The sequence below is a fragment of the Streptomyces sp. O3 genome, assembly GCF_054788135.1.
On record NZ_JBTVYK010000044.1, the window covers coordinates 1 to 56864 of the forward strand.

At 70.2% G+C, this 56864-nt stretch carries 50 protein-coding genes, 3 tRNA genes and 6 pseudogenes (1 of these 59 running past the window's edge); 41 read left to right on the forward strand and 18 right to left on the reverse strand.

The window, feature by feature from the left end; all coding sequences use genetic code 11:
- Positions 1–119: 119 nt before the first annotated feature.
- A complete protein-coding gene (locus ACX6XY_RS21630) occupies positions 120–1529 on the forward strand; it encodes a protein kinase domain-containing protein (protein WP_460333158.1) in 1410 nt (469 codons plus the stop codon).
- 594 nt (positions 1530–2123) lie between these two features.
- Here ACX6XY_RS21630 and ACX6XY_RS21635 read toward each other — a convergent pair.
- From ACX6XY_RS21635 to ACX6XY_RS21645, 3 genes and pseudogenes are all read right to left on the reverse strand, one after another.
- Positions 2124–3395: pseudogene (locus ACX6XY_RS21635) on the reverse strand (tyrosine-type recombinase/integrase); the annotation flags it as partial.
- Positions 3396–3406: 11 nt separating this feature from the next.
- Entirely contained in the window at positions 3407–3706 is a 300-nt protein-coding gene (locus tag ACX6XY_RS21640; protein ID WP_460333161.1) for a helix-turn-helix domain-containing protein, read from the reverse strand.
- 150 nt (positions 3707–3856) lie between these two features.
- Complete coding sequence (locus tag ACX6XY_RS21645; RefSeq protein WP_460333164.1) at positions 3857–4405, reverse strand: helix-turn-helix domain-containing protein; 549 nt, start codon at positions 4403–4405, stop codon at positions 3857–3859.
- 281 nt (positions 4406–4686) lie between these two features.
- Between ACX6XY_RS21645 and ACX6XY_RS21650 the strand changes: the two genes are divergently transcribed.
- The 9 genes and pseudogenes from ACX6XY_RS21650 to ACX6XY_RS21690 all read left to right on the forward strand — a co-directional run.
- Entirely contained in the window at positions 4687–6222 is a 1536-nt protein-coding gene (locus tag ACX6XY_RS21650; protein ID WP_460333167.1) for a DnaB-like helicase N-terminal domain-containing protein, read from the forward strand.
- A 249-nt stretch (positions 6223–6471) separates the two neighbouring features.
- A complete protein-coding gene (locus ACX6XY_RS21655; protein ID WP_460333170.1) occupies positions 6472–7863 on the forward strand; it encodes a hypothetical protein in 1392 nt (463 codons plus the stop codon).
- A 275-nt stretch (positions 7864–8138) separates the two neighbouring features.
- On the forward strand, positions 8139–8771 hold the full coding sequence (locus ACX6XY_RS21660) for a plasmid mobilization protein (RefSeq protein ID WP_460333173.1): 633 nt from the start codon (positions 8139–8141) through the stop codon (positions 8769–8771).
- Positions 8768–10507, forward strand: coding sequence for a relaxase/mobilization nuclease domain-containing protein (locus tag ACX6XY_RS21665; protein ID WP_460333176.1), 1740 nt, complete (start codon positions 8768–8770; stop codon positions 10505–10507). Before ACX6XY_RS21660 ends, ACX6XY_RS21665 begins: the two co-directional genes overlap by 4 nt.
- A gap of 478 nt (positions 10508–10985) precedes the next feature.
- Positions 10986–11504, forward strand: coding sequence for a hypothetical protein (locus ACX6XY_RS21670; RefSeq protein WP_460333179.1), 519 nt, complete (start codon positions 10986–10988; stop codon positions 11502–11504).
- A 73-nt stretch (positions 11505–11577) separates the two neighbouring features.
- Positions 11578–12297 (forward strand): ATP-binding cassette domain-containing protein, encoded by a 720-nt coding sequence (locus tag ACX6XY_RS21675; RefSeq protein WP_460333182.1) that lies wholly within the window; start codon positions 11578–11580, stop codon positions 12295–12297.
- On the forward strand, positions 12294–13550 hold the full coding sequence (locus tag ACX6XY_RS21680; protein WP_460333185.1) for a hypothetical protein: 1257 nt from the start codon (positions 12294–12296) through the stop codon (positions 13548–13550). Before ACX6XY_RS21675 ends, ACX6XY_RS21680 begins: the two co-directional genes overlap by 4 nt.
- Before the next feature lie 5 nt (positions 13551–13555).
- A complete protein-coding gene (locus ACX6XY_RS21685) occupies positions 13556–14155 on the forward strand; it encodes a hypothetical protein (RefSeq protein ID WP_460333187.1) in 600 nt (199 codons plus the stop codon).
- Between the two features lie 327 nt (positions 14156–14482).
- A pseudogene (locus tag ACX6XY_RS21690) lies at positions 14483–16176 on the forward strand (ISAzo13 family transposase); the annotation flags it as partial.
- Here the strand turns inward: ACX6XY_RS21690 and ACX6XY_RS21695 are convergent.
- Positions 16176–16547, reverse strand: a pseudogene (locus ACX6XY_RS21695) (transposase); the annotation flags it as partial. The pseudogenes ACX6XY_RS21690 and ACX6XY_RS21695 sit on opposite strands and share 1 nt — an antisense overlap.
- Positions 16548–17261: 714 nt before the next feature.
- On the reverse strand, positions 17262–17654 hold the full coding sequence (locus ACX6XY_RS21700) for a peptidase inhibitor family I36 protein (protein ID WP_460333190.1): 393 nt from the start codon (positions 17652–17654) through the stop codon (positions 17262–17264).
- A gap of 299 nt (positions 17655–17953) precedes the next feature.
- On the opposite strand from ACX6XY_RS21700, the gene ACX6XY_RS21705 reads away from it, so the two are divergent.
- From ACX6XY_RS21705 to ACX6XY_RS21725, 5 genes and pseudogenes are all read left to right on the forward strand, one after another.
- Positions 17954–18346, forward strand: a complete 393-nt coding sequence (locus tag ACX6XY_RS21705) for a peptidase inhibitor family I36 protein (RefSeq protein ID WP_460333193.1) — start codon at positions 17954–17956, stop codon at positions 18344–18346.
- Between the two features lie 24 nt (positions 18347–18370).
- Positions 18371–19204, forward strand: a complete 834-nt coding sequence (locus tag ACX6XY_RS21710) for a hypothetical protein (protein ID WP_460333196.1) — start codon at positions 18371–18373, stop codon at positions 19202–19204.
- Between the two features lie 165 nt (positions 19205–19369).
- A complete protein-coding gene (locus ACX6XY_RS21715; RefSeq protein ID WP_460333199.1) occupies positions 19370–20665 on the forward strand; it encodes a glycosyltransferase family 39 protein in 1296 nt (431 codons plus the stop codon).
- Positions 20666–20763: 98 nt separating this feature from the next.
- Positions 20764–21018 (forward strand): annotated as a pseudogene (locus ACX6XY_RS21720) (DUF6192 family protein); the annotation flags it as partial.
- Positions 21015–21341, forward strand: coding sequence for a hypothetical protein (locus tag ACX6XY_RS21725; protein ID WP_460333201.1), 327 nt, complete (start codon positions 21015–21017; stop codon positions 21339–21341). The pseudogene ACX6XY_RS21720 and the gene ACX6XY_RS21725, both read left to right, overlap by 4 nt.
- 598 nt (positions 21342–21939) lie before the next feature.
- On the opposite strand, the pseudogene ACX6XY_RS21730 reads toward ACX6XY_RS21725, so the two are convergent.
- Positions 21940–22464: pseudogene (locus ACX6XY_RS21730) on the reverse strand (winged helix-turn-helix domain-containing protein); the annotation flags it as partial.
- A 206-nt stretch (positions 22465–22670) separates the two neighbouring features.
- Here ACX6XY_RS21730 and ACX6XY_RS21735 point away from each other — a divergent pair.
- Both ACX6XY_RS21735 and ACX6XY_RS21740 read left to right on the forward strand, forming a co-directional pair.
- Positions 22671–24092 (forward strand): ATP-binding protein, encoded by a 1422-nt coding sequence (locus ACX6XY_RS21735; RefSeq protein WP_460333204.1) that lies wholly within the window; start codon positions 22671–22673, stop codon positions 24090–24092.
- A gap of 181 nt (positions 24093–24273) precedes the next feature.
- The gene (locus ACX6XY_RS21740) at positions 24274–24711 is read left to right on the forward strand and encodes an SRPBCC family protein (RefSeq protein WP_460333207.1); all 438 of its coding nucleotides are present in this window, start codon (positions 24274–24276) and stop codon (positions 24709–24711) included.
- 49 nt (positions 24712–24760) lie between these two features.
- On the opposite strand, the gene trpS is transcribed toward ACX6XY_RS21740, so the two are convergent.
- Positions 24761–25816 (reverse strand): tryptophan--tRNA ligase, encoded by a 1056-nt coding sequence (trpS, locus tag ACX6XY_RS21745; protein WP_460333210.1) that lies wholly within the window; start codon positions 25814–25816, stop codon positions 24761–24763.
- Positions 25817–26314: 498 nt separating this feature from the next.
- Positions 26315–26917, reverse strand: a complete 603-nt coding sequence (gene wrbA / locus ACX6XY_RS21750) for an NAD(P)H:quinone oxidoreductase (RefSeq protein ID WP_460333213.1) — start codon at positions 26915–26917, stop codon at positions 26315–26317.
- Positions 26918–27084: 167 nt separating this feature from the next.
- On the opposite strand from wrbA, the gene ACX6XY_RS21755 reads away from it, so the two are divergent.
- The 5 genes from ACX6XY_RS21755 (at position 27085) to ACX6XY_RS21775 (ending at position 32824) form a co-directional block, all read left to right on the forward strand.
- Positions 27085–27786 carry a TetR/AcrR family transcriptional regulator gene (locus ACX6XY_RS21755; RefSeq protein WP_460333216.1) on the forward strand — a complete coding sequence of 234 codons (702 nt, stop codon included), beginning with the start codon at positions 27085–27087 and terminating at the stop codon, positions 27784–27786.
- An 89-nt stretch (positions 27787–27875) separates the two neighbouring features.
- Positions 27876–29126, forward strand: coding sequence for an ATP-binding protein (locus ACX6XY_RS21760; RefSeq protein ID WP_460333219.1), 1251 nt, complete (start codon positions 27876–27878; stop codon positions 29124–29126).
- A complete protein-coding gene (locus tag ACX6XY_RS21765; RefSeq protein WP_460333222.1) occupies positions 29123–29839 on the forward strand; it encodes a response regulator in 717 nt (238 codons plus the stop codon). Before ACX6XY_RS21760 ends, ACX6XY_RS21765 begins: the two co-directional genes overlap by 4 nt.
- A 161-nt stretch (positions 29840–30000) precedes the next feature.
- Positions 30001–32160, forward strand: a complete 2160-nt coding sequence (locus ACX6XY_RS21770; protein ID WP_460333293.1) for an MMPL family transporter — start codon at positions 30001–30003, stop codon at positions 32158–32160.
- Between the two features lie 43 nt (positions 32161–32203).
- A complete protein-coding gene (locus ACX6XY_RS21775; protein ID WP_460333225.1) occupies positions 32204–32824 on the forward strand; it encodes an HhH-GPD-type base excision DNA repair protein in 621 nt (206 codons plus the stop codon).
- On the opposite strand, the gene ACX6XY_RS21780 is transcribed toward ACX6XY_RS21775, so the two are convergent.
- A complete protein-coding gene (locus ACX6XY_RS21780; RefSeq protein ID WP_460333228.1) occupies positions 32825–33298 on the reverse strand; it encodes an ATP-binding protein in 474 nt (157 codons plus the stop codon). It abuts the gene before it with no gap.
- A 158-nt stretch (positions 33299–33456) separates the two neighbouring features.
- Here ACX6XY_RS21780 and ACX6XY_RS21785 point away from each other — a divergent pair, with 158 nt between their 5' ends.
- From ACX6XY_RS21785 to ACX6XY_RS21805, 5 genes are all read left to right on the forward strand, one after another.
- A complete protein-coding gene (locus ACX6XY_RS21785) occupies positions 33457–34281 on the forward strand; it encodes a helix-turn-helix domain-containing protein (protein WP_460333231.1) in 825 nt (274 codons plus the stop codon).
- Positions 34278–34526 (forward strand): DUF397 domain-containing protein, encoded by a 249-nt coding sequence (locus tag ACX6XY_RS21790; protein ID WP_460333234.1) that lies wholly within the window; start codon positions 34278–34280, stop codon positions 34524–34526. Before ACX6XY_RS21785 ends, ACX6XY_RS21790 begins: the two co-directional genes overlap by 4 nt.
- A gap of 212 nt (positions 34527–34738) precedes the next feature.
- Positions 34739–36355: a M28 family metallopeptidase gene (locus ACX6XY_RS21795; RefSeq protein ID WP_460333237.1), complete on the forward strand. Its 1617-nt coding sequence runs from the start codon at positions 34739–34741 to the stop codon at positions 36353–36355.
- Between the two features lie 142 nt (positions 36356–36497).
- Positions 36498–36794: a type II toxin-antitoxin system VapB family antitoxin gene (locus tag ACX6XY_RS21800; protein WP_003986294.1), complete on the forward strand. Its 297-nt coding sequence runs from the start codon at positions 36498–36500 to the stop codon at positions 36792–36794.
- A 136-nt stretch (positions 36795–36930) separates the two neighbouring features.
- A complete protein-coding gene (locus tag ACX6XY_RS21805) occupies positions 36931–37593 on the forward strand; it encodes a LytR C-terminal domain-containing protein (RefSeq protein ID WP_460333241.1) in 663 nt (220 codons plus the stop codon).
- A 107-nt stretch (positions 37594–37700) separates the two neighbouring features.
- On the opposite strand, the gene upp is transcribed toward ACX6XY_RS21805, so the two are convergent.
- Positions 37701–38336 (reverse strand): uracil phosphoribosyltransferase, encoded by a 636-nt coding sequence (upp, locus tag ACX6XY_RS21810; protein WP_460333244.1) that lies wholly within the window; start codon positions 38334–38336, stop codon positions 37701–37703.
- Positions 38337–38509: 173 nt separating this feature from the next.
- Between upp and ACX6XY_RS21815 the strand changes: the two genes are divergently transcribed.
- The 8 genes from ACX6XY_RS21815 to ACX6XY_RS21850 all read left to right on the forward strand — a co-directional run bounded on the left by ACX6XY_RS21815 (position 38510) and on the right by ACX6XY_RS21850 (position 43854).
- Positions 38510–38695, forward strand: coding sequence for a hypothetical protein (locus ACX6XY_RS21815; RefSeq protein WP_460333296.1), 186 nt, complete (start codon positions 38510–38512; stop codon positions 38693–38695).
- A gap of 163 nt (positions 38696–38858) precedes the next feature.
- Entirely contained in the window at positions 38859–39386 is a 528-nt protein-coding gene (locus tag ACX6XY_RS21820) for a tRNA adenosine deaminase-associated protein (RefSeq protein ID WP_460333247.1), read from the forward strand.
- 176 nt (positions 39387–39562) lie between these two features.
- Positions 39563–39991: a tRNA adenosine(34) deaminase TadA gene (tadA, locus tag ACX6XY_RS21825; RefSeq protein ID WP_460333299.1), complete on the forward strand. Its 429-nt coding sequence runs from the start codon at positions 39563–39565 to the stop codon at positions 39989–39991.
- Positions 39992–40044: 53 nt separating this feature from the next.
- Positions 40045–40129 (forward strand) — tRNA-Ser (locus ACX6XY_RS21830).
- 362 nt (positions 40130–40491) lie between these two features.
- Positions 40492–40647 carry a hypothetical protein gene (locus ACX6XY_RS21835; RefSeq protein WP_460333302.1) on the forward strand — a complete coding sequence of 52 codons (156 nt, stop codon included), beginning with the start codon at positions 40492–40494 and terminating at the stop codon, positions 40645–40647.
- A gap of 179 nt (positions 40648–40826) precedes the next feature.
- Positions 40827–41666, forward strand: coding sequence for an RNA polymerase sigma factor SigF (locus tag ACX6XY_RS21840; RefSeq protein WP_460333250.1), 840 nt, complete (start codon positions 40827–40829; stop codon positions 41664–41666).
- A 233-nt stretch (positions 41667–41899) separates the two neighbouring features.
- Positions 41900–42739 carry an RNA polymerase sigma factor SigF gene (locus tag ACX6XY_RS21845; protein ID WP_460333253.1) on the forward strand — a complete coding sequence of 280 codons (840 nt, stop codon included), beginning with the start codon at positions 41900–41902 and terminating at the stop codon, positions 42737–42739.
- An 89-nt stretch (positions 42740–42828) separates the two neighbouring features.
- A complete protein-coding gene (locus ACX6XY_RS21850; protein ID WP_460333256.1) occupies positions 42829–43854 on the forward strand; it encodes a hypothetical protein in 1026 nt (341 codons plus the stop codon).
- A 45-nt stretch (positions 43855–43899) separates the two neighbouring features.
- Here the strand turns inward: ACX6XY_RS21850 and ACX6XY_RS21855 are convergent, their stop codons facing one another.
- Entirely contained in the window at positions 43900–44112 is a 213-nt protein-coding gene (locus tag ACX6XY_RS21855; RefSeq protein ID WP_460333259.1) for a hypothetical protein, read from the reverse strand.
- Positions 44113–44277: 165 nt separating this feature from the next.
- Between ACX6XY_RS21855 and ACX6XY_RS21860 the strand changes: the two genes are divergently transcribed.
- The 3 genes and pseudogenes from ACX6XY_RS21860 to ACX6XY_RS21870 all read left to right on the forward strand — a co-directional run bounded on the left by ACX6XY_RS21860 (position 44278) and on the right by ACX6XY_RS21870 (position 46937).
- Positions 44278–44739, forward strand: coding sequence for a MarR family winged helix-turn-helix transcriptional regulator (locus ACX6XY_RS21860; RefSeq protein ID WP_460333261.1), 462 nt, complete (start codon positions 44278–44280; stop codon positions 44737–44739).
- Between the two features lie 96 nt (positions 44740–44835).
- Positions 44836–46386 (forward strand): annotated as a pseudogene (locus ACX6XY_RS21865) (MDR family MFS transporter); the annotation flags it as partial.
- Positions 46387–46490: 104 nt separating this feature from the next.
- Complete coding sequence (locus ACX6XY_RS21870; protein ID WP_460333264.1) at positions 46491–46937, forward strand: spore germination protein GerW family protein; 447 nt, start codon at positions 46491–46493, stop codon at positions 46935–46937.
- A gap of 32 nt (positions 46938–46969) precedes the next feature.
- Here the strand turns inward: ACX6XY_RS21870 and ACX6XY_RS21875 are convergent, their stop codons facing one another.
- The 5 genes from ACX6XY_RS21875 to ACX6XY_RS21895 form a co-directional block, all read right to left on the reverse strand.
- The gene (locus ACX6XY_RS21875; protein ID WP_460333267.1) at positions 46970–49117 is read right to left on the reverse strand and encodes an ArnT family glycosyltransferase; all 2148 of its coding nucleotides are present in this window, start codon (positions 49115–49117) and stop codon (positions 46970–46972) included.
- Positions 49114–50595 (reverse strand): bifunctional glycosyltransferase family 2/GtrA family protein, encoded by a 1482-nt coding sequence (locus ACX6XY_RS21880; RefSeq protein ID WP_460333270.1) that lies wholly within the window; start codon positions 50593–50595, stop codon positions 49114–49116. Before ACX6XY_RS21880 ends, ACX6XY_RS21875 begins: the two co-directional genes overlap by 4 nt.
- A gap of 26 nt (positions 50596–50621) precedes the next feature.
- Positions 50622–52295 (reverse strand): sensor histidine kinase, encoded by a 1674-nt coding sequence (locus ACX6XY_RS21885; RefSeq protein WP_460333273.1) that lies wholly within the window; start codon positions 52293–52295, stop codon positions 50622–50624.
- Between the two features lie 32 nt (positions 52296–52327).
- Positions 52328–53134 carry a response regulator transcription factor gene (locus tag ACX6XY_RS21890; RefSeq protein WP_460333277.1) on the reverse strand — a complete coding sequence of 269 codons (807 nt, stop codon included), beginning with the start codon at positions 53132–53134 and terminating at the stop codon, positions 52328–52330.
- A 96-nt stretch (positions 53135–53230) separates the two neighbouring features.
- Positions 53231–53593: an antibiotic biosynthesis monooxygenase family protein gene (locus ACX6XY_RS21895; RefSeq protein WP_460333280.1), complete on the reverse strand. Its 363-nt coding sequence runs from the start codon at positions 53591–53593 to the stop codon at positions 53231–53233.
- A 136-nt stretch (positions 53594–53729) separates the two neighbouring features.
- Between ACX6XY_RS21895 and ACX6XY_RS21900 the strand changes: the two genes are divergently transcribed.
- Complete coding sequence (locus ACX6XY_RS21900) at positions 53730–54344, forward strand: putative glycolipid-binding domain-containing protein (protein WP_460333284.1); 615 nt, start codon at positions 53730–53732, stop codon at positions 54342–54344.
- A gap of 66 nt (positions 54345–54410) precedes the next feature.
- On the opposite strand, the gene ACX6XY_RS21905 is transcribed toward ACX6XY_RS21900, so the two are convergent.
- Positions 54411–54483: transfer RNA gene (locus tag ACX6XY_RS21905), tRNA-Arg, on the reverse strand.
- 152 nt (positions 54484–54635) lie between these two features.
- Positions 54636–54727 (reverse strand) — tRNA-Ser (locus ACX6XY_RS21910).
- Positions 54728–54931: 204 nt separating this feature from the next.
- Here ACX6XY_RS21910 and ACX6XY_RS21915 point away from each other — a divergent pair.
- Both ACX6XY_RS21915 and ACX6XY_RS21920 read left to right on the forward strand, forming a co-directional pair.
- Positions 54932–55450 (forward strand): SSI family serine proteinase inhibitor, encoded by a 519-nt coding sequence (locus ACX6XY_RS21915; protein WP_460333287.1) that lies wholly within the window; start codon positions 54932–54934, stop codon positions 55448–55450.
- A gap of 133 nt (positions 55451–55583) precedes the next feature.
- Positions 55584–56864, forward strand: part of the annotated coding region (locus ACX6XY_RS21920; RefSeq protein WP_460333290.1) for a PAS domain-containing protein (this coding region is incomplete at its 3' end). The annotated region continues 1765 nt past the right edge of the window; 1281 of its 3046 annotated nt are in view.

Genomic DNA, 56864 nt, shown 5'->3' on the forward strand with positions numbered 1-56864 from the left:
ATTCTTGCTGGTCAGAGGCACTTTTCGCTTACCTGACCATCCGTCGGACAGTCCACCTCGTGAAAGCGCGAGGCTAGGTAGGCTCCTTCGGCTAGTAGGTACTCAACAAGGGAGCTTAGATGGCAGGCGCGTTGGCAGCTGCGGTGCAGGACTACTGGGTTGATTCCGACAAATTGACCCGTCGCCACCGTTGGGATCCCGTCATCAACTCTGCCGTCGATGCACTCGTTGAACGTGGCATCGACCGCTCCTGGATTCGGACGGGGCGGGAGGCTTCCCTACCAGCGTCCTTCGGCTTGGGAGACAGCCAGTGGGACATTGTCATCGTCAAGGACGAAATGTCGCTGGGCGCCATCGAGTTCACTGCACAGTCTGGGCTCTCAGCCTCGCAAAACTTGTCCAACCGGATCCACGAGGCAACCTCACGGGCCTTCGCGGTAAGAAACTCAGAGCAAAATGGTGGGCTGCAGCCACAGCTCGGACTGTTCATCATGTGGGAGCAGGGCAGGAGTAGTTCCTCTGTCCAGCCGAGGCTTGAGGCGGCGCTGAACCAATTCCTCAATGAGGAGCTCTATGACGAGATTGCATACACCTCGTACGCCGACGCGGAACTGCGGGAGCCGTCAGAAGGCATGTCTGTGCAGCGGTTCGTCGACCGGTTCAGCCGACGACTACTCGCACGAGCTGTAGGTCCGCTGGAGGAGATTACGCCAAACCTGGAACGCTATCGCGAGGTGATCGAGGCTGCACGAGGGCATAAGAAGGACTACGCCCTGGAAGTCGTACCCAAGCGGGGCGGGCAAGCTGAAGTGTTCCGCGGGGTGCACAAAGCGTCAGGCATCGAGATTGCTTTCAAGCGAAGGACCTCTGGCTGGAAGAAAGCAGTCGCCCGGATGGGGCGTGAGATCGAGATCGCACGCATCCTGAGCGCACACCCACATGTCATGCCTGTCCTCGATTTTGAGGCGAAGCACCACTGGTTCGTGATGCCGCTGGCCGACGCGACTGCTGAAGAGCAGTTCCTCCACCTGAAGGAGCCAAAACATCTCCGCAGGATGATCGAGGCGGTGGCATCCGCACTAGCAGAAGCGCACCGTCACGGTTGGCGCCACCGCGACGTCAAGCCAGCGAACATTCTTCTGTTGCACGGGCGTTGGACCTTGGCCGACTGGGGCACCGTCCGCCGACCACGCGGCCAAACGACCGTCGCCGGCCGCACCGGCGCCTACATCGGCACTCCTGGTTTCGCTCCGCCTGAGCTCTTCCCAACGTCGAATGCGTCTGAGTTCTCCGCCGGGCCGCACGACCTCTCTGTACCGGCAACAGACATCTACAGCCTCGGTCGAGTCGCCGCCTGGGCTCTAACCGGGCAGTGGCCGCAGCCGAATATCCCTCTCCTGCCGGCAGAGGAGCCGTGGCGAACCATCATTGAGGAAGCAACACAACACAAGATCGAAAGACGCCCGCAGAGCATCGCCGAGTTCCTGGCCATCATCGACCGCGAGCACAACAAGGCAGGGCGATCCTGATGCTGAGCATTTGGCCCTCCATCAGCAGGCTGAAGCCGAAGGGGCTGCCGCGTAGTTCCGCGCAACAGCCCCTTCCAGAGCTCTTCTAGGTCACTCGCCGTACCTTTCCGGGTTCCTCGCCCGGTCCACAGCCTGTGCACAAGCCTCGTCGAACGCGGCGGTGACAGCGTCCCGGTCTGTGCCGCGGATTTGGGCCTCGACCTCCATGCCGGGACGGCGCGTGGTGTGCCAGCGCATCGGCAGGTCGGTGTAGAGGTCGGTCTCGAACTCCCAGGCTGTTACCGACCACTGCTCAGCGCGGCCGATGTTGAGTCGTTCGCCACCGGGCAGGTACACGGCGTGGGCGTGGTGGACTATCCGGCGGTCGGGCATGCGGTCGCGGATGGCCCGCAGGCCGCCGGGGCCCTTGTCCTCCCATTTCTCCCGGTCCCATTCCTCGACCTCCGCAGGGTGGCCTGGATGGTCGACGCCCCACTGCGTGGCCACCGTGTCCGCGTGCTCGCGGTGCAGGAATGGGATGCGGCGTTCGCCGAGGAGCGCCACGTACAGCGTCGGCTCCGCCGGAACGGAGGGCTGGCTCGGGCCAGGCACTGGACCTCCAGGGGCCGGTTCGGGCGCATGCGGCCTCGACCCCCACAGCAGGTCGCCGACCTTCGCGGCCGTCTGCTGGAGCACCTGGCCGGTGAGGTGCTGGTAGCGGCGGCGCATCCGGGCGGACTTGCCGGGTTCCCAGCCCATGATGCGGTCGACGACTGCCTCGGGGACGCCGAGGATCAGCAGCACTGTCGCGGCGGTGTGGCGGGCGTCGTGGAGGCGGCCGTCGCGGACCTTCGCCGCCTTGAGTAGGTCCTTCCACCGGTGGAAGTCGGTGTTGGGGTTGAGCGGCTCGCCGGTCGGCGAGGTGAACACGTACCCCTTCTCTACCCACAGGTCACGGGCCAGGACCCGTTCGCGCTCCTGCTCCACCTTGTGCTGGCGCAGCAGCTTCAGCAGCTCCTCGGGCACACCGATCGAACGCTTACCGGCACGAGTCTTGGTGTCCTTCGTCTCCCGCCGCACGTTGATCTTCTGCGGGCAGTAACCGGGCTTGCGTCCGCACTTGTCGCCGCAGCCGTGCTCGTAGCGGGGCCGCAGGCGGCCACGGCGTACGAAAAGCACGCTCTCGTCGAAGTCGACGTCGTTCCACTTCAGGCCAAGGACCTCGCCCTGGCGCAGGCCGAGCGCGAGCGCGATGACCCAGCGGGCGGTGTTACGCGCCTTCACCGCCTCGGCGAGGAGACGCTGGACCTCTTCGAGCGTGTACGGCTCGACCTCTTCCTCTTCGACCTTGGGCGCTTTGGCGACCGAGGCGGGGTTGATGGTGAGGTGGCGGCGGCGTACGGCCTCGTTCAGCGCCGTCTTGACCGTGCGGTGCGCCTGGTGGGCGGTACCGGCGGCGCTGCCGTTCGCCTGCATCTTCCGGTACAGGCGCTCCAGGTGCTCGGGTTCCAGCTTCGCCAGGCGGTGGGCGCCCAGGCCGGGTATGAGGTGGTGGTAGACCGCCACGCGGTAGCCGTCGATGGTGTTCTCGCCGACGTTGGGCGCGGCGATGTTCTCGACCCAGTGGGTCAGCCAGGTCTTGACCGTCCAGGTCTGCCCGGCCTTGCGGACACCGGTGGAGTCGCGCTGCTTCTCCAACTCGCGTACGACCTTGGTGACCTCGGCGCGCGTCTTGCGGCCGACGTGGCGGCGGTCGGGGGTTCCGTCGTCCTTGACGCCGACGGTGACGCGGCCGTGCCAACGGCCGTCCTTGCCACGATAGATGGAGGAGGCGCCGTTGGGTTGGCGGGGCGTGCGGGGTTCACGGGGCTTCTTGTTGTCTGCCATGCGCGCCCCGCTCAGGCCGCGGCGTCGAAGTCCGCGACCCGGTAGCGACGGGCTAGGAATTCGCCGACCGCTTCGGCGGGTATGCGGCGCAGGCTGCCGATCTTGACAGAACGTATCTCCCCGGAGGAGATGTACTCGTACAGCTTCGTGCGGCCGACGCCGAGACGGCGTGCGGCCTCGGCGACGGTGAGGCCGACGAGGGTGGAATCGCCCTGGGCGTTGTTGCCCTGGGCCATGAGCGCCCGCAGCGCGTGGTCCTCCACGCCGAGGGCATGGGCGATCTGGGAAATGGGCAGGGGAGACTGCGGCAAGGGTGTGTGCTCCTCACCCGGCAGGCCATATGGGGCGGCAACCCCGGCCGGGCCGGTTGGATCGTTCAGGGATGGGCGGTGCTGGGTGTGGTGGGTATCCAGGTCTCGGCGCTCGCGGCACCGAGGGCGTAGACCCATAGACCTCAGGGGTCAGGTGTCGCGGGCCTGCCTCCGAGCCTGGTCACGTTCGCGGCCCCGGGCGAACTCGGGCTTGTGCTGCCGGAGCCACGCGTTGTCTTCGAGCCGTATCAGCTGATCGAGCTCGGCCTTCTGCTCCTCGCCGTTGTTGGCGAAGTGGTCCAGCTCGAAGTCGAGGTCGCGGATCTCGCGCTTCAGGCGCTGCGCGTCCTTCTGCAGGCGAGCGAGCGCGTGGGACCTCTCGATACGCTCACGGACGAGCTCACGGACGAGGGCATCGGCGTACTTCATGGGTGGGGCGGTCAGTTCGTCCATGGCGAGGCCGAAGACCTTGCAGAAGCCGAGCGCCTCGTCGAGGTTGACCCGACGCCGTGGCTTGCCGCTCTCGATGCGCCAGATCGCGGCCTGGTTCAGCTGATGGCCGGCCTCGGCCATCTTCTCGGCCAGGACGACCGTGCTCCAGCCTCGGGCCTCGCGCTCTTGCTTGATGCGCTCGGCGACGTAGTCCTCGGGTACAGGCCGGTCGGGACCGGCGCGTGCCGCGTCATCTTTGCTGCTCACGTCCCACCTCCCTTCGGCGCAGCAGGGGCTACTGCGGCCAGGGTCAAGAGTGAACCTCATTGCGGAACCGAATGCAAGTCGTTGCGTTCCCGAAGTTCTCTGGGTATGGTTCGTCGTCCACCGCCGGACGCAGGTGAACGTGCCGGTGAAAAGCAAACGGCCCCCGGCGCGAACACCGAGGGCCCAAGCGAAAGCCCCGCCGAACGACCGCCCATCCCTGAACGATCCAACCGGCCCGGCCGGGGTTGCCGCCCCATATGGCCTGCCGGGTGAGGAGCTCTATGGCCCAGAGTAGGGCCCCGCGACAAGAGAATCCATTCGATCACGAGATCGACGAGACCACCGTGCCCTTCGGCGGCGGTGGCGAGCCTCCGCACGCCGTGGACGCCGAGCGTGCGGTTCTGGGCGCCTGCATGTTCAAGACCAGCGAGGTCGACGAGGTACGCGGCATCCTGGACGCCGCCGACTTCTACCGGCCCGCGCACGAGACGGTCTGGCGTGCGCTGCTGGCGCTGCGGTCCGCGGACGCTCCCACAGATCCGATCGCCCTGACCGAGCACCTCAACGGCAGCGGGGACCTCAACCGAATCGGTGGAGCCTCCTATCTGCACCAGCTCGCCGACGCCGCGTCACCAACCGGGAGCGCCGCCTACTACGCGGGAATCGTCCGGCGAAAAGCGGACCTGCGCCGCCTGCGCGAGACCGGTCTGCGTCTGGTTCAGCGCGCCGTGGAGCCAGGTGCCGATCCGGATGAGATACGCAGCACCGCCGAGGCCGATGTGCGCGCCGAACGCGAACGTGCCCTGGCATCCGGCACCGGGCGGCTGTCCCGCTACGTCGTCAACGGCTGGGACTTCGTCACCAAGGCCGCCGAGACCCATCCAATCTGGGGCACGCCGGAGCAGACCGCGTGGGCGTCCGGCGAGAGCCTGATGATCGTGGGCCCGCCCGGTGTCGGAAAGACGACCCTCACCCACCAAGTCGTGCTCGCACGTATCGGCCTGGCGGATTCGGTACTCGGCATGCCCGTGGTCCCCGGCAAGCGGGTGCTGTATCTGGCCATCGACCGGCCGACACAGATCGCCCGCACTCTGGCCCGTGGGATCAGCGACGAGCACGAGGCCGTCCTGCGTGAACGGCTCGCCGTGTGGCAGGGCCCGCTGCCCGCCGCTCTCGACAAGGAACCCGACCTCCTGGCCGATCTGGCCGCCGCCCACGGGGCTGACACCCTGGTGGTCGACAGTCTCAAGGACGCCGTCAGCACCATGGTCGACGATGCCCTCGCCGTCGCGTACAACAACGCACGCGGGCGGGCCCTCCAGAATGGCGTCGAGGTTCTGGAGATGCACCACCAGCGCAAGTCCGGCGCCGAGACCCCCAAGGCCCAACGTCCCGCCCTGGACCAAGTCTACGGCTCCACCTGGCTGACGTCCGGCACCGGCAGCGTGCTGTTCATCAACGGCAAGCCCGGTGACCTGGCTGTCACCATCCACCACCTCAAGCTCGCGACCGGCGAGGTCGGCCCGCTCCAGGTCATCCACGACCACGAGAACGGCACCAGCACCGTCGATCCCACGCTCGACCCGGTGACGCTGCTGCGTGCGGCGGGCAACGGACTGACCGTACGGGAGATGGCCGAGGTGCTCTGCGGCGAGCCGGAGCCAGGCCGAGCCGAGGTGGAGAAGGCACGGCGTCACCTGGAACGGCTCGTCAAGGCCGGACTGGCCACCAAGGCCGAAGGTGCCGCGGGCGGCAATGGTGGCGGCCAGCAGACCCGCTACCGCGCCTCCGCACGCCACATCGGCGCCGTGTCCTGACCACCCCAGGCCGGGGCCCGGACCGTTCACGCGACCGTACACGCACCCCCTGTGCGTACACGGCCCCGAAAGCCGTCCACGGCGCACACGCTCGCCACTGAAACCCCAGGTCAGGCGGTCACGCGACCGTACACGCCGTTCACATGCCCAGGCGTTCACGCGCGAGCCCCCCTTTAGAAGGGGGCTCGCGTGTACGCCCCACCGTGGACGCCCCCTCTTCCACCACTCTCACCCCCTGAAAGGACCCGTATGCCCCTTGCCGACACCGCGCTCCTGAGCGCCGACGGCGAAAGCGCGCCGCTCCTGCCGCACTGGGTCACTTCGCCCGCCCTGACCGCGGTGCTGCTCGCGCTGCTCGTGCTCCTCATCCTGTTCGCCGCGTGGCTGAGGCGGCAGCAGCGTCGGCAGCCACCCGGCGCCAGCCGCTGGCGCTCAACCGTCGCTGTGCGGGTGGCCGCCGTGGCGGCGGTCGGCTGCACCGCCTACAGCGCGGACACCAGTTGGCGGTTCGCCGCCGACTACCTGGACATGGGCAGCACCGTCGAGCGCGCCTTCATGTTCGCCACCGCCGAGGTGGCCTTGTTCGCCACGGCGTTGATGGCGCGCGAGAACCTCAACGGCCCCGCACGGGCTCCGGGCCTGCCCGGGGTGCTGGTGTGGGTGATCACCGGGGTGCAGATCATCCCCGCCTACGCCGAGTTCGGGCTCATCGGCGGCACCGTGCGCGCCCTGATCGGCCCGGTCATGGCCGGCATGCTGTGGCACCTGGCCATGGGCATCGAGCTGCGCCACCGCACCCCCGACGCCGCCTCGCACAGCCTGGCCGCCGTCCTCGTCCGCCAGGCCCGCGAACGCCTGCTGGCCCGCCTCGGCATCGCCGACCAGGACGCGGATGCCGCCCGGCTCATCCGCGAGCGCGCGCTGAGCGAAGCCGTCGCCCTGATCCTCCGCGCCGAGGCGCTGACCGACAAGCAGCGCGACAAGTGGCGCGGACGACGCCTGGCCGAGCGCCTCCACGAGGCCCTGGAGCGGGCCGACGTCGATAGTGATGCGCTCCAGGACGAGCTACTGCTCCGCAAGCTCGCCACCCGTAAGCAGTCTCTCGGCCTCGCCTCCATCGCACTGCCGCCGCGCTGGCACGCCCCAACCTCACACCCCGACCACGTCGTGGAGCACAGCCGCCCGCGTGTCACGTCCCCGGAGAGGGAGCAGGCGACGGGCCACCCGCACTCGTCGGAGGCGGGCAGCGAGGCTGCTGACCGTACAGCCCGCCCGCAAGCAGCACCGCGGGCCGAGGACGGTGCCCGCCCACACCCGCCGGTACCGGACGACGCCAGCGCCGCGCCCTCCGCCACGGCCGCCGCACCCGTAGCTGAGGCACAGACCGTCACCCCCGTAACGCCACCGGCCAAGGCGAAGCCCAAGAAGGGCGGGCGCAAGACCACGGTTCCCGACGAGGTGCTGTGGGCGACGGCTCGCGCCATCGGCGCCGAAGGCGGCACGGTCCCGCGCACCACTCTGGAGGAAAACGTCAGGGCCCAGAACTACACGATCCAAAAGGACCGCGCCAAAGAGGTCGCCGAGGCCGTCACGGCGGAACTCGCCTCCGCCAACAACACCGCCACCGCCACCGCCACATAAACGCCAAGGTGGAACACCCCGCGCTGGCGGCCCTGGCGGAACGCCCTGTTGCCCGGCGTTGCCAGAGCGCCACCCGCCAACGCCGGGCACCGCCCAAAACGCTTCTCCGCCTCTCCCGCCACTCTGCGGATCTTCACCCTGGTTCCGCCAACCGCCAGGCCACCTGCGCCGAGGCGCTGCCCGCGGCATCCGCTGGGCAACGAACAGCGCCTCCCCTCCCCCAGGCGACCTCGCGTACGGCCACGCCACCCCACAGCCCCATGGAGACACATCCCATGCACGACCAGCACCACGAACACCCCACGCCCCAGGAGCAGACGACCACCACCTCAGCCACCACGCCAGCAAGTTGGAGGTTCGGACACTCCCCCGTAGGGGGAGCGCCCGAACCCGACCCCGCCCCGAGGGTGGCGGGGCCCGTCCGGCACCAGGGGGCGCCGGACGGGAGGGCTGCGACCGAGGGCGGATCGCAGCCAGGGAAGGCCGGCCGTAAGCGCCGGACGAAGATCAAGGGGAAGGCACGTCCGCGCGACAAGAAGCAGCGTCCCGCCCAGAGTGTGCGCCTCAGCGATCAAGAGCACGCCCTCATCCAGGCCGGCGCCGACGCCGTCGGCATGAGTGTGGCCGGCTTCCTCGCCCACTGTGCGCTGGCCGCCACCCGCGATCAGTCCCGCACCGCCGCCACCATCGCCACCGAACGCGACGTGCTCACTGAGCTGTTCGCCATGCGCCGCCAGCTCGGCTGGGCCGGCAGCAACCTCAACCAGGTCGCCAAGGCCCTCAACTCCGGTGGCGACGTACCGCATCTCAAGGAGGTACTCGCCGACATTCACCGCGCGGCAGGCGCCGTGAAGCAGGCCGCCGACCGGGTCACCAACCACCAGGAGCAGGAGGGTGAGGCGGCTTGATCCCCAGCATCCACCGCCAGGGCAGCAGCACCCTGGGCCTGCTCCGCTACCTCTACGGCAAGGGCACCCGCGAGGAGCACGTCGACCCGCACCTGGTTGCCTCCTTCGACCACATGGCCCCCGACCCCGGCCGCGACCCGCAGGCTACGAAGAGGGACCTCCAGCAGCTCCTCGACCAGCCCCTGCACCTGCTTGACGCAGACCAGCGGCCCGACAAGCATGTGTGGCACTGCTCGGTGCGTGCCGCCCCCGACGACCCGGTCCTGAGTGACGAGCAGTGGGCCGAGATCGCCCGCCGCATGGTCGCGGCCACCGGTATCGACCCCGGCGACGGCGCGGGCTGCCGCTGGGCGGCCGTGCGCCACGCGGACGACCACATCCACATCATCGCCACCCTCGTACGCGAAGACGGCCGCCGTCCCGACCACCACCGCTCCGGCAAACGCGCCCAGGCCGAAGCCCGCCTCATCGAAACCGACTACGGTCTCCATCGCGTCACCCCCGGCGACGGCACCGCCGCCAAACGCACCACCAGCGCCGAACGCCACAAGGCCGAACGCCAGGGCCGCGACCGGGCCGCGCGCGAGGAACTGCGCGACACCGTCCGCCACGCACTGGCCGGCGCCACCTCCACGGACGAGTTCCTCGGCCGCCTCAAGGACGCCGGGCTTCTCGTACGTACCAGGGTGCTGCCCTCCGGCGACCTGAAGGGCTACAAGGTCGCCCTGCCCGACGACCGCAACAAGGACAAGGAACCGGTGTACTACGCGGGCTCCACCCTCGCTCCCGACCTGTCCCTGCCCCGCGTCCAGGAACGCTTCACCACCGACCCCGCCGCACCGCAGACCGCCGACAGCAAGCGGCCGGAGACCTCCGCCGCCCGCCGGTCGGCACCTGCCGCGGCCCGGCGCACCACCGCCCACGCGTCCTGGCAGGCATTGCTCGTCCTCGACCACAGCGGCGACGATGGTGCAGTTGCCGCGCAGATCGCCGCGACCGGTGAAGTCCTCGACGCCCTCGCCAAGACCTCCGCCCTCCACACCCGCACCGCACTGCGCCAGGCCGCCTGGGAGTTCGAGCGGGCCTCCCGCTCCCACACCCGCGCCGAGTTCCGCCACACACAGGACCTGCGCCGCGCCGCCCGCGACCTGGTGTACAGCGGACCCGTACTGGGCCGGGGCGAGGACGGAGCCGGCACCGCCATGGCCATCGACATGCTGTTCTTCCTCGCCATCGCTGCCGCGCACTGGCACGCCCAGCGCCAGCACGCCCAGCAGGCCAAGGCTGCCCACCGGGCCGCCGAGCACCTGCAAGCGGCCTACCAGCAGGCCGCCGCCGAACCCCTGGCGGTGCTGCGCGAGCGCGGCCGCCGTATCGCCCCGTCCCTGCGCCGCCACCACGCCACCACCGTGCGCGCCGCCCTGCCCGACCTCGCCGAGACCATCCTGGCCGAGCCCGGCTGGGACGCCCTGGCCGCCACCCTCACCGACGCCATGCAGGCAGGCCACAACGCCCAGGCCCTCCTCGTCGAGGCCTCCGCCCGCAGGGAACTGGACACCGCCGAATCCATCAGCGACGTCCTCGCCTGGCGCCTGCGCCGCACCGCGGACCTGCCCGGATACGCCCCGCAAAGCCCCCAGGACACGCCCGTGCGAGACACCCGGCGCACCCCGCCCCCAGCGCCCGCCGCACAGCCAACGGCCCGGTCGGTGAACGCCTCCGCTCGTCGGCGATGACCGCACAAACGGGCGGAACATAGCCGGCAGCGGCAGGCCGGGCAGCTGCGGGTGCCGCAGGTGCTGCCCGCCGTCGTAGACATGCAGCGTGAACGTCCCCGGCCCGGGCGCCGACCGCGTCGTAGGCGTCCAGGACTCGCTCGACCTGCTGCCACAGCTTCACCGGCCCGCCCTCGCGCACGACCCATCCGCCGTCGACCGGCGTGAGGCTGGCGGCGGAGTGCGGAGGTGGCTGATGGCGCGTGGGGGGGTGGCGTTGTATACGACCGGTCGCGCGGAGTCATTGCGCAAGCAGAGCTTTTTCCTGACATGGACTCCTCAGAACCTCAAGGAACCCTCAGAAGTCGGCTCACTCGGCAGTTCGGGCGAACGCGAGCGGCTACGTTGTCGGCTGTCCGGGCGTGGCCCAGACAGTGACCGGGCCTGGATGGAATTGACCATCTGTCCAAAACCGAACAAAAGAAGGGGGGAGACTTCCGTGGCATCACGCCGGAAGATCCTGCGCCGAATAGCAACGGCCGGAGCCCTGACCGCTCTTGCTGTGGGCGGTACAGCGGCCTCAGCCGCCGCGATCGGCGAGTACCACACCTGGAACACCAAGAGCAGTGCGCTCAAGGTGACGGGCTATGGCAGCACTGGATACGCCTACGGCAAGTGGCGCGTCTACAACGGTGCCGACGGCACCAGATCGAAGGTGTACAGCTACAGCCGACTCAACAACGCGCACAACCACAAGGTGTTCGTCAAGCTGGAGACACAGGTGAACGCCGGGTACTGCGTTCAGCCGAAGTACACCACCTGCACGCAGTCGTACTGGAACCACGACGACACCCACACCAGGCACCACTCCAGCAGCAGCTGGAAGTACTACAAGGCGTCCACCGGCGTGTCCGGTGCGGCGGACTACGCGCGCGGGCGCGTCCAGGCGAAGCTCGACGTCCCGTGGCGCTCGGACCCGTCTACCGGGTGGTCCTACACCAGCGGCACCCAGTACTGATCCGAACCCGCCGCCAGGGCGCCCGCCCCGTGAGTGGGCGGGCGCTCCTGTGCCGACAGAGAGTGTTGCCGGAATGAGCACGAATCATCTCGTGTGCCAGGACGTGATCAAGGACCATGGGGGAGCATTCACGCTCGGCCCGTTGACGCTGGACATCGCTGATGGCGTCACCTGCCTCGTAGGGCCCAACGGGGCCGGTAAATCAACGTTCTTCCGTCTGGTGGCGCATGTGGACAAACCCACCGCCGGAGAGCTGAGCCTCACCGGGGACGGGAACGCCGGCCTCGGCTATCTGCCGCAGGACCCGGAGCTTCCGAAGGCCGCCACCTGCGAGGAGTTCCTGTACTACGTGGCCTGGTTGCAGAAGCTGCCTTCTTCCGCCAGTGACCAGGCCGTCAGCTCAGCCTTGGAACACACCGGCCTGACCGAACAGCGCAAACGGAAGATCCGGCAGCTGTCGGGCGGCATGGCGCGACGCCTCGGCATCGCCCACGCGATCATCCATGACCCGGCCCTGCTCCTGCTAGATGAGCCCACCGCTGGCCTCGACCCCCGCCAGCGGATCGCCCTGAGAGAGACCATCTCCCGACTCGGCACCGGACGTATTGTGATCGTCTCCACCCACCTGGTCGAGGACATCCGCGGACTCGCTGACCGGGTCATCGTGCTCAACGACGGCAGCGTCGCCTACGACGGCGACATCACGGGCCTTGAGAAACTCTCCGCTGACGACGCCCCCGGAGACACCGAACTGGAACGCGCTATCGCCTCCCTCATGGGAGAACCGGCATGAACAAGCGATTCACGTACACCCTGCGCACCCAGATCGGGCCCTGGGTCGCCCTGCCCGCCACTGTGCTGGAAGTCACCAACTACCTCCAGCGCGGAATGCCCTGGCGAGGCGAGAGCGTATGGACCGTCGAGTGGTTCGCCATCGCCCTGTTCATCATCGGCCCCCTGTGCGCGGGGGCGGCCGCCGTGGACGCCTCCCGGCTGTCCCGGCCCGGCAACATCCACCTGGTCCTGGCTACCCCCCAGCCCTGGCGGCCCTACCTCCGCGCCGCCGCCTGGTGCGCCGGCCCGGTGATCGGTGTGCATCTGGTAGCTGTCGCCACCGGATTCGTCGTCGGCGGGGTACGCTACGCCGAAGCTGGATGGGGATGGCTGGTCGTCGCGGCCCTCGTCCAGTGCGCGGCGATCGCGTGGTACGCGGCCGCGGGCTCAGCCATAGGCCGCTTCACCCCTCCCATCCTGGCCGGTATCGCGGGCGCCGGCGCCGGCTTCGCCGCGATCTACCTCCTCGGCGGCGGCGGAGGCCACGGACGCTTCGAGCTCTTCGCGCTGGGCGCGGCCACGGTCTCCCGCCTCGGACTCAGTTACCACGGGACCTACATCCTCGCGCAGGCAGCCGTACTGGCCCTGACCGCGGCCACACTTCTCCTGCTCCCTCTGCGGACGCGCTCTGGGGTCCGCCTCCCGACCGCCGTGGGCGGAGCCATGGCCGCCTGTGCTGTGGCCGTCATCGCGGCCGGTCCCTTCGTATTTCCGTCCGACCGGTTGGAGGCCATGCCGCAGCCGCCTACGAACTGCTCCGAGACCACACCCCAGGTGTGTCTGTACACCGAGCACGAACGATTCGCCGACTCGGTCGAGGCCAGGGTCGCCACCTTGGTGGAGGCGGCCCGCAAGGGCGGATACCCGCAGCTGATCCCCGCCAAGATCGAGGAGATCAGCCGGAGTTACCGTGTGCCCCGGCCGGACACCGCGGCGCTGGAGATCCCCGACGACACCTACGTGTCCGGAAAGATCAGCCTGCGGGAGACGGTGACCGAGCTTGTGCAGCCCTCACACTGCGAACAGCTCTACACCGGTGACCTGCCCGCTGACGCCTACTGGGAACGGCAGATGTCCCTGGAGGCCACCTGGCTCCACCTGGCAGGCGTCAGAGTCGACGTGAACGACTATCCGGTTCCCGTCGAGATCCTCACTCCGCAGCAAGTGGAAGACATCAAGCGCCACTTCGCCCGCTGCGACCTGGACGGATAGCCGCAATGCGCACCACTCGGGCCTGGGCCGCTGTCCATGCCACGCGACCCGCGGTCCTGCTCATCGGCGTGGCAGCCCTCGCCGCGGTAGCCGGGGCACATCTGAGTGTGGTCGGGTTCGCCAGCTTTCTGTTCGAGTCCCCTGTGTCACTCCTGCTCCTGCTGCCCGCGATCGCGGGGACGGGAGCAGCGGCGGCCACGGACAATGCGGCGCGCATTCCCCTGCCTGATCCCCTCAGGGCCCAAGCCGCCCGGGCGGCCTGGGCCCTGAGCTGGACGCTTCTGGCCGTCCTCGCGGTCAACCTTGGCCAGATCACCGGCGCTCCCGTGTCCTGGCAGTCCGTGGCCCGGAACGTCCTCATCCACGCCGCTCTGGGTATCCTGGTGGTTCTCTACGGCAACCCATACTTCGTCTGGGTACCGCCCATAGCCCTGACACTCGCCTCCATGATGTTCGGCTACCCACCGTCCGAACCCGGCTACTATTGGTGGGCTGTCATCATGCGGGAAGAGACCACGCCCACCCAGTGGGCCTCAGCCACAGCACTCTTCACGCTCGCGCTGGCGGCTCGCACGCTCACAGCCACACCCCGGCACAACAAGTGACACACCACGGCAGGCCGCCGGGAGATACCGCAGTGCTGCCAGGGAAGAAGGGGTGGGCCTCATGCCGACGGCCGTCAACATCGCCATCGGGATCGTGCTAGCCAACGTCGCCCTACTGGCATTCGCCTTCCTATTCGTCCGCGTTCGCAAACGCAGGCGCTGACCATGGGCTTGACGACCTGCCTCGGGCCACCCGACCGACGCCCTCGGCCTACTCGGCGTCGCCGCCAAGAAGGCTGCGCTGCCCGCGACGAAAGCGCTGGTTGCCTCCCAGGGCCTGTATTTCAATTACTGCTCGATGAACGGATGTTGGCGGGACACTGAGGTGTGACTGCGTGTGCGGCTGCTCAGGCTTCGGTTGTGGCTCTGAGGGCGAAGTTCGACCAATTCCTTCCTCATCTCGATGAGCGACGCCGGCGGATTTACCTGGCCAGCGAAGCTGCCGCGCTTGGCCACGGCGGGATCACGCTGGTGGCGGCCGCTTCTGGTGCCAGTGCGGCAACCGTCGCACGCGGGATCGCCGAGTTGTCCGGGCATCCTTTGCCGACCGGGCGGATCCGGGCTCCAGGAGCCGGCCGTAAGCCGCTGACGGTCACCGACCCCGGTCTGCTGCCCGCGCTTGAAGCTCTGATCGAGCCGCACACACGGGGTGATCCGGTCTCGCCGTTGCGCTGGACCACGCTTTCATTCCGTTCGCTGGCCTCTGCGCTGACCATGCGAAACCACCCGGTCAGCGCGGCGACCGTCAGACGCCTGTTGCACTCCCTGGGATACAGCCTGCAGGGCACCGCCAAGACCACGGAAGGCGCCAGTCATCCGGACCGTGATGCCCAGTTCACGCACATCAACGCCACCGCCGCGGCCTTCCTCGAGGGCGACCAGCCGGTGATCAGCGTGGACACCAAGGCCAAGGAGTGGCTCGGTAGCCGCGATCGACCCGGACGGATCTGGCGGCCGGGCAAGAACCCCATCCGTGTCGACTGCCACACGTTCATCACCAGTGACCAGCCCGTGGTCATCCCCTACGGGATCTACGACATCGCCCGCAACACCGGCTGGGTCAACGTCGGGACCGACCACGACACGGGCGAGTTCGCGGTGGAATCCATCCGCCGCTGGTGGCAGCAACGTGGACAGGACGACCACCCGGACGCCGCCCGGCTGCTGATCACCGCCGACTGCGGTGGTTCCAACGACCCCCGCCGCTGGACATGGAAGAAGCACCTCACCGCCTTCGCTTTGGAAAGTGGGCTCGAGATCACGGTCTGCCACTTCCCACCCGGAACATCGAAGTGGAACAAGATCGAACACCGGATGTTCTGCCACATCACCGCGAACTGGCGTGGCAGGCCCCTGACCAGCTACGAGACCGTCATCGAGACGATCGCCGCCACGACCACCCGCGCCGGGCTCAGAATCGGAGCCGAACTCGATACCGGCCGATACGACCTGGGCACCGAAGTGCCACCCGCCGAGTTCCATGCCCTGCCGATCACACCCCACGCCTTTCACGGCAGCTGGAACTACACCCTGGCACCGGTCGCACCCCGGCTCCCCGAGCCGGCACCGAGCCGACAACGGATCAATCCCGCCCTGACCGCGATGCTCAGCGACCCGGCCCTGACCGGGATGTCACGATCCGCGTTCGACCGCCTGGTCGCCGTCTCGGAACCGTACTGGGACGCCCTGGCCGAGGCGGCATTCCAACGACGCTTCCGCCGCCCACGCAGCTACCTCCACCCACAGATCAGCAGCCTCGACCACTACCACCGCCTACTGACTGCCCTGTTACGCCGCCGCAGAGCCGTCACCAGCACACTTCTGGCCCAGCTCCTGAACGTCACCCGCACCAACCTGTCCAACCAGTTCCAAGACGGCCACCGCCTCCTGGACCTGCACCGCATCGCGGTCACACCGCTACCCGGACCCCCCGCCCGCACCCTGTCCCAACTCCGAGCCCGCCTAACGTCAGACGGCGACACCTACGCAGATCAACTCTGACAGTTATTCCGACACAGGCCCCGGCGGTTCCGGAGTACTGGCGCTGGACCCCGGCGGAGGTGGTGCCCTTCTTGATGAACCCGGTGTCATCGATGATCAGCACGCCGCCAGCCTCGCCGAGCTTGCCGGCGACGTATTCCTGCAGGTCATCGCGGATGTCATCGGGCTCCCACTTCGATCCGGCGAGGAGGTGCTGCAGGCCGTCGGGTGTGCGGTGGCCGACCTGTTCGGCCAGCTGCCAGCTGTTCTTGCGGGCCACCGGGGCGAGCAGCCCGCGGACGTAGTCACGCATGCGGCGGCGGAGCTCGACTCGGCCGAAGCGGTGCCCGATGGTCAGGAAGAGATCGTCCAGTTCGACGTCCCACTGCGCGGCGGCATACTCGGTGATCACCCTCGGAGGCTGCCCCGCCGCTGTCACTACCTGCGGCGTTGTCGCACGATCGAGGGGCGGTCTCCCTGAGACCGCCCCCGCACGACCGAAGACCCGCTACACTCCCGCCACCCGGCGAAAGACCAGGTCAGACACCGAAATCCTGCTGGAGTACCGGGGTGAGGTCCACGAAGCCGCACCACAGGGCCCGCCCGTACGCGAACCGGCCTGCTCAACACAGAGGTTGAGCGGGCCGGTGTCGTAAATACCCGTCAGGGCCGAACGACCGTAACGTCAAGCCCTCGGTATAGATCGGGGTGGGTCGTCAACAGGTACCGGCCTGGGGTGCGGGCGACGTGTACGGCGTGAGCCGCATCCCAGGAGATACGGTCACTGGTTCGCCTGCCCGGTGGTAGCCTGCAGGGCATTTGCGGCATCCTGAGCGACGGCGCGGCCCGGGTAGCTAACCGGGCCCAGTATGCGGTCCGTTGGGTCCACCTCATATCGGAGGTGCCGGGTAGTCCCGTTCTGTACAACCCATCCCATGGTGTTGTCGCACACTGGCTGCTAGTCGGGCTCGATAAGCTCGACCCGCTGAACCCGCTCGGCCCTGTACCTCATGCCCCGGTCGGCGACCGGGGAGAGCGTCACGGAGGAGAGCCCACCGGCCCAGTCCTCTCTCGGCTCTCAGCCATTGGAAAGCAAAATACCGGCTTTGAGGTACGGGGCTGCCGGTTAGCGGAACTGTATGGAGCTGACCTTGTTGTCCATGCCGTTGTTGGACAAGTCCTTGTCGACGTCACCGGGGTCGGACAGGTACGTACGCCCGTTGTACCCAGCGTGCTGGTGCAGGACCACGGTCCGGGAGGACCAGTTCCTGACGGAGCTGATGCCGTCATTGACAGGGGCATCCCAGTCGCCGGACCAGTAGACGTACTTCAGGTTCGAGGCGTTCTCCCAGAAGACCTGCCACTCGCCCTTGTAGTCATCGTGTTGGTAGACGTTGAACCCTCCGGCCGTGGCGCGGTCGGCGCCGTCTGGGGCAGCAGTTGCGGTTGCGGAGGCGCCGAGGATGAGGCCACCGGCAATGGCAGTGCTGGCGAGTGCTCTGGTGAGGCGTGAACGCATGCTTGTGCTCCCTGTGCTGGGTGAGGCTGCGTGATCGGTGTCGATTCAACGTGCCCCCGCGCACCCGGTCAACCACCTATTGTCGGACGCTACCGGCCCCTACTGGCAGGGGAGTTGGTGGCGAAAACCGCTCTACCAGGCCCCCGCCGCCACGGGGTGAAGCGTGTTCAAGCCAAACGGGTCGGATTTCGTTGACTCTGATGGATGTGACGCATTGAATCTTGTGCGTCGTAAAGCACTCCACCGCGAGCCCGGGGCACCCCCCTGTAACGGGCTGCGCCACCGAGAGGACACCAACCTTGAAGTTCACCGTCGGCAAGATACTCGGGGCCGCTACCGCCGTAGCATCCGCTACGCTCCTCACACTGGCTCCTACCGCCGCCGCAGGCCAGGACAGCGCGGAGCGGGCCGAGTACGGAACCTTCTACGTCTACCAGCACGACGACTACAAGGGGAAGTGGGCCTTCTTCGAGGGCAGCGACTCGAACCTGACAAACAATTACTGGGTCGGCGGCGGCGGGTCTGTCAATGACGGCATCAGCTCTGTCAAGAACTGGTCCTCCCGGACCGTGGTCCTGCACCAGCACGCTGGGTACAACGGGCGTACGTACCTGTCCGACCCCGGTGACGTCGACAAGGACTTGTCCAACAACGGCATGGACAACAACGTCAGCTCCGTACAGTTCCGCTGACCGGGCGTGCGGGAAGGACCGCGCATGTGGTGGGCGGCCCTGCCCCTGGCCGTCCTTCCCGCATGCGGTACAACCCCGGACACCGGCCAGCCCGGCGTCTCGGTACCCGAGGCGGCCGGAGTAGTGCGCGAACTGGGTTTGCCCTTTGACGAGTTCACCCCGTCTTTGGCTGAGCACTACACCATTGGTGACGCGCTCGACGCCATAACCGGGGACTGCATGGAACGCCAAGGCTACAGCTGGGCGGCCATCGACCGACCCAAGGACGCGGTAGAGGTCGTCAACCGGCGCCGCTACGGCGCGGCCGAGCCCCTCGTCGCGGAACGCTTCGGCTACCACGCCCCGCCCCGGCTCCTGAACCGCTACCCCGTAGCGGAGCGGGAACGGGAACGTATGGTCGCTCTGTCCGGCAAGGAAGCCAAAGCAGCGGACACATGCCGGAAGGCGGCATGGGGCCGTATCACGAGCGGCATCAAGAGCCCCGGCCGGACCCGGTTCAACGACATGGCCGACAAGATCATGGACGAAGCACAGAAGAACGGACCAGTCGCGGCGAGGGTGAAGCGGTGGAGCTCCTGCATGCGTGGCAAGGGCTTTGACTACCCTAGCCCGTTCGCAGCCGTAGACGACCCCCGGTGGTGGCGCGGGGAAAGCGACGAACCGGCCAAGGGCGAAACGGCCGTCGCCACGGCCGACGTCGCGTGCAAGGCTGAGACCGGCCTCATACCGGCCTGGCACGCGGCGGAGGAGCGCATGCAGACTAAGGCCATCCGGGAAAACACGCAGTACTTCCGCGAGTTGAAGAAGGCCAACGAGCAGCGCGTAGCACGAGCCAAACGGCTACTCGACGGCCGGTAGGGGAGCGACACCATTTTCACGGCACAACAGAACACCACCGGCCACCGGCCCCCCGCTGCACATGTGAGGGGCCGGTGGCCGGTCGCGCTTCTACCGGCTCTCGTCGCAGGCGTACTTGGAACGTGGGGGATATCCCGTGGCGGTTCACTGTGGCGCGATGAGGCCGTGACCGAAGCCGCCGCCCACCGCACCCTTCCCGAACTGTGGGCACTCGTACAGAACATCGACGCCGTACACGGCCTCTACTACCTGCTGATGCACGGGTGGCTAACGGTGTGGGACGGGGGGCCCGTCGCCCTGCGCGCCGTGTCGGTGGCCGCGACGGTGTGCGCGGCGGCAGGGGTCGCGGCGCTCGGCAGGGAACTGGCCACCCCCCGTACCGGCCTGTACGCCGGAGTCGTATACGCGGTCCTTCCCCCTGTGCAGTATTACGCGCAGGAGGGACGTCAGTACGCCGCCGTTTCCGCGTGCGTGGTGTGGGCCACCTGGTTCCTTGCCCGTGGCCTGAGAGGCGACCTGCGCCGGCACCAGGTGGGTTACACGCTCCTGATGGTCCTGGCGTGCTGGCTGCACTTGTTCGCCGCCCTGGCCTTGGTCGCCCACTGGTTCGTCGTCCGTCCCCACCGCTATCGGGCCGTGTTCCTCCTCGCGGGCGCCACCGTGGCGGCCGGGTGCCTGCCGCTGGCCGCACTCACCGCCGGTCAGGCTGGTGCGCAGCTGTCCTGGCTGTCCCGCCCCGGCATAGCCCAGTGGGCGGGGTTCCTTGCCACCGCCGGCGCCGGGTGGCTTCTTTCACGGCTGGCCCCCCCACGGGTCAGGACCACCGGGCTCGCGCTCCTCATCCTGCCCGCCGGGCTCCTCATCACCATCTCAATGATCAAGCCCTACTACGTTGACCGATACGTCCTGTACTGGCTGTGCGGGCTCGCCCTCCTCGCCGGGGCCACGGCAGATCACGCACTCGGGCGGTACCGGAACCTCACCACCCGCCGCAGGGCCGCCTGCGCCGCCGTCCCCGTGGCCGTCGCGGCGGTCCTAGTGCCCTGGCACATACAGCTGCGCGGCCCCGAGGCCCGCAAAGACGACGCCGCCGCCGTAGCAGCGGCTGTCGGGGACGTCACCGGGCCCGGTGACGCGGTCCTGTTCGCCCCGGCCCGGCGCCGTGACTGGCTCCTTCATGACCGGCCCCTGTACCGGTCACTGAACGATATCGCCCTCGCCGACAGCCCTGAAGCCTCCGGGACCCTGCGCGGCACCGAACAGCCACCGCCCGCTATCCGTAACGAACTGCATGATGTGGACCGGGTCGTCGTACTCTCCGACCCCCTGGGGCAGCCCCTCGACGAGACCCCCGAAGAGGTCACCAAGCGCCGTGCCCTGGACGATTACCTCACCCCCTGCAACACCACCACCGTGCACGGAGCACGTATAACGGTATGGGCAGAGAACTGTCGGAACTAGTACTCCAGCAGGAGGCCGAGTTGCCGACGCCTCCGAGCCACCCCGACCCTGGAGAGCCAGAGTCCGACTAATCTCCTACGCTCACCGGTCCAGCGGTCAACTGCCACGACACCCCCTCTGCCGTGCTGAAAATCCTCGGCGAGTGCACTGGCTTCTGCATCTCCATGCAGAACGCAGTCGTGCAGGCCCAGGGGGAGATGCTGACCACGGAAGAGGAAGAGGCAGTCCTGGACAGCATCAAGAAGGTTCGGGCCGTCTGCGACTGGTGCGAACACGTCGTGACCACCGGCCAGTCCGACATATACGAAGAACTCGCCCAGCTCGTCGGCCCTGGGGAAGGAGGACAGCGATGAAGACCCGACGAAGGTCGCCCTCCGACCTCGGCGTCGAACTCTGGGATCTCGTCAAGGAAACCGGTGACGAGGGAATGCCCCGAGAAGCCGCACTGGAGCACATGACCGCGAGCCACTTCGAGATCGCGAAGGTCTGGGATCGCGACACCATGTGCGAGCGGGAGCGCGAATGCTTCCTCTACATGCTCGGCGAAGGCGCGGAGCTGAGTCCACAGCTGCGAGTGACACACACGGTGCTCGTCGGCATGATCGAGGCCGCGGCTCCGCTCAAGCACGCCGGCTTCTCGGCAGAAGTCGCGGTGCGTGGAGGCATGAGTACCTGAGCGGGACTGCGGTCGGCACCAGTCGCGTGGTCTCAGTTTTGGTCTCATTCACCTCCGTCCGGAGGCGTCCAGATCACCGGCCAGCATTCGCTCAGCCGCAGGTCAGGACGCCCACGACCGGTGCGGGACGGCCAGGCGAAGACTTGGAAAGCGTGTTGGGGGCAACCCCTCACGAGTTCGAATCTCGTATCCTCCGCACCCGCCTGAACAGGCGAAACGAAGAGCCGAGCCGCGATTGCGGCTCGGCTCTTCGGCGTGGACCGGTTGCGTACGTGCCCTGGTGCTGGTTGCTGCGCTGGAGCAGCTGCTCGCGGGCACAGCCTCCGACGAACTGCGCGGCATGCCGACGGCAGTGGGCGTGAAGCCTCCGGGCACAAGCCGCAACGACTGGCCGCACTCGTGGAACACCACAGCAACCGGGAGGGTCGTCGCGGTGGTCGCGACAGCCCCCGGCGACGGCCCGAAAGCTGCTCGTGCGCCGAGCCGCGGCCGTGCCGAGCCAATCGCAGTTCATCCTGTTCGGCGCTGTCGGCCCCGGCCTCGCACGAGGCGCCCGGTGGGCGCTGGACTGGGGACTCCTGATCCAAGACCGTGACCGCTACTGAATTTGAACGCGTGATGTCGGCCAGCTGTCCATGATCAGGCCGGTGTCGGTGAGGCAGCCGTCGACCAGGTGCGGGCGGTACTGGATCTGCTTGAGCTTGCGCTTGACGGGGCGTTGTCCCAGACGAGCACGATCGGTCCGCCGAGCTGGATGCGGGCCCGGACGATCAGGTCGCGGAAGTCACGCCAGGTGAAGTCCTTCGGCTCGCCCTTGCGGCCCCTGCACTCACGGATCGCGTAGATCAGCCGGGACCTCTGCCCCGGTTTGTAGCAGGCCATGTCGGCCATCGAGGCCCGGCCGGCCCCCCGTCCACGGACGCGGACGACCGGCGTGTGCCCGATGCGGCCCCAGGTACCTGGCACGCGGCCAGGTCTCCTTCTTCCACACCTCGACCGCCGCGTCGTCGCGCTCGATCGCCCGGCGGGCGGGCTGCTGCCAGGACCAGCCGTGCCGCTTCAGCCGCCCCGGCGATCCCTTCGACAGAACCCCCGCTTCGCCGCGCTCGCGCCACTGGCCCCGACGGCCCTGATCAGCGGCAGTCCACCCACAGCGTCGCTCGCCTCACCGTGCGCCGCGAGCGCCGAAGACACCCATCGGTCGCCAGTACGCGACCAACCTTCCCCACTCCCATATCCACAGCGTCATGAGTCTCATGCCCGAGCGAAAGCAAGATGGTATCGCTGGAGATAGTATCGCTAGGGATACCATCTTGATCGGGAGCCTACATGCGTCGTTTCATCGGGCGGGAACGCGAGCTGAACGTGCTCGGCAACGCCTTGCAGGCGGTTCACGACGCCGCCGGGTCAGCGAAACCCGGTCAGTGCATCCTCATGCGCGGACGGAGGCGGGTCGGCAAGTCCAGCCTCGTCGAGGAGTTCATCCGGCGGACCGAGACGCCGTACCTCTTCTTCACCGCGGCGGGCGGCACGGCGGAGGACGAGCTGACGGAGCTGCTCGACGCCGTCGCCCGATCCACCCTGCCGGAGCGGGAACTGTTCTCGGAGGAGACCCCGGAACAGTGGAACGCGGCGCTCAGGCTGCTTGCGGAGATCCTTCCCGACGACACTCCCAGCGTCGTCGTCATCGACGAGGTTCCGTATCTGATGGACCGCATCGACGCCTTCGAGGGCATGCTCCAGCGGGCATGGGACCGGCTGCTCAGCCGCAAGCCGGTGCTTCTCCTCCTGGTCGGGTCCGATCTGTCGATGATGGAGGCGCTGAACAGCTACGACCGGCCTTTTCACCAGCGGGGCCGGGAAATGATCGTGGGACCTTTGAACCCGGCCGACATCGGCGAAATGCTCGGCCTGTCTCCGGCGGCCGCGTTCGACGCCGCTCTGATCACGGGAGGTCTACCTCTGATCTGTGCTGAGTGGCGGGCCGGAGCGGATGTCTGGGAGTTCCTCCGCGACTCGCTGGACAACCCGATCTCGGCGCTGCTGGTCTCCGCTGAACGGTCACTGGCCGCGGAGTTTCCACCGCAGGCGATGAGCAGGGAAGTCCTGCGGGCCATCGGATCCGGGGAGCGAACCTTCACCAACATCGCTCGCGCGGCGGGCGGCATCGCGCACAGCACTCTCACCCGAGCCACTGACGTCCTGACCGAGAAGAGGGTCGTGGCCGCCGAGCTGCCGCTCTCGCTTAGGCCGTCGAAGGAACGCCGTTACCGGGTGGCCGACCCCTACCTGCGCTTCTGGCTCGCGTTTCTGGATCCGCACATGGCGGAGATCGAGCGGATGCGAGGGGATCTCACTCTGAGCCGGATCAAGGAGCAGTGGATGAGCTGGCGGGGCCGCGCGATCGAACCCCTCGTCCGGGAGTCCCTCGCCCGCCTCCTGCCGGACGGGCTCCTGCCCGCCGCCCCGGCGATCGGCGGGTACTGGACCCGCAGCAACGACGTGGAAATCGACTTGGTGGGCGCCGACCGGCAGCCGGTGGCCAAGCAGTTGCTCTTCATCGGCTCGGTCAAGTGGCTGGAGAACTCCGCGTTCGACAGCCACGACCTGGCAGCACTGCAGAAGCATCGGGCGGCGGTCACCGGCGAGCCAGTACCGCTCGTGGCGGTCTCCCGCAGCGGGATCAGATGTTCCGGTCTCCAGGCGGCCTACGGCCCCGACGAACTGCTCACCGCCTGGCGCAAGGTGTGAACAGGGCTGGGCTCAATGGTTGCAGTTCTGGTTGCATTCGCCTCCGTCCGCTGCGGTCCGGGCAGAGACCGCCCGCAAGCTCTGCCGCAGGTCAGGACGCGCCCGGCCTCAGTCGAACCCTGAGACGAACATTCGGAAAGCGTGTTGGGGGCAACCCCTCACGTGCGGAAGACTCGTGGCTATGCCGGTGGACGTAGTTACCGAGATCGAGATCGAGCGCCCGTGCCCGGAGGTCGCCGAGTACGCGGGCGACCCGTCCCACGCCCCGCAGTGGTACGCCAACATCGAGTCGGTGCGGTGGCGGACCGAGCCGCCGCTGCGGGTCGGCTCGAAGCTCGCCTTCGTCGCGCACTTCCTCGGTCGGCAGCTGAACTACACGTACGAGGTGGTCGAGCTGGTGCCCGGTCAGCGGCTGGTGATGCGCACCGCCGAGGGTCCGTTCCCGATGGAGACCACCTACATCTGGGAGCCCGTGAACGCCGCGCGTACCCGGATGACCCTGCGGAACCGTGGCGAGCCAGCCGGGTTCGCGCGGATCGGGGCGCCGGTGCTGGCCGCCGCCATGCGCCGGGCGAACCGGCAGGACCTGGCGGCGCTGAAGCGGCTGCTGGAGTCGTGAGCTGAGATCCTGGTCGTCGAAGGGCGGAGCCGGCGCGGCGTGGAGCCGGTCAGTAGTGGCTGGCCATGGCGGTGCGGACCTCGGCGAGCGTGGCATCGGCCACGGCTCTCGCTCGCTCGTTGCCTTCGCGCAGCGTCCGGCGCAGGTAGCCGCGGTCCCGCGCGTACTGGGCGCGGCGGGCTCGGATCGGGGCCAGGTACTCGTTGACCGCCTCTGTCACGGTCCTCTTCAACGCGGCGGCCCCGGCGGAGCCGATGTCGTCGGCCACCTGCTGGGGGGTGCGGTCCTGGCAGAGGGCCGCCAGCAGCAGGAGGGACGACACTTCGGGGCGGCCTGCGGGGTCGTAGGCGATGTGGCGTTCGGAGTCGGTCCTGGCGCCCTTGATCAGCCGGGCGGTCTCGTCCGCGTCGGCGGCCAGGGTGACGGCGTTGCCCCGGCTCTTGCTCATCTTGGCGCCGTCCGTCCCGAGGAGCAGCGGTGCGCGCGACAGCAGGGCGGCGGGCTCGGGGAAGACGGGCGCGCCCGCGCCATAGCGGTCGTTGAAGCGGCGGGCGATGGTGCGGGTGAGTTCCAGGTGGGGGAGTTGGTCCTGGCCGACGGGGACCAGGTCGGCCTTGCAGAAGAGGATGTCGGCGGCCTGGTGGGCAGGGTAGGTGAACATCAGGCCGCTGACGGAGGACTGCCGGGAGTGGGCGATCTCGTCCTTGACCGTCGGATTGCGGTTCAGCTCGGCGACGGAGACGAGGCTGAGGAAGGGCAGCAGCAGCTGGTTGAGTGCGGGCACGGCGCTGTGCGTGAAGATCGTGCTGTGCTGGGGGTCCACGCCGATGGCGAGGTAGTCCAGGACCAGGTCCTCGACGTGCTCGGTGAGGTGGTCCGCGACGTCGCGGTCGGTCAGGACCTGGTAGTCCGCGATGATCACGAACATCTCCACGCCGAGGTTCTGCAGACGTACGCGGTTGTGGAGGGTGCCGAAGTAGTGGCCCAGGTGCAGGCGGCCGGTGGGGCGGTCGCCGGTCAGCACCCGGAATCGGCTGGGGTCCTCGCGGATCAGCTCTTCCAGTGCCGCGGGGCTTTGGGCCGCGAGCTGGGGAACGGTGTTCATGCGGTCTCCTGGTGGTGGGGTCGGTACGGCCGCCCGGAGACGGCATCCACCCCTGATCCAGTGATCCAGTGATCCAGTGATCCAGGGAACGCGAAAGGGCCGTCCATCCGAACGGCCCGGTCATGCGTGAGATGCGGCCGCTCCTATACGGAGCGCCACCAGCTCAGACACGGCGAAATACGCATGAGCGCATGGTACCGCCCTGCTCACAGGGCCCGCGCTCGAAGGGCCCCGCCGTCTTCGGCAGAGCCCCTCGGTGTATGTGCGCACATTGCGGATATGCAGTCCCCGGTAGCCCTCCTCGTATCCGCGAGTTTCAGCCGTCGCTGCCAACTCCGAGATCGAGAGGATCTGCCGGGGGCCTGGCCAGAGCCAACGAGTGGGTCAGTCGGCGAACGTCTTCGCCAGCTGTGCGGCTCGCTCTGGTTTTCTGGTGTATTTGGGATTTTCCTCCCTATTTCAGATAAGTCAAGAGGCATCGGCTCGTACGCGCGCTGATCAGGCCACGCGCAGCCGGTCGGCGATCGTGACCAGCCGCTCGCCCTGGTAGCGCGCCGCCTCCAGCACGTCGTCCCCGACCGGGCCGCCGGCGCCGGAGGCGTGCGAGGTGCCGTACGGGTTGCCACCGGCGGCGGAGACCAGCGGGCTGGTGAAGCCGGGCGGGACGATCAGCGAACCCCAGTGGTGCAGCGTGTTGTACAGGGCCAGCAGGGTCGACTCGTTGCCGCCGTGCTGGTTGGCCGCGCTGGTGAACCCGGTGGCGGGCTTGTCCGCGAAGACGCCCTGCTGCCACAGCCCGCTCGTCGTGTCGATGAACTGCTTCAGCTGGCTGGCTATGTTGCCGAAGCGCGTCGGGCTGCCGAAGGCGTAGGCGTCCGCCCAGGCCAGGTCGTCCAGGGTGGCCTCCTCGACGTCCTTGGTCGCCGCCAGGTGGTCGCGCCAGGCCGGTACGGATTCGATGACCGAGGCCGGGGCGAGCTCCGCGACCCGGCGCAGCCGCACCTCGCCGCCCGCCTTCTCGGCGCCTTCGGCGACGGCCTGCGCGAGCTCGTGCACGTTTCCGGTGGCGGAGTAGTAAACAACCGCGATCTTGGTCGCCATGTCGATCGTTCCTTCCCAAGGCTCCGGGTCAAAGGTCCGACCCCAAAGGTCCGACCCGCTGAAACGGATGGCTATCCGTTTCGGCTGAGCTCAGTTAACCGGATACCCATCCACTTACGCAAGGAGTTCCTGAGAGGAAACGGATAGCTATCCGTTACGCTGCTGGTATGGCCGACACCCCCTCCGACACCCCCTCCGACACTCCCGCCGACACCCCCTCCGGCTCCACCTCCGGCTCCGCCGACGCGCCCCGCCGCATCGCTCTCCCCCTGGCGGACCAGCCGCCCCCCGAGCGCGCCGACGCCGCCCGCAACCGCCGCCGCATCCTCGACGCCGCGGCCACCCTGGTCGCCGAGCAGGGCCCCGACGCGCTCACCATGAACGCGGTGGCGCACGCCAGCGGGATCGGGGTCGGCACGGTCTACCGGCGCTTCGGCGACGTCGCCACACTGCTCATGGCGCTGCTCGACGACCGCGAGCGGCAGTTCCAGGCGGCCTTCCTGAGCGGCCCGCCACCGCTGGGCCCCGGCGCGCCGCCCGCCGAACGGCTGCGCGCCTTCCTGCACCGGCTGGCCGACTACACCGACGAGCAGCGGGCGCTGCTGATGGCCGTGGAGTCCGCCAACCGCAGCGCCCGCTACAACAACAGCCCCTACGCGACGCTGCACACCCATGTCGCGATGCTCGTCGGCCAGCTGCGCCCCGACGCCGACGCGCGGGTGCTGGCCCATCTGCTGCTCGCCACGTGCGCTCCCGTCCTGGTGCACCATCTGCGCTACCAGGACGGCCTGCCCGCGGCCCGCCACAAGGCGGGCATCGACGACCTGCTCGGCCTCAGCGGCCTCAGCGGCCTCAGCGGCCTCGCCTGACTCCCGCGCGCACATCCCCCGTACCGGCGAGGCCCCCGCCCCCGCCCCTCCGGGATACTGGCCCGGCCTCTGCCCCGAGGAGTCGCCGTATGGCCTCGAAGTTCCCGCTCGTCCACCGGCTGCGCACGGCCAATCCGTACGCCGTGGACATCCCGCTCGCCGCGCTCGTACTGCTCGCCGTCTCCCTCCAGTTCGTCCTCCCGCAGCAGGGCACCGAGACGGACTGGCTGGGCGCTCTGCTGGGCTTCGGCACCGTGCTGCCCCTGGTGTGGCGGCGTCGGGCGCCGTTCGCCGCCGCCTGTGCGGTAGCCTTCTTCACCACCGCCATGGGGCTGCACGCCCGCCCGGCCCCCGACCTGACGTACGGCGGCATGGTGACGCTGTACACGCTGGCCGCGAACTCCCTGCCCTGGCAGCGGCGTTGGATGCTGCTCGGCTGGCTCGTCGGGTCCGTCTGGACGATGGCGGTCAAGGAGGACACCCAGTCGTTCGAGTACGCCTTCCATGTGCTGCTCATCGTCTTCGCGTACGGGCTCGGCGTGCTCAGCCGGGTCCAACGGGCCTACACCGCCGCCCTGGAGGACCGCGCCCGCCGCCTCGAACGCGAGCTGGCCAGCGAGACCGCGCGGGCCGTCGCCGAGGAACGCTCCCGGATCGCCCGCGAGATGCACGACATTCTGGCGCACGCGGTCAGCCTGATGGTGGTCCAGGCGGAGGCCGGTCCGGTGGTCGTCCGCAGCGACCCGCGGCGCGCCGAGGCCGCGTTCGACGCGATCGCGGGCGCGGGGCGGGACGCGATGGTGCAGCTGCGGCGCATCCTGGGCGTACTGCGGGAGACCGACGCCCAGGCCGAGCGCGCGCCGCAGCCGACCCTGGACGCCGTGCCGGAACTGCTGCGGCAGGTCGAGGAGACGGGCCTGCGGGTCGAGTTCGCCGCCTCCGGGACGCCTCGGGCGCTGCGCCCGGACACCGAGGTCTCGGCGTACCGGGTGATCCAGGAGGCCCTGACGAACGTCGTCAAGCACGCCGACAAGGCGTCGCGCGTACGGATACACCTGGCGTGGGGCGAGCGCGAGTTGACCCTGTCCGTCCAGGACGACGGGGCACCCGCCACGCCGCGCTCAAGCCCGCGCCCGCCCGCGCATCCGCATCCGCACCCGCATCCGCACCTGTACCCGCACCCGCACCCGCACCCGCACCCGCATCAAGGTCCGGGCCACGGCCTGATCGGCATCCGGGAACGCGCCGCCGCCGGAGGCGGCACCGCCACCGCGGGTCCCGGACCCGATGGCGGATTCCGCGTCGAAGTACGGCTGCCCACGGCATCCTTGGAGGCATGAGCATCCAGGTAGTGGTCGCCGACGACCAGGAGTTGGTGCGCAGCGGGTTCTCCATGATCCTCGACGCGCAGCCGGACATCGACGTGGTCGCCGAGGCGGGCGACGGCGCGGAGGCGGTGGCCGCCGTGCACCGGCACACGCCGGACGTCCTCCTGCTCGACATCCGGATGCCGGGCATGGACGGCATTGAGGCGGCGCGCCTGGTGTGCGCGCGGTCCGACTGCCGGGTCGTCATGCTCACCACCTTCGACCACGACGAGTACGTCTACGACGCGCTCTACGCCGGGGCCAGCGGCTTCCTCCTCAAGGACGTGCGGCGCGACGACCTGGTGCACGCGGTGCGGGTCGTCGCGGCCGGGGAGTCGCTGCTCGCGCCGTCGGTGACCCGCCGCCTGGTCGCCGACCTCGTCGCGCGCCGCCGCGCCGGGACCCCCGCCGGGCTGGCTTCCCGTACGACGCCGGACGCGACGCCCGCGGCCCTCACAGCCCCCGCGGCCACCCGCCTGGGCGTCCTCACCGCCCGCGAGGAGGAGACCCTGCGGCTGCTCGCACGCGGCCTGACCAACGCCGAGATCGCGGCGGCCTTCACGGTCAGCGAGCACACCGTGAAGACCCATGTCAGCAACGTGCTCGGCAAGTTGGGCCTACGGGACCGCATCCAGGCGGTCATCTGCGCGTACGAGGCGGGTCTGGTGACCCCCGGCGAGGACTGACCCGCAGGCGAGTCCTCCCTCTCACGGGGGAGGACTCGCCCACGCGAGGGAGGACTCGCCCACGCGGAGGAGGTCCGAAGACCGCGCGGACCGGCGATGTGCCGCGTACCCCGACGGGACGACGCTGAGTGGCGACAGCCCACAAGCACCCGGAGGACCCCGTGCTAGCCGCACTCGCCCGGACGGCCACCCGCCGCCCCCTCACCGTGATCTTCGCCTGGCTGCTGCTGATCGCCCTCGGCTTCGGTGTCGGCACCGGCGTCTTCAGCCGACTCTCCAGCGCGATAGCCGAGGTCCCCGCGACCGAGTCGGAGCGCGCCGCCGACCGCCTGGCCGCGCTCGACCCGACCGGGGACTCCATCTCCGCGGTCGTCGAGGGCCAGGCCGACCCCGCCGACGTACGCCGCGCCGTGGCCGACGTACGCCGACTGCCCGGCGTGGCCGAGGTCCCCGACCCGTACACCGCGCCGGGACTCGCCGCCGAGAACGGCCGGGCCCTGCTGATCCCGGTCGCCCTCGACGGCGGCCTGAGCGACGACGCCACGTCCGACGCGGTCAACGCGGCCGCCGACCGCCTGCGCGCCATCGACGCCGACAACGTGGCCGTCAGCGGCGGGCCGCTGCTCGGCGAGCAGATGGGCGAGGGAGCCCAGCAGGACGTCGTGCGGGCCGAGTTGATCTCACTGCCGGTCGTCCTGCTGCTGCTCCTGGTCATCTTCGGCGGACTGCGGGCCGCCGGGCTGCCGCTGGTGATCGCGATCACCGGAGTCGCCGGGGCCTTCGCCGCGCTGTTCGCCTTCAGCCTGGTGACCGACGTGTCGGTGTACTCCATCCAGATCACCACCATGCTGGGCCTCGGCCTCGCCGTCGACTACGCGCTGCTGATGCTGGTCCGCTTCCGCGAGGAACGCGCCGCCACGCCCGACTCCGCCGACGTCGCCGAGGCCGTCCACCGCACCGTCGCCCGCGCCGGGCGCACCGTGCTGTTCTCCGGCGTCACGGTGGCGGTCAGCCTGGCCGGGCTGCTGGTCTTCCCGAACACCTTCCTGCGCAGCATGGGTCTTGCCGTGGCCGCCGTGGTGGTGGTCGACATGCTGGCCGCGCTGACGCTGCTGCCCGCGCTGCTCGCCCGCTTCGGCGGCCGGATCGCCCCGTCGTCCCGTAAGCCGAAGCCCCGCGACACCGCCCCGCGGGAACCGGGCCGGTTCTTCGCCCGGCTCGCCCGGTTCTCGGCCGCCCGCCCGGTACTCGTCACCGTCACCGTCGTCGCGGGCCTGGCCGTGCTCGCGCTGCCCGCGCTCGGCCTCAAGGTCGCGGTGGGCGACGCCCGTTCGCTGCCCGCCGACACCGAGGCGCGGCAGCTGTACGACGCGACCCAGGCGCACTACCCGCCGGGCACCGGCAACGACCCGGTGACCGTGCTCATCGGCCCGGACGCCGATCCCGCGCTCGCCGACCGCTTCGCCGCGCTCCCCGGCGCGGCCGCGGCCAGCACCCGTACGCTGCCCGACGGAACCGCCGTCCTCAGCCTCACCCCGAGCGGCACCCACGACGGCCCGGCCGCGACCGGCCTGGTCGAACAGGTCCGCGACCTGCGCGCCGACGAACCGGTGGAGGTCACCGGCGTGGCCGCCCGCCTGGTCGACTTCCGCGCCATGCTCGCCGACAACGCCCCCTGGGCCGCGGCGATCGTCCTGCTCGGCATCTTCGTCCTGCTGTTCGCCTTCACCGGCTCGGTGCTGCTCCCGCTGCGCACGATTCTGACCACCCTGCTCAGCCTGGGCGCGGCGCTGGGCGTGGTGACCTGGGTCTTCCAGGACGGGCACCTGGCGGGCTGGCTCGGCGCGGAGGGCCTGGGCGGACTGAGCGTCACCGCGCCGCCGCTGATCATCGCCATCGCCTTCGGCCTGGCCATGGACTACGAACTGTTCATCCTGGCCCGGATGCGCGAGTCCTGGCTGGAGTCGGGCGACGCGCGGACCGCCGTGGTGACCGGGCTCCAGCGCTCGGGCCGGGTCGTCACCTGCGCGGCGCTGCTCCTCGCGGTCGTCTTCGCGGCGTTCATGACGGGCGGCTTCTCGCCAATCCTTCAGATCGGCCTCGGTCTGACCACGGCCATCGTGATCGACGCGACGGTGGTACGGATGTTCCTGGTCCCGGCGACGATGACGCTGCTGGGCCGCCGGGCGTGGTGGTCACCGGCCCCCTTGCGCCGCGCGCACGCCCGCTACGGCCTCACGGAATCGGGACCGGAGCCGGGACCGGAATCGGGACCGGAATCGGACCCCCAGACGGAAACCCCGGCCCTGACTCACCGCTGATCCAAGGGTGCGCGGCCAGCCGCCGCGGGTGATCATCGGATACATGAGTGCATCCAGCCACCCCGCCATCCACCTCGCCCAGCAGCCCGAAGCCGACGAGCTGCTGGGCCGCAGCCCGCTGGCCGCGCTGGTCGGCATGCTGCTCGACCAGCAGGTTCCGATGGAGTGGGCCTTCTCAGGCCCGTACACCATCGCCCAGCGGCTCGGGGCCGACGACCTCGACGCGCACGAGATCGCGGCGTACGACCCCGACGCCTTCGCGGAGCTCCTGTCCGCCAAACCGGCCGTCCACCGCTACCCCGGCTCGATGGCCAAACGCGTCCAGCAGCTCTGCCAGTACCTGGTCCACGAGTACGACGGCGACCCGGAGGCCGTCTGGCGCGACGTCCCCACCGGGAAGGAGCTGCTGGCCCGCCTCAAGGCGCTGCCCGGCTACGGCGACCAGAAAGCCAAGATCTTCCTCGCCCTGCTCGGCAAGCAGTACGGCGTACGGCCGACGGGCTGGCGGGAGGCGGCCGGGACGTACGGCGAGCGGGGCGCTTACCGCTCGGCGGCGGACATCACCGGTCCCGAGACACTGGCGAAGGTCCGCGCCTACAAGCAGGAGATGAAGGCGGCCGCCAAAGCAGCCAAGCCCGCCAAGACCACCAAGACCACCAAGTAGTCACTTGCGGGCGTACGTCTCCGCCCACACCGTCTTGCGGGGCGGCGGGCCGTCCGTGACGCCCCACCGGTCCGCGTACGCCGCCACGACCAGCAGCCCGCGCCCGGACTCGTCCTCCGGGCCCGGCGTCGGCCCCTCGTCGTCGGGCGTCCGCAGCGGACGGTCGCCCCGCGTGTCGGTGACCTCGATCCGCACCATAGCGTCGTCACTCAACGTCAGGTTCAGCTCGAAGCCGCGGCCCGCCACGCGCGCGTGAAGCACGGCGTTCGAGGCGAGTTCGGCGACGAGCGCGGCGGTCGTGTCGGAGAGTTCGCTGCCGTACGGGATGCCCCAGGCGTCCAGCTGGTGGAGCGTGAGCAGCCGGGCGAGGCGGGCCCCACGGCGGGTCGCGGAAAGCCGCTGGCGGAAGACGAGTTCGGCGGCGGGGACGGCGGGGGCGGCGGGGGCGGTGTCGGCGGCGTTTTCGGTACGCATGGGGCCAACGGTGGCCGTCCGGCCCGGCGCGCCACCAGGCGCGCACCGCGTACGGAGCGCCACCGTACGCGCACGTGTTGTAGACAGTACTCCCGATGTGCCGTAACCCTGGGTGAGTTGATCGCGGGGAGATCCAACCCACCGGGAGGTGGTGCGTCATGGCCTGGGAGTACGACGAACCGGAGTCCTCGGACAGCCTGAAGACCTTCGGGGCGGTGGTTCAGGCCCTGCGTGAGCACGCCGGGCTCAGCCGCGAGGAGTTCGGCGAGGCGGTCCGGTTCTCCAAACACACGGTGGCCTCCATCGAGTTGGGGCGGCGCATGCCGGACGCCTCGTTCGTGGAGCGTGGAGAGACGGCGACGGGAAACACGGGGGCGCTGCGCAACGCGCTGAAACACCTGGCGCGACAGCCGGGGTTGGCGGCGTGGTTCCGGCTGTGGGCGAGGCTGGAGCAGACGGCGCTCGCCCTGTACACGTACGAGTGCCGCCTGATTCCTGGCCTGTTGCAGACCCAGGCCTACGCGCGGACGCTGTTCGCCAACCAGTTGCCGCCGCTGGGGGACGAGCAGATCGAGGCGCAGTTGGCGGCCCGGCTGGAGCGGCAACGGCTGTTGCGAGAGCGGCCGAACACCGACTACAGCTTCATCCTGGAAGAGCACCTGTTCCTGCGGCGGACGGGCGGCGCGGAGGTGACACGGGGGCTGATCGACCACGTACTCGACGTCGCCGCCGTCCGGAACGTCAGGATTCAGGTAATGCCGCAAGTGCGGGAGAACCACGCCGGGCTGGCCGGACCGATGCAGCTCCTGGAGACCCCGGAGAACAAGTGGTACGCCTACTGCGAGGGGCAGCGGAGCGGCCTGTTGATCTCCGATCCGAAAGAAATCAGCGTGCTCCAGATGCGGTATGCCACGATGCGCTCACAGGCTCTCACTCACGAAGACTCCGTGAGCCTGTTGCAGCGGATGCGAGGAGCACTATGAGCAGCATCACCACGGAACTGGCCTGGTTCAAGAGCAGCTACAGCAGCAGCGGCGACGGCGACTGCGTGGAAGTCGCCCTCTCCTGGCGCAAGTCCAGCTACAGCGGCGGTTCCGGCGACGACTGCGTGGAAGTGGCCACCTGCCCCACCACCGTCCACGTCCGCGACTCCAAGGACAAACAGGGCCCCCAGCTCGCCTTCGCCTCGCTCGCCTGGGAGACGTTCGTCAGCTACGCACGGTCCTGACGCTGATGCGCTCGCCGAGACAGTCCGTCTCGGCGAGTAGGACAAGTATTCGGCCATACGGACGATCCGACTCCGCTGGCCCACCTGACAGGAATATGATGCGCTAATCCGACTAAATCGAGCACAGGTTGCGGTGGCCCCCTTCTCCACAGGCCCTCGGATCGCTTAGCGTCCCTCCCACCTCATTCGACTGACCTCGGGGAAGGACTTCTGTGAGCGCATCACCCCGTTCGCTCAGAACCGTCGCAGCACTGGCCGCCGCCGCCCTCGCCACCCCGCTGCTGCTCGCCGCCTCCGGCCCGGCCGCAGCCGCCGGGAAGGGCCACACCCCGGCCAAGGACGCCGAGCGGCTCGCCCGCCAGCTGGTCGAGAAGTCGTCCGCGGCGGACGCGTACCGGCACCTGGAGAAGTTCCAGGAGATAGCCGACGCCAACGGCGGCAACCGCGCGGCCGGTTCGCCCGGTTACGACGCCTCCGCCGAGTACGTCTACAAGCTGCTCAAGAAGGCCGGGTACAAGGTGTCCTACGACACCTTCGACTTCACCTACATCGAGACGCTCGCCGAGTCGATGGCCGTCGTGTCGCCCGAGCAGCGCGACATCGACATCATCGCGATGTCGTACACCAAGTCCACCCCGGAGGGTGGCATCGAGGCCGAGGTCGCGGCCGTCCCGGTCGACGAGGACACCACGACCGGCTGTGACGCCGAGGACTACGCCTCCGGCGACTACACCGGCAAGGTCGCGCTGATCAAGCGCGGCGGCTGCACGTTCGCCCAGAAGGGGCAGATGGCGGCCGACGCGGGCGCTGCCGCCGCCGTCATCTACAACAGCGGCGAGGGCACCCTGAACGGCACCCTCGGCGGCCCGGAGAACGGGCGGATCCCGACCGGCGGCATCACGCTGGCCGAGGGCGAGGCGCTGGCCGCCGACGTCGCGAACGGCGGGGCGACGGTCAGCCTGGAGATCCGTCAGCTCCACGAGGAGCGGACGACGAAGAACGTCATCGCCGAGACGCCCGGCGGCGACGCCGACAACACCATCATGCTCGGCTCGCACCTGGACTCGGTCCCGGCGGGCCCCGGCATCAACGACAACGGCTCGGGCTCGGCCGGACTGCTGGACGTCGCGCTGAAGTTCGCGCACGCGACCAAGCAGGACAAGACGTACGGGAAGTCCGGCCTGCGGGGCCACCCCACGAAGTCGCCGCGCAACAAGGTCCGCTTCGCCTGGTGGGGCGCCGAGGAACTCGGCCTGCTCGGCGCGGAGCACTACGTCGGCAACCGCACCGACGAGCAGCTCGCGCAGATCAAGGGCTACCTGAACTTCGACATGATCGCCTCGCCGAACGCGGGTCTGTTCGTGTACGACGGCGACGACTCGGACGGCGTCGGCGCGGGCCCAGGACCGGAGGGCTCGGCCCAGCTTGAGCGCGGCATCACCGACTTCATGGACAAGAAGAACATCCCGCACGAGGGCACGGACTTCACCGGGCGCTCCGACTACGGGCCGTTCATCGAGGCGGGCATTCCGGCGGGCGGCACCTTCACCGGGGCCGAGGGCATCAAGACCGAGGCGCAGGCGGAGAAGTTCGGCGGTGAGGCGGGCGTCGCGTACGACCCCTGCTACCACGCCGCGTGCGACGACCTGAAGAACATCGACATGAAGGCGTTCGACGTCAACATCGACGTCATCGCCAACGCGGTCGGCCACTACGCCCACGACCTGCGCCCGCTCAGCGAGCCGGTCGACTTCGTCCCCACCGAGGGTGACGCGGGCAGCGGCGGCGGTCTGCACGAGGACCACGACCACGAGGCCGTCGCGAAGTAACTGAGCAGTCGGAACGGAACACGCCAGATAGCTCGATAGGCGGACCTTCCACCCTCCGCCCGGCCCGGTACACGGGCCGGGCGGAGTCAGTCGTACGGCTCCGAGGCTGCGCCCGGAGCGCCATGCCCGGTAGGCTTTCCGTGTGATCTTCAAGCGCATCGGAAACGGCCGACCGTACCCCGACCACGGCCGGGAAAGCACCCGCCAGTGGGCGGACGTCGCACCGCGCCCGGTCCGCCTCGACCAGCTCGTCACGACGAAGCAGCAGCTCGACCTGGAGACGCTGCTCGCCGAGGACTCCACCTTCTACGGCGACCTGTTCGCGCACGTCGTGAAGTGGCAGGGCGACCTCTATCTGGAGGACGGCCTGCACCGCGCCGTGCGCGCCGCGCTCCAGCAGCGCCAGGTACTGCACGCCCGCGTACTCGAACTGGGCTAGGGCCCGCCTGGGCCGGGGCTCGCCTGGGTCAGGGCCAGCCTGGGTCAGGCCCCGCGTTGCCCCTTTTGGGTAGCCTCGTACGCCGTACGCTGATCATCTAGTAGGCATAGCCGCCAGGTCGGATTACGCTGCGGCCATGAGCATGCTCACTCCCCCCGGCATGGGCGGCGAATACCGCATCACGGGCGACAAGTACCCGCGGATGCGACGCGGCCGCAAGGGCCGCAGGATCGTGCTCGCGCTGGTCGCGTCGGTCGCCGCGCTCGGCCTGGCGGGCTGGGGGACACTCCAGCTCATCGACGTGTTCTCGGGCGACGACGAGGAACAGACGGTCGCCGCGAACAAGCCCGACTGCGGTCAGACGACGGCCTCGGCCGCGTCCGGCTCGCCGTCGCCGTCCGCCGCGGCGTCCCGGAAGCCCCTGCCCAAGCCGGGCCAGATCAAGGTCAACGTCTTCAACGCCACGCCGCGCAGCGGCCTCGCCAAACAGACCGCCGAAGCGCTGAAGAAGCGCGGCTTCACCATCGGCGAGGTGGCCAACGCGACCGAGGAGTTCGACAAGAAGGTCGAGGGCACCGCGATACTGCTCGGCGCGAAGTCCGCGAAGGACGGCGCTCTGCCCGTGCTGGGCGCGCAGCTCGCCGGGGCCGAGCAGCGGACGGACGACCGTAAGGGCAAGGACGTCGACCTGGTCATCGGCTCCGGCTTCGAGAAGCTGGCCACGAAGAAGGACGCCGCCGACGCCCTGGTCGCCCTGACCAAGCCGTCCCCCGCGCCCACCCCGAAGCCCGGCTGCTGACGCCCGGACACACGACGGGCGAACGCGGAATCGTTCGCCCGCCGCGTCGCCGAACGCGCGGCCTTACGCCGCCGAACGCGCGGCCTTACGCCGCCGAACGCGCGGCCTTACTCAGCCGCGCCGTACATCCGGTCGCCCGCGTCGCCCAGGCCGGGCACGATGTACCCGTGCTCGTTGAGCCGCTCGTCGACCGCGGCGGTCACCACGGTCACCGGCGTCCCCGCCAGGTCGCGCTCCATGACCTCCACGCCCTCGGGCGTGGCCAGCAGCACCACGGCCGTCACATCGTCCGCGCCCCGCTTGATCAGCTCCTGTACGGCGGCGACCAGCGTGCCCCCGGTGGCCAGCATCGGGTCCACCACGTACACCTGACGCCCGGAGAGGTCCTCGGGCATCCGGGTGGCGTACGTCGACGCCTCAAGCGTCTCCTCATTGCGCACCATGCCGAGGAAGCCGACCTCGGCCGTCGGCAGCAGCCGCACCATGCCGTCGAGCATGCCGAGGCCCGCGCGCAGGATCGGCACCACCAGCGGGCGCGGGTGGGAGAGCTTCACGCCCGTGGTCGGCGCGACCGGCGTCTCGATGTCGACCTGCTCGGTCCGCACGTCCCTGGTGGCCTCGTACGCGAGCAGCGTGACCAGCTCGTCGGCGAGACGACGGAAGGTCGGCGAGTCGGTGCGCTTGTCACGCAGGGCAGTGAGCTTGTGCGCTACCAGCGGATGGTCGACGACGTGCAGCCGCACGGTTTCCTCCAGGGGGCCTGATCTGCAACAACGGCCGCAGCAGCGACCCGGTGCTCCAGGCTACCGGCAGGCCGTGGGGGACGGCCCCAAGCCTGGGACCCGACCGTGCGGTGGCATGGCGCGCGGTGTTCGAGGGAAAGTGGTGGGGACGAACGCTGCGGGTGGTGAAGCCGATGCCAGAGCTCGACGACGAGGGACCGGACCAGCGGCGCGAGAGCGACGCCGAACGCAGGCGTCGGCGCGCCCGGTTCCTGCACGAACTGCACGAGGCCAAGGAGCTGCGCGCCAGGGTTCAGCCCCGCCGGGTCCGGGCCGCGCGCATGCGCCAGGCGATGCGTATGCGCACCTTCCGCTGGTGAGATGTGACGCGGCACGTACAAACACAGCGGGGGAAGACCTCTCGCGAGCGCCTGGTTTCTGCCACGATTCCGGTGGAGCGGGTCGCCTCGCGCGCACTCGCCCCAGCCAACTCCGCCGGGGGGAACCCCAACCGGCACGCCTACGACCAGTGGGAGAGTCACGGTGTACTTCGCCGCACTGCTCGCGCGCACCGAAGACGGGTGGGAAGCGAGCGACACAGAGCTCGACGATGTGGAGACGCTGTCGGATCTGGCCGACCTGGCACGCGATGCCTCGGCCGGGGCCGACGACGACACGGTCCTGGTGTTCATCGAGCAGGAGGAAGCCTGGTTCGGCCTCGTCCGCGTGGACGGCGAGGAGGACCCGCGTATCTACGTCTCCGACGCGGCGGCCGCCGCGCGGTCCTCGTACGGGGAGATCCTCACCAGCGCCCTGATCGGCGAGGACGACGACCCGGCCGACGACCTGGACGCCCTGGACCTGGACGGCACCGAGGAGGGCGAGCCGGACGGCGGCTCCGACGCGGCGTCCGGCGACCACCCGGCCGCGCCGCCGGGGCCGCTCGGCGAGGTCGGGCTGCTGGCCGACCTCGGCCTGTCCGAGAAGGAGCTGCTGTCGCTCACGTCGGACGCGCTGTCGGAGATCGCGGAGGCCCTGGGGGCGGCCGAGATCCTGGAGGCCGTCCGCTAGTGCCGCCCCCGCACGACTCCGTACCCGGTCCGCCCGGTCCGGCAGGTCCGCCCAGTCCGGCAGGTCCGCACGACTCCGTACCCGGCCTGCCGGACCTGCCCGACCTGCCCGACCTGCCCGAGTCGGCCCACGCCGCCGGTGCGGTGGACCCCGTACGGGATCCCTGGGCGGACGCGATGCGTACCGCCCTTCGGGAGGCCGCCCGCGCCGCGTCGGCCGGTGACGTGCCGGTCGGCGCGCTGGTGCTGTCTCCGTCCGGCACGGTCGTCTCCACCGGTCACAACGAACGCGAGGCGACCGGCGACCCCACGGCGCACGCCGAGGTGCTCGCCATCCGCCGGGCGGCCACGGCGCTCGGCGCGTGGCGGCTGTCGGACTGCACCCTGGTCGTCACGCTCGAACCGTGCACGATGTGCGCGGGCGCGCTCGTGCAGTCCAGGGTCGGCCGGTTGGTCTACGGCGCGCGCGACGAGAAGGCGGGGGCGGTCGGCTCCCTCTGGGACGTCGTACGCGACCGCCGTCTCAACCACCGCCCCGAGGTGATCCACGGCGTACTCGCCGACGTCTGCGCCGACCAGCTCACCCGCTTCTTCCGCGACCGCTGAGGCGCCCGGAACCCGATTTCGGCCACGGGCACTCTTGGGCTAAGCTTCCTCTCGGTAGCGTGTCCGAGCGGCCGAAGGAGCTCGCCTCGAAAGCGAGTGTGGCGCAAGTCACCGTGGGTTCAAATCCCACCGCTACCGCTTCTGGAAGGGCCCCGGCAGTGCCGGGGCCCTTCCGTCGTACCGGGGAGCCGTGCCGAGAGAGCCGCGCCGGGACGCACGAGAGCCCCGGCGCCCAGTGGTCGGCGCCGGGGCTCTCGCTCCCACAGCGGACGGAGGGAAGGGGCATCGGGGGGACACGCCCCTTCCCGGTCCATCGCCCCGCGCATTCCTGCCAGATCCGCCGGGCTCACCCCCATCCTGCCGCCGGGACGACCGGTCGACATCCCGGCAAAGGGCCCCGCGGTGCGGGCCTTTGGTCCCTAAAGACCGGGTGAAGCCACCGGGATACACTCACGGACTGGCGAGCGGGACTGGCGAGGAAAGGCACCGAGACAGTGGACGTGAAGAAGGTCGTGGTCTACATACTCGTGGTCTTCGTGCTGTACACGATCATCACATCGCCTACCGAGGCCGCCGACCTGGTGGGCGTCGGATTCCAGGGCCTCTCAGACGCCGCGCAGGGCATCGGCGACTTCATGACCGAACTCGTCCGATAGCCGCGCGCCTCCGCCAGCCTCTCACAGTCAAGTGAGGGGCTTTTCTGGGTTTATGACCCGATTCGCCCTCAACACGGCGTGATCTGGTGCTTGCACACAGTGCACATGTCTTGTGATGCTATGACCGCTTTTGATGGATGAGTTGAACGGTTCTTTTCCGAAAAGGGGTGGCTTTGACCGTGCCGGCCAGTACCGCACCTCAAGTGCCACCCGCGTCGCCCGCCGCCGCCAAGCCCGAGCCGTCCCCGGCCAAGCAGCGCGGCATCGACGCCAGGGCCCTGACGCAGGTGCTGTTCGGCCAGCTCAAGGAGCTGGAGCCCGGCACGCCCGAGCACGACCGGGTACGCGCGGCGCTGATCGAGGCCAATCTCCCGCTGGTGCGGTACGCCGCATCGCGCTTCCGCAGCCGCAACGAGCCGATGGAAGACGTGGTCCAGGTCGGCACGATCGGCCTGATCAACGCGATCGACCGGTTCGACCCGGAGCGCGGGGTGCAGTTCCCGACCTTCGCGATGCCGACCGTCGTCGGCGAGATCAAGCGGTACTTCCGCGACAACGTCCGCACCGTCCACGTACCGCGGCGGCTGCACGAGCTGTGGGTGCAGGTGACCGGCGCGACCGAGGACCTCACCACCGCCCTCGGCCGCCAGCCCACCACCGCCGAGATCGCCGGGCGGCTGCGGATCACCGAGGAGGAGGTCCTGGCCTGCATCGAGGCCGGGCGCTCGTACCACGCCACCTCGCTCGAAGCGGCCCAGGAGGGCGACGGGCCGCCCGGACTGCTCGACCGGCTCGGATACGAGGACCCGGCGCTCGACGGCGTGGAACACCGCGACCTCGTACGGCACCTGCTGGTGCAGCTGCCCGAGCGGGAACAGCGGATTCTCCTGCTGCGCTACTACAACAACCTGACGCAGTCACAGATCAGCGCGGAGCTCGGCGTCTCACAGATGCATGTGTCGCGTTTGCTGGCGAGGAGCTTCGCGCGGCTGCGGTCCGCAAATCGGATCGAGGCGTAACCGTATCGGGTGAAGTGCGCCTTAGGCGGTTGCCTCCCGAAAATCACCCAGACCCCTGCTTTCCTGCACAGACTCACACGTTGGATGTCGACAAGTCACTACAGCGTGTTGCCGACATGTGACATTCTGCTGGAACGGCGTTTGGCGCGGCCTCCCGACCGGTATTCAGGTGGAGGCTGCGTTCCTCCGACGGGAGCGCCCACCGCGACCGTCCGCGACCTCAAGGGGGTGGCATGTCCGCAGAACAGGGCAGCTCGAAGGTGCTCACGCTCACCAAGGGCGCACCAGACACCGAGCGGACCCGCTCGGAAGCCATCGACACCCGCACCTTGTCCCGCTCTCTGTTCCTGCGGCTCGCCGCACTTGACGAGGACAGCCCGGAGCGCGCCTATGTGCGAGACACGCTCATCGAGCTCAACCTTCCGCTGGTGCGGTACGCGGCGGCCCGCTTCCGCAGCCGGAATGAGCCGATGGAGGACATCGTCCAGGTCGGAACGATCGGCCTGATCAAGGCGATCGACCGGTTCGACTGCGAACGGGGCGTGGAGTTCCCGACGTTCGCGATGCCGACCGTCGTCGGCGAGATCAAGCGCTTCTTCCGGGACACCTCGTGGTCGGTACGGGTGCCGCGACGCCTCCAGGAGCTGCGGCTCGCGCTCACCAAGGCCAGCGACGAGCTCGCCCAGAAGCTCGACCGGTCCCCGACGGTGCCCGAACTCGCCGCCGTGCTCGGCGTGTCGGAGGAAGACGTCGTCGACGGCCTCGCGGTCGGGAACGCGTACACGGCGTCCTCGCTGGACTCGCCCGCGCTGGAGGACGACGGCGGCGAGGGCTCGCTCGCCGACCGCCTCGGGTACGAGGACACCGCCCTGGAGGGCGTGGAGTACCGGGAATCACTGAAGCCGCTGCTGGCCAAACTCCCGCCGCGCGAACGCCAGATCATCATGCTCCGCTTCTTCGCCAACATGACGCAGTCGCAGATCGGCGAGGAGGTCGGCATCTCGCAGATGCACGTCTCGCGGCTGCTGACGCGGACGCTGGCGCAGCTCCGGCAGGGGCTGATCGCGGACTGACCCCGGACCGAACCCGGACCGAACCCCAACTGAACCCGAACTGATCGCGCACTCTTCCTCATTGACGCACCGTCAGTCACACTGGCGCGATGGGCGCGCTGGAGAGAGCCAGAGCATCGGCACTCGGCCGTCGAAGCACCGTAGCGGGTGCGTCGGCGGCCGCGCTGTGTCTGGTGTCCGGTGTGCTGCTGGCGTCCTGCGTGGGCGGCGGGCCTGGCCGCGACGGTCATGTGGCGGTCGGCGCGGGCGCCGTGGCACGGACGCCGGGCGATCTGGTGGAGCCTACGGGCGATGTGGTGCTGGTGCCGCTGGACGGGGACGGCGAGGGGGCGCGGGCCAGGGGTACGCCGTCGGGCGACGCCGCCGAAGGTGACGGCGGGGCCGGGGACGGGCCGAGCGCTACGGGAGAGCGGGGCGCAGGCGGCGGCTCGGACGGCGGCTCCGGTGCCGAGTCCGGCACGGGAGCCCCGGCCGCTTCGGGGGCCGGTTCAGAGTCCGGCTCGGAGGCCGGTCCCGGCTCTGGTGGCTTGGAGGGGAAGTCACCGGGTGGCAGCGGGAGTTCCGGCTCATCGGGCTCATCGGGCTCGTCGGGCTCATCGGGCTCGTCGGGCTCGTCGGGCTCGTCGGGCTCGTCGGGCTCGTCGAGTGCGCCCAGCCCGTCCGGCGCGCCCGCCTCGCCCGGCCCGTCCCCCGGCTCCGGTTCGACGGGCGGCGGTGGGGGTGGGGGTGGGAGCGAGTCCGACACCCCGTCGGACCCGGATCCGACCCCGGACCCGCCCCAGGCCCCGGCGCCCGCCCCACCGGCCGGGCCCGCCGTGCTCGACGTCGGCGATCCCGTGCGGGCACCCGCCGACCGGCGCTGGTGCGAGCGCGTGACCGTGAAATTCACCAACACGGGTGGCACGGCGACGCGTTCGGGCACGGTCACATTCGGAACGCACATCATCGGCCTGCTCGGCGTCGACTGGGCGACGATCGAGTCGACCGAACGGCTGCCGACGCCGATCGGCCCCGGCGCGTCCACGACGAAAACCTGGACCGTCTGCGTCCCCGCCTGGCGCGTACCGCTGGGCATGCATGTCGAGACCCGTGACGTGTCGGTCAGCTGGCGGTAGCGCCTTGCCTGACAGAGGTCAGGCTCCAAGCGGTACGGCGGCGTCTCAGAGGGCCAGCCAGGCGACCCCCGCCAGGACCGCCACCGCGAGCACCACGCCGACGATCACCCCGAGCCGCGGCCCGGCCGGAGCCGCCGCGCTCTGCCGCCGCTGCGGGGTGCCGTCATCGACGAAGGCGCGGAACATCTGCGTACTGCCCGCGGGGTCGTGCTGACCCTCGGGGCCCTGGGGCGCGTGGGGGTTGTGTGCTGCTGCCATGTCCCAGGACCCTAGCGAAACCGCGACGCCCGCCCAACCCCGGACGCCGGGGCCGCATCGCGGCGGGACATTGCCTGCTCTTTACACACTTTGCCCAGTTTTCATTTGCCTGTAGCAACTAAATAGCCCTATGGTTGCCCTAAGCAACGAATGGAGGGTCGAGCCATGGCCGAGCAGCGCCAGTACGAGGAACTCGCCCGCCAGCTCAGCGCCATCGGCGCCGTGAAGCGGGAGCTGGCCCGCGTCCTGCCCGCCGACTGCCCACCGGCGGCGGCCGCCGTGCTCGTCGTGCTCGACAAGCACGGCGAGATGCGGATCGGCCGCCTCGCCGAACTGCTGGCCATCGACATGTCGGTGACGAGCCGCCATGTCGCGCACGTTGCGGAGCGCGGCTGGATCGACCGGTCTCCCGCACCCGACGACCGGCGCTCCCGCATCCTGCGGCTGACGCCCGCGGGCCGCGAGCTGCTCGCCGCGCTCAGTGACCACTACTCCCACACGCTCGCCGACCACCTGCGGAACTGGTCGGACGACGACGTACGGCAGCTGAGCTCGCTGCTCGCCCGGCTGCGCGCCGACTTCGGCGACTGCCGGGCTTCGGCCTCGACCACTCGTATACCCGCGTGACCGCGTGACCCGCGTGACCGCGTGACCCGCGTGACCCGTAAGAAGAGGAACCCTATGGGCGGCATCGCCGACACAGAAACCGAAGAGTCCGCGCCGATGACACACCGGCAGATCATGGAGGCGCTGTCCGGGCTGCTGCTCGGCATGTTCGTCGCGATCCTGTCGTCGACCATCGTGTCCAACGCCCTGCCGCAGATCATCTCCGACCTCGGCGGCGGCCAGTCCGCGTACACCTGGGTGGTGACCGCCTCCCTGCTCGCGATGACGGCGACCACCCCGCTGTGGGGCAAGCTCTCCGACCTCTTCAGCAAGAAGCTGCTGGTCCAGATCTCCCTGGTCATCTACGTGTTGGGCTCGGCGGCGGCCGGGCTCTCGCAGAGCGCGGGCATGCTGATCGCCTGCCGGGTGGTCCAGGGCATCGGCGTCGGCGGGCTCTCCGCCCTCGCGCAGATCGTGATGGCCGCGATGATCTCGCCGCGCGAGCGCGGCCGGTACAGCGGCTACCTGGGGGCCACCTTCGCCGTCGCCACCGTCGGCGGGCCGCTGCTCGGCGGGGTCATCACGGACGCCGACTGGCTGGGCTGGCGCTGGTGCTTCTATGTCGGCGTGCCGTTCGCGGTGATCGCGCTGATCGTGCTCCAGAAGACGCTGAAGCTGCCGGTGGTCAGGCGCGAGGTCAAGGTCGACTGGTCCGGCGCCTTCTTCATCACCGCCGCCGTCTCGCTGCTCCTGGTCTGGGTGACCTTCGCCGGGGACAAGTACGACTGGGTCTCCTGGCAGAGCGGGGCGATGGTCGGCGGCGCGCTCGCGCTCGGCGCGCTCTTCCTCGTCGCCGAGTCCCGCGCGAGCGAGCCGATCATCCCGCTGCGCCTCTTCCGCAACCGTACGATCGCGCTGTCGTCGCTGGCCTCGCTCTTCGTCGGTGTCGCGATGTTCGGCGGCACGGTCTTCTTCAGCCAGTACTTCCAGCTGGCGCGCGGCGAGTCGCCGACGATGTCCGGGGTGCTGACCATCCCGATGATCGGCGGGCTGTTCGTCTCCTCCACCGTCTCCGGTCTGATCATCACCAGGACGGGCCGCTGGAAGGCGTGGCTGGTCGCCGGGGGCGTACTGCTGACGGCGGGCCTGGGGCTCCTCGGCACCATCCGGTACGACACCGACTACTGGCGGGTCGCGCTGTTCATGGCGCTGCTGGGGCTCGGGATCGGCATGATGATGCAGAACCTCGTCCTGTGCACGCAGAACCAGGTGGCCCCCGATGACCTGGGCGCCGCGTCGTCGGTCGTCACCTTCTTCCGGTCGCTGGGCGGCGCGATGGGCGTCTCCGCGCTGGGCGCGATCCTGGGGACGCGGGTCACCGGGTACGTGGAGGACGGGCTCGCCGAACTCGGCCCCGAGGGCGCGGCGATGGGGCACGCGGGCACGGGCGGGGGCGGCATCCCGGACCTGGACGCGCTGCCCGGACCGCTGCGGACGGTGATCGAGAGCGCGTACGGGCACGGGATCGCGGACGTGTTCCTGTACGCGGCGCCGCTGGCGCTGGTGGCGTGGCTGCTGACGCTGTTCATCAAGGAGGTGCCGCTGCGGACGGCGTCGGGTTCAGCTCCGGCGTCGGGTCCGGCGTCCGGTCCGGCCTCGGATCCCGGCCCGGTCGGCGAGCCGCGAGAGCCGGAGCTGACGAGCACCCGTCAGGCCGCCCGCCGCTGATATACCCTCAGCACCCCCGTACGCGCAGAGCAGGGAGGCAGCCGATGACCGCCGAGGACGACGACAGCCGCACGCCCTCCGCCCCGCCGACGGGCCCTCCGACGGACCTGCCTCCCGCCGACGCCGCCATCCCCCTGCTGGAATGCCTGGCCGACCGGATCGGCGGTCGGGCCTCGGTCACGGCCGTCTACGGCGAACCCGTCACCAGCGACGGCGTCACCGTCATACCGGTCGCCGAATTCGCCTTCGGGTTCGGCGGCGGCACCGACAGCGCGACCCGTATCGACGAGAAGGGCAGCGGGCGGAACGGCGGGGGAGGCGGCGGAGGCGCCGCCGCCCGGCCCCGCGGCTTCATCGAGATCAAGGACGGCACGGCCACCTACAAGCCCCTGCGGACCCGATGGTCGGACGTCGTCCCCCTGGCCGCTCTCCTCGCGGGCGCCGCCATCCCCTCGCTCACCCGCCGCCTCGCCAGACGTCGCGCTCACTGATCCCGTGACCGCGCCCGCGCCCGCGCCCGCACTCAGCCTGTCGGCTGGGTGAGGTCGTACAGGGTGGTGCCGTCGACCGTCACCTCCTTGAAGGCGGACTCGACCCAGGAGGTGATCTCCGAGCTGACGTTTCCGCCGTCGCCGCCGGGGCCGCCGCCGGGCATGCCGCCGCCTGCGATGAAGTAGTGGATCCGGCCATCGGCGACGTACTGCTTGAACTGGGCGAGCGTGGGGGACGGGTCGCTGCCGTTGAAGCCGCCGATCGGCATGACGGGATCGCCCGTGGCCAGCTGGTAACTGGCCGCGTTCTGCGCGCCGACGGACGCGGCGACCCAGGTGTAGGAGGACGCGTCCGCCGTCAGTTCGGCCTTGACCTCGTCGCTGACGGTCGCGCCGTTGAGCAGGCCGCCCATTCCGCCGCCGCCTCCGGGCGCACCGCCTCCGCCCGTACGCCGGCCGTCCGGCCGCTGGCCCTGGCCCTGGCCGTCCGTCGGAGGCTGGCCGAAGCCGCCGCCCTGACCGCCTTGACCGTCCTGCTGGGTGCCGTCGCCCTGCTGGTTACCGGCGTTGCCCTGCTGGCCGGGCGGCTGCATGCCGCCCGGACCACCACCGCCGCCGGGGCCGCCGCCTCCGGGACCGCCCCGGCCACCGGCCACCGACGGCCCGGCCGTCACGATCGATCCGGCGTGCCCCTCGTTCACCGTGGTGAGCGTGTACGCGAACGGCCCGGCCAGCGACGCCGCGAGCCCGAGCCCCGCCACCGCCAGCACCAGCCGCCGCCCGCGCCGACCCGTCAGCCGCCCCGCGAGCACCAGCCCGAGCCCGGCCGCCAGACCCGCGCCCAGCGCCGCCCAGCGCAGCCACGGCAGATAGTCCGGGGAGCGGCCGAGCAGGACGTACCCCCAGTACCCGGTCACCACGACGGTCAGCCCGAGCGCGGCCGACGCGGCGAACCTGGCGCGCTCCTCCCAGAGCACGGCCGCGCCCATGCCGACCAGCGCCGCGATGTACGGGGCCAGCGCCACCGTGTAGTACTCGTGGAAGATCCCCCGCATGAAGCTGAAGACCGCGGCGGTCATCAGCAGCGAGCCGCCCCAGGCGAGGAACGCGGCCCGCGCGGTGTCCGTGCGCGGCGCGCGCCAGGTGACGACGAGACCGGCGACCAGCAGGATCAGCGCGGCCGGGAGCAGCCAGGAGATCTGGCCGCCGATGTTGGATCCGACGAGTCGGTCGATACCGGTCTCGCCCCAGCCGCCACCGGCCCCTCCGCCCCCTCCCCCGACGCTGCCGACCTCGTCGCCGTTGATCCGGCCGAGGCCGTTGTAGCCGAAGGTGAGTTCCAGGAAGGAGTTGGTCTGGGAGCCGCCGACGTACGGGCGGGAGGACGCGGGCCACAGCTCGACGACGGCGACCCACCAGCCGCCCGCGACGACCATCGCGAGACCGGACAGGGCGAGTTGGCCGAGCCGTCGCAGCGGCCGGGTCGGTGCGCACACCGCGTACAGCAGCGCCAGCGGCGGCAGGATCAGGAATGCCTGGAGGGTCTTGGTGAGGAAGGCGAGGCCGACCGCGACGCCCGCCCACACCAGCCACTTGGTCCGCGCGTCCTCCAGCGCGCGCAGCACGCAGTACACGGTGACCGTCATCAGCAGCGCGAGCAGGGCGTCCGGGTTGTTGAAGCGGAACATCAGCGCGGCGACGGGCGTCAGCGCGAAGACCGCCACCGCGACCAGCCCGGCCACGGCGGGGAAACGACGCCGGACGGCCGCGTACAGCACCCCGGTCGTCGCCACGGCCATCAGCACCTCGGGCACCAGGATCTGCCAGGAGCCGAGCCCGAAGAGGCGTACGGACAGGGCCATCGGCCAGAGCGCGGCCGGGGGCTTGTCGACGGTGATGGAGTTCGCGGCGTCCGAGGATCCGAAGAAGAACGCCTTCCAGCTCTCGCTGCCCGCCTGAACGGCCGCCGAATAGAAGGAGTTGGCATAGCCGGACGCGCTCAGGTTCCAGAGGTAGAGCACGCCGACGGCCAGCAGGAGCCCGAGGAAGACGGGCCGCACCCACGGCGCGTCCTCCGGTCTGCCGCGCCAGAGCCGTCGCGGCAGACCGGGCCGCTGGCGGACGTCCGCCGGGCCGCCTACGGCGGGGGGCGGAACGGGTGGGGCTGCGGGCAGGGTCATCGATGGGTCCTCAGGTCGTTCGGGGCGGGGAGTTCGGACGTGGAGGCGGTCGGGGACGGGGACGCGGTCGGGGACGGGGACGCGGTCGGGGACGGGTCGGGGAGCACGGGCGCAGCCGCGGGCGCGGGCGCAGCCGCAGGCGCGGGCGCAGCCGCAGGCGCGGACTCAGCCGGTTCGGGGAGCCCGGCCAGTTCGGGGGCGGGGGCGGGTACGGCGGCGGCAGCGGGAGGCGCGTCCGCGCGCCGGTCCGGGAAGACCCAGGCCCGGAAGAGCAGAAAGCGCAGCACCGTCGCCACCAGGTTCGCGGCGACCAGCACGGTCAGCTCCGTACCGTGCGCGGGGTCCGCCGCGGCCGTGTGCAGCGCCGCCAGCGAGCCGCTGGTCAGCGCCAGGCCGATGGCGAACACCACCAGACCCTGCGCCTGGTGGCGTACGGCGCGGTCCCGCCCCCGTACGCCGAAGGTCAGCCGACGGTTCGCGGCCGTGTTGGCCAGCGCCGAGACCAGCAGCGCCGCCGCGTTGGCGGTCTGCGCGCCGATCCCGAGCCGGAAGAGGGAGTAGAGCGCCAGGTAGAAGAGGGTCGAGAGGCCGCCCACCACACAGAAGCCCACCAACTGGCGGGCGAGACCGCCCGGCACGCCGGGCAGCGCGCGGTCCCTGGGGTCGTCCCCGAACGGGCGCGCGAGCCGGTCCAGGGGCAGCGCGCCGACGGCCAGCGCCCGCCCCACGCGCCACACGCCCTTCAGGTCGTCGGTCGCGGTCCGCACGATGCGCACCGTCGAGTCCGGGTCGTCGACCCAGTCCACCGGCACCTCGTGGATCCGCAGCCCGGCCCGCTCGGCGAGCACCAGCAGCTCCGTGTCGAAGAACCACCCGGTGTCCTCGACCATCGGCAGCAGCCGCTCCGCGACTTCGCCGCGGATCGCCTTGAAGCCGCACTGCGCGTCGCTGAAGCGCGCGGCGAGCGAGCCGCGCAGGATGAGGTTGTACGTACGCGAGACGAACTCCCGCTTGGGGCCGCGCACTACGCGCGCGGAGCGGGCCAGGCGAGTGCCGATCGCCAGGTCGGAGTGGCCCGAGATCAGCGGGGCGACCAGCGGCAGCAGCGCGTTGAGGTCGGTCGACAGGTCGACGTCCATATACGCGCGCACCGGCGCGTCCGACCGCGACCACACCGCGCTCAGCGCCCGCCCGCGCCCCTTCAGGTCCAGGCGGTACGCGCTGACCTCGGGGAGCGCCGCGCTGAGCCGCGCCGCGACCTCGGGGGTGCGGTCCGTGCTCGCGTTGTCGGCGACGGTGATCCGGAAGGCGTACGGAAAGGTGCGCTCCAGGTGGCTGTGCAGCCGGCGCACACACGGTTCGAGGTCTTTCTCCTCGTTGTAGACGGGTATCACCACGTCGAGGACCGGTGGACGCGGCGGCGCGTGCTCCGGTCCGGCGGGCAGATGCGCTCGCTTCGGAAGAGATTCGCTTCGCATGCCGACGACACTCGCGGCGCGCCCTGTTACCGCGGTGTGGTGAGCCTGTGCCCCGTCTGTGAGTACGCGGCCGAGCCCGCCGAGCCCGCGTCGTAGGGGGAGTCGGCCTCGTACGGGGAGAGCGCGTCGTACGGGGAGAGCGCCGGGAGCCGCACCGTGAAGGCCGTACGCCCCGGCGCGCTGCGCACCGTCACGTCCCCGCCGTGCGCCGCGACCACCGCGGCCACGATCGCCAGCCCGAGCCCCGTGGAAGCAGCCGCACCAGCCGCACCAGCAGCCGCCCCGGTCGCCCCGGTCGTCCCTGCCGCCCCGGTCGTCCCTGCCGCAGCCGTGTTCCTGGAGCGCGAGGCGTCGCCCCGCGCGAACCGCTCGAAGACGTGCGGCAGCAGCTCCGCCGCGATACCGGGCCCGTCGTCCTCGACCTCCAACCGCACATATCCGGCCCTGTCGTTCCGTACGCGGGCCGTGACCGTCGTACCCCGCGGGGTGTGCGTACGCGCGTTGGCCAGCAGGTTGACCAGCACCTGGCGCAGCCGCGCGTCGTCGGCCCGTACCAGCGCCGGTTCGTCGGGGAGTTGGAGCCGCCACACGTGGTCCCGCCCGGCCGCGCGGGCGTCGCTCACCGCGTCCACGACCAGCGGGGACAGGTCCGTGACCGCCAGTTCAAGCGGTCGCCCGGCGTCCAGCCTGGCCAGCAGCAGCAGATCCTCGACGAGCCCCGTCATCCGGCCTGCCTCCGCCTCGATGCGGCCCAGCGCGTGCCGGGTGTCGGGGCCGGTCTCCTCCCGCCCTCTGCGGGTCAGTTCGGCGTAGCCGCGGATCGACGCGAGGGGCGTGCGCAGCTCGTGGCTGGCGTCCGCGACGAACTGCCGTACCCGCGTCTCGCTCTCCTGGCGGGCGCTGAGCGCGGAGTGCACATGGTCCAGCATGCGGTTGAACGCCGCGCCGACCCGCCCGACTTCGGTACGTGGATCGGCGTCGGCGTCGGGTACGCGCTCGTGGAGGGCCGGTTCGCCGCTGTGCAGGGGGAGTTCGGAGACGCGGACGGCGGTCGCGGCGACCCTGCGCAGCGGGCGCAGGGCGACGCCGACCATGGCCGCGCCCGCGATCCCGGAGGCTGCCACCCCGGCGCCCGCGACGCAGAGTTCGACCACGACCAGGGTGCTGATCGTGTCGTCCGCGGCGCTGGTCGAGATGCCGACGAGCAGTTCGCCGTGCGCGGCGGACTGGACGCGGTACTGGCCGAGGCCGGGGATGTCGACGTTGTGCGGTGCGCCGTCGGCCGTGACCGTGCCCAGCGCGGCGGCCTGGTCGGCGTCGAGTTCGCTGATCTTGGCGCGCGGTCCGCCGCCGGAGTCCGCCTCCTCGCTGATCGCCGCGAGGGCCACCTTCCCGTCCTGGACGGTGGCGCCGACGGTGCCCAGGTCCTGCCCGCCGAGCGCGAGGAACCGCAGCGGGTCCGTCGGCTGCTCGCCGGGGCCGCCCCGGCCGGGGGCGTCAGGGGGTCCGGCCGCCGCCCGGCGCGCCACGTCGGACAGCTTCGTGTCCAGCTGCTCGTACAGATACGAGTGCAGCGCCACCGCCGTGACCGTACCGATCACCGCGCACACCAGCGCGATCAGCGTCACCGCCGAGACGACCAGCCGGGTACGCAGGGACCGGGGCGCGCGCGACCGGCCGACCCCGCGAGGCCGCCTCATCCCCCGAGGCCGCCTCACCCCGCGAGGCCGCCTCACCCCTCGCCCGGTCCCGTCGGCTCCGCGGCCCTGATCAGATACCCCGCGCCGCGCCGCGTATGGATCATCGGCGCCCGCCCGGCGTCGATCTTCCGCCGCAGGTAGGAGATGTACAGCTCCACGACGTTCGCCTGCCCGCCGAAGTCGTAGCTCCACACCCGGTCCAGGATCTGCGCCTTGCTGAGCACCCGGCGCGGGTTGCGCATCAGGAACCGCAGCAGCTCGAACTCGGTGGCGGTGAGGTGGATGCCCACGCCCGCCCGGCTCACCTCGTGGCTGTCCTCGTCCAGCGTCAGGTCGCCCACCACCAGCAGCGACTCACTGCGCTTGGCGGCGGCGCCCGAGCGACGGAGCAGCCCGCGCAGCCGGGCCACGACCTCCTCCAGGCTGAACGGCTTGGTGACGTAGTCGTCCCCGCCCGCCGTGAGCCCGGCGATGCGGTCCTCCACGGCGTCCTTGGCCGTCAGGAACAGCACGGGCACCTCGGGAAGCTCATGCCGCAGCTTGCCCAGCACGGCGAGCCCGTGCATATCCGGCAGCATCACGTCCAGGACGACGGCGTCGGGCCGGAACTCCCGCCCCGCCCGCACCGCGCCCGCGCCGTCGGCGGCGCTGCGCACCTCCCAGCCCTCGTAGCGCAGGGCCATGGACAGCAGCTCGGACAGCGCCGCCTCGTCGTCCACGACGAGCACGCGGACGGGACTGCCGTCCGGCCTGAGCAGTTCTTCGGCGCGCGCCTGCGGCGAGGACGACGAGGATCGCGACGTCGGCGAGGGTGACGAGGACGGCGAGGTGATGGTCATGCGACCACCCTGGGCGGGCCCTCTGAGAGCTCCCTGGACCCAGGCTGTGAATACCCTGAGAATCCGCCGGGTAAGGCCTATGCCGCCGAGGAAGGCCTATGCCTCGTGGTCGGCCTGGCCCCGCTCGAAACCGTGACTCCGCTCCACCTTGGCGATGTGGAGGGAGTAGCTCTCGTACCACTCGGCCCTGCCGCGCTTCTGCGCCGCCTGGTGCTCGACGTTCTCCCGCCACCGCGCGACGGCGTCCTCGTCGCGGAAGTAGCCGACGGTGATACCGAGGCCGCCGGGTGTACGGGCCGAGTCGAGGCCGAGGAAGCCGGGTACGTCCCGTACCAGCTCCGCCATGCGGTCGGAGGTCTCGCCGTACCCGTTGTCGCCGTCCGTGCGGACGGAGGTGAAGACGACGGCGTAGTAGGGCGGCTCAGGCGGCGCCACCGGGCGCGCGGATGAAGTGCTCATGCCGTCCACCTTCCGAGGCCCCCGCGGGACGTGTCCACCGATTTCGGCGTCCGGTCAGCAAAACTTGACCTTGGCACCGCCCCCCGGCCGCCCCACCCTCGTGCGCCACCGCCTCATACGTTCCAGGATGGTGTCCATGACCGACAACCGGCCCGCCGTCACCCGCCCTCCGCGCGCCGCCACCTGGCAGGTCACCGCCAGCGGCGGTTTCGAGTCCGCCTGGGTCAGCCGCCAGGGCCACCGCGGCCTCAGCGTCCGCGGCCGGGTCTTCGGCGCCATCCCGGAGCCGTACTGGATCTCGTACGACCTCACGACCGGCGAGGACTTCGTCGCCCGTACCCTCACCGCCACCGCCGAGACCCCGCACACCACCCACCGGCTCACGCTGGACCGCGCCCCGGACGGCGCCTGGACGGCGGACGGCGAGCCGCTCGACTGGGCGGCCGACGCCCTGGACTGCGACCTCGGGCTGTCCCCGCTCACCAACACCATGCCGGTGCTCCGCCACGACCTGCACCACATCCCCGCCGCGGCCCCCGGCACGCACACCTTCCTCATGGTCTGGATCTCGGTCCCCGACCTGACCGTCCGCCCCTCCCGTCAGACCTACACTCACCTCGGCCCGGCCCCGGAGGGCACGCGGGTGCGCTATGCCTCGGGCGACTTTCACAGCGACCTGGAGTTCGACGGGGACGGCCTGGTGGTCAGCTATCCGGGCCTGGCGTACCGCCTGGCCAGCCCGCCCGCGTAACGGCGATATTCGCTGGGCCGCGCACGCAAGAGCCCCCGGACGATGTCCGGGGGCTCTCACTCGATGTGCACTCGGCAGGATTCGAACCTGCAACCTTCTGATCCGTAGTCAGATGCTCTATCCGTTAAGCTACGAGTGCTTGGCGTCTTGGGCTTTTGTGCCCCGTCGGCGTTGCGGGAACAACATTACATGACCTGCGGCGAGAGGCGAAATCCGATTCCCTCACCCCTTCTGATCTGCGAAAACACCGAAGCCCCGGTCTTGGGGACCGGGGCTTCGGCGATCAACGCGCGGAGGCGGAGGGATTTGAACCCTCGATCAGGGGGTTACCCCGAAACCGCATTAGCAGTGCGGCGCCATAGACCGGACTAGGCGACGCCTCCAGCACACCCGCGTGAACGCGTGGTGCGATGCAGATGATGGCACAGCCACAGGGTCGGCCACCAATCGCCACCCACGGTACTAGGCAGGTGGGCGAGGGGGCAAAGGCCAATCCGTCGGGGCGTCGGGCGTCGGGCGTCGGGGCGTCGGGGCAGGCATCCAGGGGGCTGGGCACGCTCGGGCGCAACGTCACGGGGGCCGGGGCGTTGAGCACGGCGGTCCGGCTGGCCGTCAGCCCGGCCCCCGGAACCGAGCCGTACACCCCCACGGAGCCTGATATGCCGCATACGCCGCATATGCCGCGTCGCCTCGCCCTCGCCGCCGCTGCCGCCGTCCCGCTCGCCGCGCTGACCGCGCTCGCCGTCGCCCCGGCCGCGCAGGCATGCGCGTACGCCCGGCAGCCGGACCGGCTCACCGTGACCCACACCGCCGCCAACGGCGCGGTGACGGCGTACGAGCTGGAGTGCGCGCCTGCCGGTGGGACGCACCCGCGTGCCGACGAGGCCTGTGCGGTGCTGGAACAGGCCGGGGCCGAGGGGCGTGATCTGTTCGCGCCGACCCCGGAGGACGCCCTGTGCACGATGGTCTACGGCGGCCCCGAGACCGCCCGCGCCACCGGGACCTGGCACGGGCGTCAGATCGACGCCGCGTACGACCGGACCAACGGGTGCGAGATCGGCCGCTGGGACGCGCTCGGCGCCGTGCTCCCCGCGGCCGGGGCGTGAGCGCTCGTCCTCGTCCGGCGACGCGGGCGGGACCGCTGCCCGTAGACTCCTTCCCGTGACACGCCAGGGCCCGAGGGGCAAGATGGCCCGGTGTCCGACAGGCACGTAAGCGGTAAAGGGAGGACCGGTCGTCGTGAGCAGCAAGCCATCCCGAGGCGCTGCTCGCCTCGCGGCCATACTCGACGCCCTTCCCGACGCGCTGCTGCTCGTCAACGCCAACGGCACGGTCGTCAACGCCAACACCATCGCCCTGGAGTTCTTCGAGACCTCCGGGTGGGCCCTGGTCGGGCGCGGACTGCTCGATCTGCTGCCCGAGTTCGACTCCCGGCTGATCCCCGGCTCGATGCGGCGGCCGGACGCCACGGACGAGCTCGGCCGCACCAAGCCGCGGCGGATGACGGCCCGGCGTACGGACGGCTTCGAGTTCCCGGTCGAGGTCACCAGCGCGAATCTGAAGAACTCGCGGGACGCGTACGAGAGCCAGGGCAGTTTCGGCGACGAGCTGCTGATGCTCGTGGTCCGGGACCTGTCCGGGACCCTGGACACCGAGGCGGAGCTGGCCCGTTCGCAGCGCCAGACCGAGATGATCCTGCGCGCGGCCGCCGAGGGCGTCGTCGGGACCGACACCGAGGGCCGCGTGGTGCTCGTCAACCCCGCCGCTGCGCAGATACTCGGGTACCGGGCCAGCGATCTGGGCGGCCAGGAGCTGCACCCCCTCGTCCAGCACTCGCGGGCGGACGGCACGCCTTTCCCGTACGAGGAGAGCGCCCTGTCGGACACGCTCAGGTCGGGGCGCAAGCACCGGGTGCGCGGACAGGTGATGTGGACCAAGAGCGGCGGTCAGGTCCCGGTCGACCTGACGACCGCGCCGGTACGGGACGGGGAGCAGCTGGTCGGCGCGGTGCTCGCGTTCACCGACCGGCGGGCGTACGACGAAGTCGTCGCGCAGCGGGCCGAGGAGGCCGCGCGGCACGCCGAGGAGCTCGCGCGGGCCGAGGAGCGGTACACCGCGCTCGCCGAGCACGAGAAGGAGCGCCACGCCGCGCTCGCGGAGCGCGAGAAGGACCGGTACGAGGCGCTCGCGGAGCGGGAGAGCGAGCGGTACGAGGCGCTCGCCGCGCGCCATGCCCAGCTGCTCGCCGTGCTCGGCGAGTCGCTGCGCGGCCCGCTGGACGAACTGCGGCGCGAGCTGGGCACGCTGGCCGCCGACCCGGCCGGGCAGCTGTGGCCCGAGGCCAACCAGATGCTGCACCACCTGTCGGCGGGGTACGCGCGGATGTCGACCCTCGTCGACAACGTCCTCGGCTTCCAGCGCCTGGACGCCGGCGCGGAGCTGCTGCGCAAGGAGCCTGTGCTGCTGGACGGCGTGGTCGCCGCCGGTGTCGAGGGCGCGGTCGAGCTGATCGGCCCCGGA

Excerpts from the sequence above, each read along its gene's own strand:
- ACX6XY_RS21815 (WP_460333296.1), top strand. The coding sequence starts at position 38,510 with ATGCCAGAGCTCGACGACGAGGGACCGGACCAGCGGCGCGAGAGCGAC.
- wrbA (WP_460333213.1), bottom strand. The coding sequence starts at position 26,917 with ATGGCGACCAAGATCGCGGTTGTTTACTACTCCGCCACCGGAAACGTG.
- ACX6XY_RS21655 (WP_460333170.1), top strand. The coding sequence starts at position 6,472 with ATGCCCCTTGCCGACACCGCGCTCCTGAGCGCCGACGGCGAAAGCGCG.
- ACX6XY_RS21685 (WP_460333187.1), top strand. The coding sequence starts at position 13,556 with ATGCGCACCACTCGGGCCTGGGCCGCTGTCCATGCCACGCGACCCGCG.
- ACX6XY_RS21710 (WP_460333196.1), top strand. The coding sequence starts at position 18,371 with ATGTGGTGGGCGGCCCTGCCCCTGGCCGTCCTTCCCGCATGCGGTACA.
- ACX6XY_RS21900 (WP_460333284.1), top strand. The coding sequence starts at position 53,730 with ATGACCGACAACCGGCCCGCCGTCACCCGCCCTCCGCGCGCCGCCACC.
- ACX6XY_RS21785 (WP_460333231.1), top strand. The coding sequence starts at position 33,457 with ATGGCCTGGGAGTACGACGAACCGGAGTCCTCGGACAGCCTGAAGACC.
- tadA (WP_460333299.1), top strand. The coding sequence starts at position 39,563 with ATGCGTACCGCCCTTCGGGAGGCCGCCCGCGCCGCGTCGGCCGGTGAC.
- ACX6XY_RS21850 (WP_460333256.1), top strand. The coding sequence starts at position 42,829 with ATGGGCGCGCTGGAGAGAGCCAGAGCATCGGCACTCGGCCGTCGAAGC.
- ACX6XY_RS21780 (WP_460333228.1), bottom strand. The coding sequence starts at position 33,298 with ATGCGTACCGAAAACGCCGCCGACACCGCCCCCGCCGCCCCCGCCGTC.
- ACX6XY_RS21870 (WP_460333264.1), top strand. The coding sequence starts at position 46,491 with ATGACCGCCGAGGACGACGACAGCCGCACGCCCTCCGCCCCGCCGACG.
- ACX6XY_RS21890 (WP_460333277.1), bottom strand. The coding sequence starts at position 53,134 with ATGACCATCACCTCGCCGTCCTCGTCACCCTCGCCGACGTCGCGATCC.
- ACX6XY_RS21680 (WP_460333185.1), top strand. The coding sequence starts at position 12,294 with ATGAACAAGCGATTCACGTACACCCTGCGCACCCAGATCGGGCCCTGG.
- ACX6XY_RS21805 (WP_460333241.1), top strand. The coding sequence starts at position 36,931 with ATGAGCATGCTCACTCCCCCCGGCATGGGCGGCGAATACCGCATCACG.
- ACX6XY_RS21675 (WP_460333182.1), top strand. The coding sequence starts at position 11,578 with ATGAGCACGAATCATCTCGTGTGCCAGGACGTGATCAAGGACCATGGG.
- ACX6XY_RS21860 (WP_460333261.1), top strand. The coding sequence starts at position 44,278 with ATGGCCGAGCAGCGCCAGTACGAGGAACTCGCCCGCCAGCTCAGCGCC.
- ACX6XY_RS21790 (WP_460333234.1), top strand. The coding sequence starts at position 34,278 with ATGAGCAGCATCACCACGGAACTGGCCTGGTTCAAGAGCAGCTACAGC.
- ACX6XY_RS21755 (WP_460333216.1), top strand. The coding sequence starts at position 27,085 with ATGGCCGACACCCCCTCCGACACCCCCTCCGACACTCCCGCCGACACC.
- ACX6XY_RS21875 (WP_460333267.1), bottom strand. The coding sequence starts at position 49,117 with ATGACCCTGCCCGCAGCCCCACCCGTTCCGCCCCCCGCCGTAGGCGGC.
- ACX6XY_RS21895 (WP_460333280.1), bottom strand. The coding sequence starts at position 53,593 with ATGAGCACTTCATCCGCGCGCCCGGTGGCGCCGCCTGAGCCGCCCTAC.
- ACX6XY_RS21775 (WP_460333225.1), top strand. The coding sequence starts at position 32,204 with ATGAGTGCATCCAGCCACCCCGCCATCCACCTCGCCCAGCAGCCCGAA.
- ACX6XY_RS21650 (WP_460333167.1), top strand. The coding sequence starts at position 4,687 with ATGGCCCAGAGTAGGGCCCCGCGACAAGAGAATCCATTCGATCACGAG.
- ACX6XY_RS21660 (WP_460333173.1), top strand. The coding sequence starts at position 8,139 with ATGCACGACCAGCACCACGAACACCCCACGCCCCAGGAGCAGACGACC.
- ACX6XY_RS21760 (WP_460333219.1), top strand. The coding sequence starts at position 27,876 with ATGGCCTCGAAGTTCCCGCTCGTCCACCGGCTGCGCACGGCCAATCCG.
- ACX6XY_RS21735 (WP_460333204.1), top strand. The coding sequence starts at position 22,671 with ATGCGTCGTTTCATCGGGCGGGAACGCGAGCTGAACGTGCTCGGCAAC.
- ACX6XY_RS21700 (WP_460333190.1), bottom strand. The coding sequence starts at position 17,654 with ATGCGTTCACGCCTCACCAGAGCACTCGCCAGCACTGCCATTGCCGGT.
- ACX6XY_RS21630 (WP_460333158.1), top strand. The coding sequence starts at position 120 with ATGGCAGGCGCGTTGGCAGCTGCGGTGCAGGACTACTGGGTTGATTCC.
- trpS (WP_460333210.1), bottom strand. The coding sequence starts at position 25,816 with ATGAACACCGTTCCCCAGCTCGCGGCCCAAAGCCCCGCGGCACTGGAA.
- ACX6XY_RS21885 (WP_460333273.1), bottom strand. The coding sequence starts at position 52,295 with ATGAGGCGGCCTCGCGGGGTCGGCCGGTCGCGCGCGCCCCGGTCCCTG.
- ACX6XY_RS21765 (WP_460333222.1), top strand. The coding sequence starts at position 29,123 with ATGAGCATCCAGGTAGTGGTCGCCGACGACCAGGAGTTGGTGCGCAGC.
- ACX6XY_RS21740 (WP_460333207.1), top strand. The coding sequence starts at position 24,274 with ATGCCGGTGGACGTAGTTACCGAGATCGAGATCGAGCGCCCGTGCCCG.
- ACX6XY_RS21855 (WP_460333259.1), bottom strand. The coding sequence starts at position 44,112 with ATGGCAGCAGCACACAACCCCCACGCGCCCCAGGGCCCCGAGGGTCAG.
- ACX6XY_RS21725 (WP_460333201.1), top strand. The coding sequence starts at position 21,015 with ATGAAGACCCGACGAAGGTCGCCCTCCGACCTCGGCGTCGAACTCTGG.
- ACX6XY_RS21845 (WP_460333253.1), top strand. The coding sequence starts at position 41,900 with ATGTCCGCAGAACAGGGCAGCTCGAAGGTGCTCACGCTCACCAAGGGC.
- ACX6XY_RS21880 (WP_460333270.1), bottom strand. The coding sequence starts at position 50,595 with ATGCGAAGCGAATCTCTTCCGAAGCGAGCGCATCTGCCCGCCGGACCG.